Origin of the sequence: Ensifer sp. LC11 (assembly GCF_001695835.1) — a bacterium.
Lineage (GTDB): Bacteria > Pseudomonadota > Alphaproteobacteria > Rhizobiales > Rhizobiaceae > Ensifer.
On record NZ_MBSO01000009.1, the window covers coordinates 112,636 to 160,436 of the forward strand.

The 47,801-nt window shown below is 62.3% G+C and carries 43 protein-coding genes and 1 pseudogene (1 of these 44 running past the window's edge); 32 read left to right on the forward strand and 12 right to left on the reverse strand.

Annotation, left to right across the window (positions count from 1 at the left end):
* Both cbiB and BBX50_RS07055 read left to right on the forward strand, forming a co-directional pair.
* Positions 1–185 carry the 3' end of an adenosylcobinamide-phosphate synthase CbiB gene (gene cbiB, locus BBX50_RS07050; protein ID WP_065774603.1) on the forward strand. 787 nt of this gene lie to the left of the window's left edge, so only the last 185 of its 972 coding nucleotides appear in the window; the start codon falls outside the window, past its left edge; the stop codon is at positions 183–185.
* Between the two features lie 149 nt (positions 186–334).
* Positions 335–763 carry a L,D-transpeptidase gene (locus tag BBX50_RS07055; RefSeq protein ID WP_065774604.1) on the forward strand — a complete coding sequence of 143 codons (429 nt, stop codon included), beginning with the start codon at positions 335–337 and terminating at the stop codon, positions 761–763.
* Between the two features lie 281 nt (positions 764–1,044).
* Here the strand turns inward: BBX50_RS07055 and BBX50_RS07060 are convergent, their stop codons facing one another.
* Complete coding sequence (locus BBX50_RS07060) at positions 1,045–1,782, reverse strand: Crp/Fnr family transcriptional regulator (protein ID WP_065774605.1); 738 nt, start codon at positions 1,780–1,782, stop codon at positions 1,045–1,047.
* A gap of 303 nt (positions 1,783–2,085) precedes the next feature.
* Between BBX50_RS07060 and hemN the strand changes: the two genes are divergently transcribed.
* The 9 genes from hemN (at position 2,086) to BBX50_RS07105 (ending at position 10,948) form a co-directional block, all read left to right on the forward strand.
* Entirely contained in the window at positions 2,086–3,435 is a 1,350-nt protein-coding gene (hemN, locus tag BBX50_RS07065) for an oxygen-independent coproporphyrinogen III oxidase (RefSeq protein WP_065774650.1), read from the forward strand.
* Positions 3,436–3,550: 115 nt separating this feature from the next.
* Positions 3,551–3,835 carry an acyl carrier protein gene (locus BBX50_RS07070; protein WP_089044188.1) on the forward strand — a complete coding sequence of 95 codons (285 nt, stop codon included), beginning with the start codon at positions 3,551–3,553 and terminating at the stop codon, positions 3,833–3,835.
* 114 nt (positions 3,836–3,949) lie between these two features.
* Entirely contained in the window at positions 3,950–4,435 is a 486-nt protein-coding gene (locus BBX50_RS07075) for a 3-hydroxyacyl-ACP dehydratase FabZ family protein (RefSeq protein WP_065774606.1), read from the forward strand.
* A 1-nt stretch (position 4,436) separates the two neighbouring features.
* Positions 4,437–5,639 (forward strand): beta-ketoacyl-ACP synthase, encoded by a 1,203-nt coding sequence (locus BBX50_RS07080; RefSeq protein WP_065774607.1) that lies wholly within the window; start codon positions 4,437–4,439, stop codon positions 5,637–5,639.
* A 12-nt stretch (positions 5,640–5,651) separates the two neighbouring features.
* On the forward strand, positions 5,652–6,935 hold the full coding sequence (locus BBX50_RS07085) for a beta-ketoacyl-ACP synthase (protein WP_065774608.1): 1,284 nt from the start codon (positions 5,652–5,654) through the stop codon (positions 6,933–6,935).
* A gap of 280 nt (positions 6,936–7,215) precedes the next feature.
* On the forward strand, positions 7,216–8,244 hold the full coding sequence (locus tag BBX50_RS07090) for a zinc-binding dehydrogenase (RefSeq protein WP_065774609.1): 1,029 nt from the start codon (positions 7,216–7,218) through the stop codon (positions 8,242–8,244).
* A gap of 11 nt (positions 8,245–8,255) precedes the next feature.
* Positions 8,256–9,185: a lipid A biosynthesis lauroyl acyltransferase gene (locus tag BBX50_RS07095; protein WP_065774651.1), complete on the forward strand. Its 930-nt coding sequence runs from the start codon at positions 8,256–8,258 to the stop codon at positions 9,183–9,185.
* Positions 9,186–9,554: 369 nt separating this feature from the next.
* Positions 9,555–10,265, forward strand: a complete 711-nt coding sequence (locus BBX50_RS07100; RefSeq protein ID WP_065774610.1) for a PAS domain-containing protein — start codon at positions 9,555–9,557, stop codon at positions 10,263–10,265.
* Positions 10,181–10,948 carry a GNAT family protein gene (locus BBX50_RS07105; RefSeq protein ID WP_161490855.1) on the forward strand — a complete coding sequence of 256 codons (768 nt, stop codon included), beginning with the start codon at positions 10,181–10,183 and terminating at the stop codon, positions 10,946–10,948. Before BBX50_RS07100 ends, BBX50_RS07105 begins: the two co-directional genes overlap by 85 nt.
* A 104-nt stretch (positions 10,949–11,052) precedes the next feature.
* Here BBX50_RS07105 and BBX50_RS07110 read toward each other — a convergent pair whose 3' ends face one another.
* The gene (locus tag BBX50_RS07110) at positions 11,053–11,487 is read right to left on the reverse strand and encodes a hemerythrin domain-containing protein (RefSeq protein WP_244513110.1); all 435 of its coding nucleotides are present in this window, start codon (positions 11,485–11,487) and stop codon (positions 11,053–11,055) included.
* A gap of 254 nt (positions 11,488–11,741) precedes the next feature.
* On the opposite strand from BBX50_RS07110, the gene ccoN reads away from it, so the two are divergent.
* From ccoN to ccoP, 4 genes and pseudogenes are all read left to right on the forward strand, one after another.
* On the forward strand, positions 11,742–13,370 hold the full coding sequence (ccoN, locus tag BBX50_RS07115; RefSeq protein ID WP_065774613.1) for a cytochrome-c oxidase, cbb3-type subunit I: 1,629 nt from the start codon (positions 11,742–11,744) through the stop codon (positions 13,368–13,370).
* A 13-nt stretch (positions 13,371–13,383) separates the two neighbouring features.
* Positions 13,384–14,115 carry a cytochrome-c oxidase, cbb3-type subunit II gene (ccoO, locus tag BBX50_RS07120; protein ID WP_065774614.1) on the forward strand — a complete coding sequence of 244 codons (732 nt, stop codon included), beginning with the start codon at positions 13,384–13,386 and terminating at the stop codon, positions 14,113–14,115.
* 12 nt (positions 14,116–14,127) lie between these two features.
* A pseudogene (locus BBX50_RS30715) lies at positions 14,128–14,277 on the forward strand (cbb3-type cytochrome c oxidase subunit 3); the annotation flags it as partial.
* Between the two features lie 88 nt (positions 14,278–14,365).
* Positions 14,366–15,229 carry a cytochrome-c oxidase, cbb3-type subunit III gene (gene ccoP, locus BBX50_RS07130; protein ID WP_065774615.1) on the forward strand — a complete coding sequence of 288 codons (864 nt, stop codon included), beginning with the start codon at positions 14,366–14,368 and terminating at the stop codon, positions 15,227–15,229.
* A 266-nt stretch (positions 15,230–15,495) separates the two neighbouring features.
* Here the strand turns inward: ccoP and BBX50_RS07135 are convergent, their stop codons facing one another.
* The 5 genes from BBX50_RS07135 to BBX50_RS07155 form a co-directional block, all read right to left on the reverse strand.
* Positions 15,496–16,392: a hypothetical protein gene (locus tag BBX50_RS07135; protein WP_065774616.1), complete on the reverse strand. Its 897-nt coding sequence runs from the start codon at positions 16,390–16,392 to the stop codon at positions 15,496–15,498.
* Between the two features lie 393 nt (positions 16,393–16,785).
* Positions 16,786–17,139 (reverse strand): VOC family protein, encoded by a 354-nt coding sequence (locus BBX50_RS07140; RefSeq protein WP_065774617.1) that lies wholly within the window; start codon positions 17,137–17,139, stop codon positions 16,786–16,788.
* A complete protein-coding gene (locus BBX50_RS07145; RefSeq protein WP_065774618.1) occupies positions 17,132–17,554 on the reverse strand; it encodes an SRPBCC family protein in 423 nt (140 codons plus the stop codon). Before BBX50_RS07145 ends, BBX50_RS07140 begins: the two co-directional genes overlap by 8 nt.
* A 64-nt stretch (positions 17,555–17,618) precedes the next feature.
* The gene (locus BBX50_RS07150; protein ID WP_065774619.1) at positions 17,619–18,419 is read right to left on the reverse strand and encodes a helix-turn-helix domain-containing protein; all 801 of its coding nucleotides are present in this window, start codon (positions 18,417–18,419) and stop codon (positions 17,619–17,621) included.
* Complete coding sequence (locus BBX50_RS07155) at positions 18,395–19,873, reverse strand: sodium:alanine symporter family protein (RefSeq protein ID WP_065774620.1); 1,479 nt, start codon at positions 19,871–19,873, stop codon at positions 18,395–18,397. Before BBX50_RS07155 ends, BBX50_RS07150 begins: the two co-directional genes overlap by 25 nt.
* Positions 19,874–20,126: 253 nt before the next feature.
* Between BBX50_RS07155 and ccoG the strand changes: the two genes are divergently transcribed.
* The 5 genes from ccoG (at position 20,127) to gndA (ending at position 26,249) form a co-directional block, all read left to right on the forward strand.
* Complete coding sequence (ccoG, locus tag BBX50_RS07160; RefSeq protein ID WP_065774621.1) at positions 20,127–21,701, forward strand: cytochrome c oxidase accessory protein CcoG; 1,575 nt, start codon at positions 20,127–20,129, stop codon at positions 21,699–21,701.
* Complete coding sequence (locus BBX50_RS07165; protein WP_065774622.1) at positions 21,698–22,195, forward strand: FixH family protein; 498 nt, start codon at positions 21,698–21,700, stop codon at positions 22,193–22,195. Before ccoG ends, BBX50_RS07165 begins: the two co-directional genes overlap by 4 nt.
* Positions 22,192–24,483, forward strand: a complete 2,292-nt coding sequence (locus BBX50_RS07170) for a cation-translocating P-type ATPase (RefSeq protein WP_065774623.1) — start codon at positions 22,192–22,194, stop codon at positions 24,481–24,483. Before BBX50_RS07165 ends, BBX50_RS07170 begins: the two co-directional genes overlap by 4 nt.
* Positions 24,480–24,638 carry a cbb3-type cytochrome oxidase assembly protein CcoS gene (ccoS, locus tag BBX50_RS07175; protein WP_043615060.1) on the forward strand — a complete coding sequence of 53 codons (159 nt, stop codon included), beginning with the start codon at positions 24,480–24,482 and terminating at the stop codon, positions 24,636–24,638. The genes BBX50_RS07170 and ccoS overlap by 4 nt, the downstream gene beginning before the upstream one ends.
* Positions 24,639–24,818: 180 nt before the next feature.
* Positions 24,819–26,249 carry an NADP-dependent phosphogluconate dehydrogenase gene (gndA, locus tag BBX50_RS07180; protein ID WP_065774624.1) on the forward strand — a complete coding sequence of 477 codons (1,431 nt, stop codon included), beginning with the start codon at positions 24,819–24,821 and terminating at the stop codon, positions 26,247–26,249.
* Between the two features lie 299 nt (positions 26,250–26,548).
* Here gndA and BBX50_RS07185 read toward each other — a convergent pair whose 3' ends face one another.
* From BBX50_RS07185 to BBX50_RS30230, 5 genes are all read right to left on the reverse strand, one after another.
* Entirely contained in the window at positions 26,549–26,734 is a 186-nt protein-coding gene (locus BBX50_RS07185) for a hypothetical protein (RefSeq protein WP_065774625.1), read from the reverse strand.
* Between the two features lie 177 nt (positions 26,735–26,911).
* Positions 26,912–27,265, reverse strand: a complete 354-nt coding sequence (locus BBX50_RS07190) for a hypothetical protein (RefSeq protein WP_139108539.1) — start codon at positions 27,263–27,265, stop codon at positions 26,912–26,914.
* 332 nt (positions 27,266–27,597) lie between these two features.
* Entirely contained in the window at positions 27,598–29,220 is a 1,623-nt protein-coding gene (locus tag BBX50_RS07195) for an ABC-F family ATP-binding cassette domain-containing protein (RefSeq protein WP_065774627.1), read from the reverse strand.
* Positions 29,221–29,562: 342 nt separating this feature from the next.
* The gene (locus BBX50_RS07200; protein ID WP_065774628.1) at positions 29,563–30,618 is read right to left on the reverse strand and encodes a LacI family transcriptional regulator; all 1,056 of its coding nucleotides are present in this window, start codon (positions 30,616–30,618) and stop codon (positions 29,563–29,565) included.
* 134 nt (positions 30,619–30,752) lie between these two features.
* Positions 30,753–31,022, reverse strand: a complete 270-nt coding sequence (locus tag BBX50_RS30230; protein ID WP_161952208.1) for a hypothetical protein — start codon at positions 31,020–31,022, stop codon at positions 30,753–30,755.
* Positions 31,023–31,138: 116 nt separating this feature from the next.
* On the opposite strand from BBX50_RS30230, the gene BBX50_RS07205 reads away from it, so the two are divergent.
* The 12 genes from BBX50_RS07205 (at position 31,139) to BBX50_RS07260 (ending at position 47,553) form a co-directional block, all read left to right on the forward strand.
* On the forward strand, positions 31,139–32,374 hold the full coding sequence (locus BBX50_RS07205; protein ID WP_065774629.1) for an ABC transporter substrate-binding protein: 1,236 nt from the start codon (positions 31,139–31,141) through the stop codon (positions 32,372–32,374).
* 191 nt (positions 32,375–32,565) lie between these two features.
* Positions 32,566–33,474, forward strand: coding sequence for a sugar ABC transporter permease (locus BBX50_RS07210; protein WP_065774630.1), 909 nt, complete (start codon positions 32,566–32,568; stop codon positions 33,472–33,474).
* A 115-nt stretch (positions 33,475–33,589) separates the two neighbouring features.
* A complete protein-coding gene (locus tag BBX50_RS07215) occupies positions 33,590–34,417 on the forward strand; it encodes a carbohydrate ABC transporter permease (RefSeq protein ID WP_320410498.1) in 828 nt (275 codons plus the stop codon).
* Positions 34,418–34,421: 4 nt separating this feature from the next.
* The gene (locus BBX50_RS07220; protein ID WP_065774632.1) at positions 34,422–35,516 is read left to right on the forward strand and encodes an ABC transporter ATP-binding protein; all 1,095 of its coding nucleotides are present in this window, start codon (positions 34,422–34,424) and stop codon (positions 35,514–35,516) included.
* An 87-nt stretch (positions 35,517–35,603) separates the two neighbouring features.
* Positions 35,604–38,078 carry a glycoside hydrolase family 2 protein gene (locus tag BBX50_RS07225; RefSeq protein ID WP_065774633.1) on the forward strand — a complete coding sequence of 825 codons (2,475 nt, stop codon included), beginning with the start codon at positions 35,604–35,606 and terminating at the stop codon, positions 38,076–38,078.
* A gap of 5 nt (positions 38,079–38,083) precedes the next feature.
* Positions 38,084–38,773 carry a D-lyxose/D-mannose family sugar isomerase gene (locus BBX50_RS07230; protein ID WP_065774634.1) on the forward strand — a complete coding sequence of 230 codons (690 nt, stop codon included), beginning with the start codon at positions 38,084–38,086 and terminating at the stop codon, positions 38,771–38,773.
* Between the two features lie 69 nt (positions 38,774–38,842).
* Positions 38,843–39,604, forward strand: a complete 762-nt coding sequence (locus tag BBX50_RS07235; protein WP_065774635.1) for a sugar phosphate isomerase/epimerase — start codon at positions 38,843–38,845, stop codon at positions 39,602–39,604.
* Between the two features lie 15 nt (positions 39,605–39,619).
* A complete protein-coding gene (locus BBX50_RS07240; protein WP_065774636.1) occupies positions 39,620–40,798 on the forward strand; it encodes a Gfo/Idh/MocA family oxidoreductase in 1,179 nt (392 codons plus the stop codon).
* A 355-nt stretch (positions 40,799–41,153) separates the two neighbouring features.
* Positions 41,154–42,182 (forward strand): L-glyceraldehyde 3-phosphate reductase, encoded by a 1,029-nt coding sequence (gene mgrA, locus BBX50_RS07245; protein ID WP_065774637.1) that lies wholly within the window; start codon positions 41,154–41,156, stop codon positions 42,180–42,182.
* A 275-nt stretch (positions 42,183–42,457) separates the two neighbouring features.
* Positions 42,458–43,564, forward strand: coding sequence for a TRAP transporter substrate-binding protein (locus BBX50_RS07250; protein WP_065774638.1), 1,107 nt, complete (start codon positions 42,458–42,460; stop codon positions 43,562–43,564).
* Between the two features lie 145 nt (positions 43,565–43,709).
* The gene (locus BBX50_RS07255) at positions 43,710–44,123 is read left to right on the forward strand and encodes a cupin domain-containing protein (RefSeq protein WP_065774639.1); all 414 of its coding nucleotides are present in this window, start codon (positions 43,710–43,712) and stop codon (positions 44,121–44,123) included.
* Between the two features lie 304 nt (positions 44,124–44,427).
* Entirely contained in the window at positions 44,428–47,553 is a 3,126-nt protein-coding gene (locus tag BBX50_RS07260; RefSeq protein WP_065774640.1) for a hypothetical protein, read from the forward strand.
* The last annotated feature ends 248 nt before the right edge of the window (positions 47,554–47,801 follow it).

Genomic DNA, 47,801 nt, shown 5'->3' on the forward strand with positions numbered 1-47,801 from the left:
CCGGCGCGCTCGACCTGCAGCTTGCCGGCCCGCGCATCTATGGCGGCGTCAAGGTCAGCGAGCCGATGATCAACGGTCCGGGTCGCGCGGTGGCGACCAGCGAAGACATCGATGCGGGGATTGCTGTATTTTATGGCGCCTGCACGGTGATGACGCTTGCCGTTGTTGTCGTCGCAATGATTTGATCGCAGAAAGCCTTCCAGTCCTCGCGAAATTGACCTTCGCATTAAGACTTTGCTTTCCATATGTATTAAGATCGTATCATATTCGACCAGTTATTCTCTTGGGACGTCTGGTTCCACCGGTAAGTGTTCGTTTTCCCGGAGAGAGAAGCATGCGGAAGGCATTGTTGACTGCGTTTATTGCCGCTCTGATGCAGTTCCCCGTTCAGCCTCTGAGCGCCGCCAATCTCATTGCCGATATCAGCCTGTCCTCGCAGACCATGACCGTCCGGCAGAACGGCATCATCATGTATCGCTGGAAGGTGTCCACCGCCCGCAGGGGTTATGTCACGCCGCGCGGCAGCTGGAGCGCCAAATGGCTCTCGCGCTATCATCGCTCGCGCAAGTACGACGATGCGCCCATGCCCTATGCGGTGTTCTTCAACGGCGGCTACGCCATCCACGCCACCTACGACATCAAGCGGCTCGGTCGCCCCGCATCCCACGGCTGCGTGCGGCTGCACCCGAACAATGCCGCGGAGTTCTTCGCGCTCACGCGCCAGCATGGGCTGAAGAACACGCGCATCGTCATCGCACGCTGACGGATCGATATTGTCTTCCAGCTCGCGTCTGCCCCTCATCCCCCTGCCGGGACCTTCTCCCCGCCTGCGGGGAGAAGGGACGTTTTGGCACGCGTTTGCGGCTAACCGACCGTCTCATTCCCTTGCACCACAACGCCGCCGCAGGTGACGATGCTGCAGCCGTCCTCGTTCCATCTCCCCGGGCGCGGGGAGAGGGTTAGTCCTCGGGTTAAGCCCGAGGAGAGGGGCAATTCTGTGGAGAAACTTGGTGCGGCGGACGCTCCGCGAGACCTAAACGCCGCTCAATCAATCCCGGCCACATGCATCAGCCGGTCGAGGCTCGGCACGTTGACGTGGCGGCTGTTTTCGATGCGGATGACGTTGTCCTTGCGCAGCTTGGTGATCTGGCGGCTGACGGTCTCGATCGTCAGGCCTAGATAATCGGCGATGTCGGCGCGCGACAGCGGCAGGTCGAACTCGTTCGCCGTGCCGTTCTCCGGGTCGATATGGGTGGCGATGATGTAGAGGAAGCTCGCGACCTTTTCCTGCGCGGTCTTGCGGCCGAGCGTCAGCATCCAGTCGCGCGCCTCGTCAAGCTCCTTCAGCGCTTGTTCGTGCAGCCGGTGTTCGAGGCCGGGGGCCTCGGCAACCAGCCGGTCGATAACAGTGCGCGGGAAACAACAGATATCCGTGTCGACCGCCGCTTCCGCCGTCAGTGCGCTTTCGCGTGTAAACGGACGCCCCATGAAATCGGGAGCGAACTGCAAGCCGACGATCTGCTGGCGGCCGTCGGCCAGAACCTTGCTGAGCTTGACGACGCCCTTGATGATGTTGGCATAGCTCTCGGTCGTCTCGCCCTGGCCGATGACCTCGCGGCCGGGCTCGATGCTGCGGCGGGTCGAATGGCGGCTGAGGTCGAGCAGCTGATCCGGCGTGAGCGTGCCGCATACGCCGCCATGGCGCGCCTCGCAGGCGGCGCAGACGGTTGGAATGTCCGAATTATGGATATCCTTGCGGCGATGTTCGTTCACGATCTGCAATTCTTTCTACCTGCATGTCGTTGCTCTTACAGCGCCGCGCGTCTTAATCAGGCGCGCAAAGGTCGCTCAGCACTTTGAAGTGCTGCATGTTTATCCTTCGAAGGATACATGCAGCAGGATGACCAAAGAGGATGCCGGTCGTTAAATCAAGAGTTGACAGGTGCTAATTCCGAAAGCGCGAAACAATGTCTCATGCTGGCTTGAGTATTGTCAATTTTAACGTGTTAATTCGGCAACTTGATCAAAATCAAAGGCGTCTTCGTCTGTCCGTCCTATGTCATCCGCAAGACAGCGGAGAGACCGATGGAAGACGCGCTCATTCTCAAGCATGCGGCGCCCGTGCCGCGCTACACCAGCTACCCGACCGCCCCGCATTTTTCCGAGGCGGTCGGGCCGGGCGACTATGAAAACTGGCTCGGCGCGATCGGCCCTGATGAGGCGATCTCGCTTTATGCCCATGTGCCCTATTGCGACCGGCTCTGTTGGTTCTGTGCCTGCCACACCAAGCAGACGCTGCGTTACGATCCGGTGGCAACATACCTCAAGGGCCTGCACCGCGAGGTTGCAGAAATCGGCAGCCGGGTGAACCGCGCGGCCAAGGTGACGGCGCTGCATTTCGGTGGCGGTTCGCCGACGCTCGTCAGGCCCGACGATATGATCGCGCTGAAGCGCACACTTACCGATCACTTCACGTTTGCGTCCGATTGCGAGATCAGCGTCGAGATGGACCCGAACGATCTCGACGAGGCGCGTCACGATGCGCTGGCGGCGATCGGCATGACGCGGGCAAGCTTCGGCGTCCAGGACTTCGATCCGGTGGTGCAGAAGGCGATCAACCGCATCCAGACCTTTGAGCAGACGCGTGGCGCGATCGAGGCGGCACGGGCGAGGGGCGTGCGTTCGGTCAATTGCGACGTGCTCTATGGGCTGCCCTATCAGAGCCTTGCGTCACTGGAGTGCACGATGGAGGCGGTGCTGACGCTCGATCCCGATCGGGTCGCACTCTTCGGCTATGCGCATGTGCCGTGGATGAAGACGCATCAGAAGATGATCCCGGACGAAAGCCTTCCCGGCATCGTCGAGCGCTTCGCCCAGATGACGCGGGCGGCCGAGATGCTGGTCGCGGCCGGCTACGAGGCCATCGGCATCGATCATTTCGCCAAGCCGGGTGACAGCCTGGCGCGGGCCAGTCGGGAAGGGCGGCTGCGCCGCAATTTCCAGGGCTATACGGATGATGCGGCCGAGACGCTGATCGGGCTTGGCGCTTCGGCGATCGGCCAGTTCCGTCAGGGCTATGTGCAAAACATGCCGGCGACGGGCGAATATCTGCGCCATGTGGAGGGTGCCGGGATCGCGGCGGTTCGCGGTTACCGCTTCACGCCGGACGACCGGATGAGAGCAAAAGTGATCGCCGATATCATGTGCGGTTTCGCGTTCTCTTTTGACGCGATCGAGCAGGCTTTTCCCGGGCAGGCGGGTGCTGTCATTGAGGAGGCGCGGCTCTTTCGGGCGCGCGATGGCGATCACCTGACGACGATCGAGAACGGGATTTTCCGGCTTACGGAGGGCGGGCGGCCCTTTGCCCGGTCCGTAGCGTCAGCTTTCGACGCCTATCTCGGCAATGGCCGCGGGCGGCATTCGTTGGCGGTCTGACCTAGTTTTGCGGCAACACCGCTACCCAATTTGCAAACCGTTGCCATCTAGCCCATTGGCTTTTGCGGCGCATTTACCTATAGGATCGCCGAGACTCGACATAGAATAAAGAGGTATGCGCGTGACAGCTACATTCGACAAGGTTGCCGACATCATCGCGGAAACGAGCGAGATCGATCGCGAGACGATCACGCCGGAAAGCCATACGATTGACGATCTCGGCATCGACAGCCTGGACTTCCTCGACATCGTCTTTGCGATCGACAAGGAATTCGGCATCAAGATCCCGCTCGAGCAGTGGACGCAGGAAGTCAACGAAGGCAAGGTTTCGACCGAAGAGTACTTCGTTCTGAAGAACCTCTGCGCCAAGATCGACGAACTGCGGGCTGCCAAGGGCTGATCGGGCTTTCGCCCAACCTTGCCGCACCAATTCCAATGCCGCCCGTCGCGCCCCGCGCTTGACAGGCGGCATTGGCGTTTTTACTTGAGCCCGAAACGAACAGGGTGAGCCTCAATGCTCCTTGAATACTTCCAGATGATCGACCGTGTCGAAACGGTCGATCTTTCGGCTGGCCGGCTGACGGCACGGTCCGTGGTTCCGCAGAAGAGCCCGGTGTTCGAAGGCCATTTTCCAGGCTACCCGCTGGTGCCGGGCGTGCTGCTGATCGAAACCATGGCGCAGGCCTCCGGTTTCCTGGTATTGGCAGCAACCAACTTTGCCGCCATGCCTTTCCTGATGTCCGTCGACGGCGCCAAGATGCGGACTTTTGTCGAGCCCTCGGCCGAACTCGAGATTGAGGCCTTCCTCGAGCATGAAGGTTCGGGTTTTGCCGTGACCAAGGCGAAGATCACCTCGGCCGGCAAGAAGGTCTGCGACGCCCAGCTGAAACTGAGAACGATGCCGTTCGATCAGGTTCCGCTCGGCGATATCGTGCGCAAGCGCGCTGAGGAAGTGGGGCTGATGGCGGCTCTTTCGGCGACAGCCGGATCGGAGAAGTAAGATGAGCAAATCTTCAAACGACGTTGTCATTACCGGCGTCGGTATCGTCACCAGCCAGGGCGTCGGCGTCGAGCCGCATGTCGCGCTCTTGAGCGCCGGCACATCGCCGGCCGTGCGTGTCGAGACCGAGAAGTTCAGCCCGTATCCGGTGCATCCGCTGCCGGAAATCGACTGGTCGCAGCAGATCGCCAAGCGTGGCGACCAGCGCCAGATGGAAAACTGGCAGCGCCTCGGCGTTTTTGCCGCCGGCCTGGCGCTCGATGATGCCGGCCTCAAGGACAATCTCGAAGCCTGCGGCAGCATGGACATGATCGTTGCTGCCGGTGGCGGCGAGCGCGATATCAATGTCGATTCGCTGATCGTCGACGAAGCCCTGAAGCGCAACGACCGCGAACAGCTGTTGAACGAGAAGCTGACGACGGAGCTGCGCCCGACGCTGTTCCTGGCCCAGCTTTCCAACCTGCTCGCCGGCAACATCTCGATCGTGCACAAGGTCACCGGCTCGTCGCGTACCTTCATGGGCGAGGAAGCGGCCGGCATCTCGGCGATCGAAACCGCCTTCGCCCGCATCAAGGCCGGCCAGTCGAGCCACACGCTCGTCGGCGGCGCCTTTTCGGCCGAGCGTCTCGACATCATTCTCTTGATCGAAGCCATCCAGGGCCATGCGCTCGGCGATTGGCATCCGATCTGGTCGCGCAGCAAGGACAATGGCGGAGGCATGATCCTCGGCTCCGTCGGCGCCTTTCTGGTGCTGGAATCACGCGAATTTGCCGAAGCCCGCGGCGCCCGCATCTATGCCTCGATCGAGGCGATCGGCGGCGACCGCGGCGCGCGCGACGGCGGCAAGCTGGAAGCGCGCCTTGCGGACCTCGCCAAACCTGCGGCAGATCTCGACCCGGTCTCGACCGTCGTCTTCTCCGGTACATCCGGTTTCCACGATCTCGTGGCGCGCGAAAAGGCGTTCCTCGAAAAGACGTTTGCCGGTGCGCCGGTGCGTGCCTATGGCGGCCTCGTTGGCCACAGCATCGAGGCGCAGTTCCCGCTGGGCCTGGCGCTGGCGGCGCTGACGCTGGGAGAAGGCGCCAAGGTGCCTGCCTTTGACGCCGGCGCGGAACAGCCGATGACGGCGGCAGCCAAGTCCGCCGTGGTCACCACCATCGGCCATTCGCGCGGCGAAGGCGTCGCCGTGCTTTCGGCGGAATAACAGGAGCGGACCATGAGCAACGCTTACAAGGATCACCTCGGCCGCCCGATCATCGCCATTACCGGCATGGGCGTCATCACCTCGCTCGGCCAGGGTGTCGAGGACAACTGGGCAGCGCTTTCGGGCGGCGTCTCGGGCATCCACAAGATCACCCGCTTCCCGACGGAAGGCTTGAACACCCGCATCTCCGGCACGGTCGATTTCATCGACATTCCGGCCGCCAATTCCGTCGAGCGTTCCTATGCCATGGCACGCGAAACGACGCTGGAGGCCTTAGCGCAGGCCGGCATTTCCGGCGATTTCAATGGCCCCTTGTTCCTGGCCGCCCCGCCGGTCGAGCCGGAATGGAGCGCTCGTTTCGAGCTCGCAGACCGTTCGCCGCCGTCGGAGCAGCCGGGTGACGCCTATAACCGTTTCCTCGCCGCCATGCGCCAGAAGGCCGATCCGGTGTTCCATGAAGCCGTGCTGTTCGGCTCGATTTCGGAACGCCTGGCCGATCGCTTCGGCACCCGCGGCCTGCCGGTGACGCTGTCGACGGCCTGTGCATCGGGCGCAACCGCGATCCAGCTCGGCGTCGAGGCGATCCGCCAGGGCCGCACCGATCGCGCGCTGACGGTTGCGACCGACGGCTCGGTCAGCGCCGAGGCGTTGATCCGTTTCGCGCTGCTTTCGGCGCTTTCCACCCAGAACGATCCGCCGGAAAAGGCCTCCAAGCCCTTCACCAAGGACCGTGACGGCTTCGTGATTGCCGAAGGTGCGGCGACGCTGGTGCTGGAATCGCTGGAAGCGGCGGTCGCCCGCGGCGCCCGCGTCTACGGCATCCTCAAGGGTTGCGGCGAGAAGGCCGACCTGTTCCACCGCACGCGGTCTTCGCCCGACGGTGGTCCGGCGATCGCGACGATCCGGGCAGCACTTGCCGACGCCGGCATCAATGAGGACGGCATCGGCTACATCAACGCGCACGGCACTTCGACGCCCGAGAACGACAAGATGGAATATCTGTCGATGTCGGCCGTCTTCGGCGACCGCCTGCCATCGATCCCGGTCTCGTCCAACAAGTCGATGATCGGCCATACGCTGACGGCAGCCGGTGCGGTCGAAGCGGTGTTCTCGATCCAGACGATGTTGACTGGCACGCTGCCGCCGACGATCAACTACCAGAACCCCGATCCGGCGATCGTGCTCGACGTGGTGCCGAATGTGAAGCGCAGCCAGCAGGTCACTGCGGTGCTGTCGAATTCCTTCGGCTTCGGCGGCCAGAACGCCAGCCTTGTCATGACCGCCGAGCCGGCTTGAGTCGGAAAGCTCGGCGGAACGAAATACCCCCTCTGGCCTGCCGGCCATCTCCCCCACAAGGGGGGAGATCGACGCGCGGCTGGGCTGGCCGCTCCAATAGAAAGGCTCGCATTCGGAGCTTCATTGGAGGGCGAGGGGGTGCCACATCCAATCTCCCCCCTTGTGGGGGAGATGCCCGGCAGGGCAGAGGGGGGGTACAGCGCCACTCTCTGTAGAATGGCGACATGTTCGCAAGACGTGTATATGCCGCCTGTCGATCTGAATATTTAAAGGAACAACCATGCGCGCCCTGCAACTGCTCGATGACCGCAAGCTCGAAATCACCGATATTCCGGAGCCGGAAGCTCCTGGTCCGGGCGAGGTGACCCTGCGCGTCAAGGCGGTTGCGCTCAACCATATCGACGTCTGGGGCTGGCGCGGCATGGCGTTTGCCAAGCGCAAGATGCCGCTCGTCATCGGCGCGGAAGCTTCGGGCGTGGTCGACGCGATCGGTCCTGGCGTTTCGAGCGTGCTTCCGGGGCAACTGGTCTCGATCTACGGTGCGCGCACCTGCGGCCTCTGCCGCCCGTGCAAGGAAGGCCGCGACAATCTCTGCGAACATGTCGGCGGCGTGCACGGCTTCCACCTCGATGGCTTTGCGCAGGAGAAGATCAACCTGCCGGCGCGTCTTCTCGTACCGGCACCTCCGGGCGTCGACGCCGTTGCTGCAGCGCTTGCTCCGGTCACCTTCGGTACCGTCGAGCATATGCTGTTCGACAATGCCAAGCTTGAGCCCGGCGAAACCATCCTCGTCCATGCCGGCGGCTCCGGCATCGGCTCGGCGGCTATCCAGCTTGCCAAGAAGATCGGTTGCACCGTGATCACGACGGTTGGTTCTGACGACAAGATCGAAAAGGCCAAGGCGCTGGGCGCCGATCACGTCATCAACTACCGCACCGACCGCTTCGAAGGCGTGGTGCGCAAGCTGACGAAGAAGAAGGGCGTCGACGTCGTGTTCGAACACGTCGGCAAGGACACCTGGGCAGGCTCCATGCTCTGCATGAAGCGCGGCGGGCGTCTCGTGACCTGCGGTTCGACCTCGGGTGTTTCGACCGACATGAACCTGATGATGCTGTTCCAGCAGCAATTGAAGCTGCTCGGCTCCTTCGGCTGCCGCATGGAGAACATGGCCAACGCCATGCAGAAGATGGCCCGCGGCCTGGTGCACCCGGTCATCGATACCGAAATCGGGCTCAAAGAGATCGACGTGGCGCTGGAGCGCATGGAATCGCGCCAGATCTTCGGCAAGATCATCCTGAAGATGGATTGATCGACGTGCGCATGCTGATCACACGGCTGGTGCTGGCGGCGGATCGTTTCCGCCAGTGGCTGATCGCGCAGTTCGTCTTCCTGCTTTTGACGATCCTGAAGATGTTTCCCGCCGATGGCGCGATCCGGTTCATGGATCGCGCGGCGCGCTTCATCGGCCCGAAGACCAGCCGGCACACGCTGACGCTCACCAATCTGCGCAATGCCTTTCCGGAAAAGAGCGAGGCGGAGATCGAGGAGATCGCGCTCGAAAGCTGGGGCAACATGGGCCGCATGGCGGCCGAGTACGTGTTTCTCGACCGTCTCTTCGACTTCGACCCCGAGCGCACGACGCCCGGCCGTGTCGAGGTTTCCGGCATCCCGTTGTTTCTGGAGCTCCGGGACAATCCGCGCCCGTTCATCGTCTTTACGGCCCATAGCGGCAATTTCGAGATGCTGCCGGTTGCCGGCTCCGCCTTCGGCCTTGATGTCACCGTGCTGTTCCGACCGCCGAACAATCCGTACGTGGCCGAAAAGGTGTTCAAGTTCCGCGAGGAGCGCATGGGCAACCTGGTGCCGTCCCACGCCGGCTCGTCCTTCGCGCTCGCCCGTCAGCTTGAACGTGGCCTCGGTGTCGGCGTGCTGGTCGACCAGAAATTCCGCAAGGGGCTGAAGACCAAGTTCTTCGGCCAGGACGTGCAGACCAACCCATTGCTGGCCAAGCTCGTCCGCCAGTTCAACTGCGAGGTCTACCCCGCCCGCTGCATCCGTCTTCCGGGCGGTCGTTTCCGGCTGGAGCTGGAACCGGCGATTGCCATTCCGCGCAAGGCAGACGGCAATGTCGACGTCACCGCCACGGCGCAGGTGCTGAACGACAAGGTGGAAAGCTGGGTCCGGGAATATCCCGGCCAGTGGCTCTGGTATCACGACCGCTGGCACATCAAGCGGCACCTGAAGGACTGATTCTCTTCCACGCGCCGTCCGCTCCGGCTTGCGCTTTCCGCAATTGCAGTTTGAGGTTCTCGCAAGCCCGGCGCCGATGTGCCGGGCGCGATTTTATCGTGCGCATGGCGAATGCCGTGGCCGGATTCTCCCTGAAAACGTTTCCGGACGGCGAGTTTCTCTTTCTGTTGTTGAACGCTATCGCAATGAGTGTAAACTCTTCGTTGTCTCGCGGGGAGTGAACTGCAAGCGCTTTGGGTGGCTGATGCGGTGTGGTTTTACGCGGAAGCAGTGGGGGAAACAGCAAGAACCAGATCAGTGTCTGCCGTCATCAACGCCTGTCTTGTAAGTGCATCGAAGCGGCTTTGCCGTGGGGAATGGGGTTTCGAATTGAACGCACTGATTGAGCTGTTCTGGTTCAAATATTCACAGTTGCAGTATGCCGTACGCATGGCAGACGAGCACCTGATCGGGATTCTGGATCGCGAGTTGGATCCGATCCTGAGATCCGTCTACGACGAGAAGGCGGTGAGTGTCGAAGACGCCCGACTTCAGTTCCAATTCCTGATCGACATCCTGCGGGTCGAGGCCGACGACATCTCCTGCGTGCTCAGGCACTCGCAGCTGCTGCAATCGCTGATCAACCGTTACTTCGCCGCCACTGGCGCAGAGACGTTCGCCGATCTCCAGCTTGAACGCCTGCCAGCGCAGCCGAACAAGGGCAGGGCGGACGAGGGGCTGCTCAACGAGGCCATCCTCGACAGCTTCCCGGACCGGATCGCCGTCATCACCCCCGACTATCGCTATCTTTATACCAACCCGCGCAACGCCAACCATCTGGCAAGCCGCCCGATGGATCTGATCGGCCGGCATATCGTCGAGTTTATCGGCATCCAGCGCTTCGAGCTCAGGGTAAAATCCTATCTTGATCGCTGCTTTGCTGGCGACGTGGTCGACTACACCTTCGCCAAGACCGTCGACGGGCGTACGGTCGTCGTCCGTTGTCGGCTGACGCCGTGCATGTCGAGCACCGGCAAACTGATCGGTGCGATCCTGGTGATCCAGGAACATGCCGACCGCAGGCGGGCGATCGCGGCCTGAGCGGTCGCGTTCAGCGCGCCGCAGTCCATCCACATTTCGGAAAGTCGCGGGTCGGGCGCATTGTGACGATTCGGTCGATTTGGCGCGAAGGGGGCCGCAACGTCGTGGAAATCAGGATCGAAACGCCACGCCTTATCCTGCGGCCGTGGGGCGAGGAGGATATCGCGCAACTCACGCTCGGCTTGAACGATCTGGACGTCGCAAAGTGGCTTGCGTTCGTTCCGCACCCCTATTCGACGTCGGACGCCGAAAGCTGGATCAGGAGATGCCAGGAGATTGCCAACGCAGGCAATCGGCCGATCGCGTACGAATTTGCGATCGAGCTTAAGTCTGAACGACTGGTGATTGGCGGGGTCAGTCTCAATAAGATCGACTGGAGTGGCGGAACGGCTGGTGGCGGGATCTGGATCGCCAGCCCCTACCAGGGACGCGGTTATGGCCGCGAGGCATTCGAGGCGAAGATCCGCTTTGCGTTTTCCGATCTGGGCCTGACACGGCTGGTCAACGGTTACCTTGACGGCAACGAAAACTCCTGGGCGATGCAGAGCAAACTGGGCTACCGGCGCGTCTCTGAAGTTGCCAGCCGGCGTATGGCCGATGGCAGGCAGACGATCGAACATGTCACGATGTTGCTGCGCAGCGATTGGCAGGAGTACGGAAAGCAAACGCCGAGCCGGCCGTGATCCAGCGGGCAATCGCACGGCGTGTCGGGATCGTTTGATCGCGACGATTGCGGTTGGAGGCAGGAGCGGCCGAGGCAACCCGGCCGTCGCCACGCAAGTGCAGCTTATCCGGCCGGTGATGTCATGCTGCGCAGGCATTCCTGCTCGAAGCCAACATGCCGGCGCAGGCTGGTGAAGAAGCCGCGCAGCATGTAGCCGGCGGTCTCGGCATTGACGGTCTCGTCGGCAGCGCCGAGCCGTTCCAGCATCTCCGTCAGTTCCTCGGCGAAGCACTCGTCCTCGCAGTGCTCGTATTTCAGTCGCTCCAGCGTAGCGCTGATCGTCGGATCGCTTGGGAAGGTCCGTTCGACCCAGGGGAAAACCAGGGTCTCCTCGCCGGAATGCATCTCGCGGATCATCGGCCCGAGCACCTTGGCGGCGTAGAGGCATTTCTGCCGGTCGATTTCGGCGGGCAGGCTGTCGGCGATTTCCTCAAGACAGCTGCAAAGCGCGAGCTGCTCTTCGTGGGCACGGGCGAGCCAGGCGAAGGGTTCGGCCATCGGCACGGGCCGGGCAGGTGGCTCCGGCCGGCTTCGGATACGTCCTTCCTCATATGTGTTTTTCATCGACTTCAAACACCCGCTCCCACGGTGCTCCCTATTGTTTGCCGAGGATGACCCATTCGAGGTGGGGCAGCCTTGATCTGAATCAAGGCCGGGCCGCCCAGATTCTGACAGTTTCCGGCAAGCTGCGGCGAGGCCCCTGTTCTAGGGCGCGTTCCCGCGTGCGTTCGGACCAAGTTGGGGACCCAACCATGAAATACACTTTCGAGATGATCCTGCTCGGGGTCGGGGCATTTCTGGCGCTTGTCGGCGCCGGGTTTGCCCAGGACCGGCACTTTGAGGCCCATATGTGGGTGCTGTTCTTCGTGCTTCTTGCCGGCACCATCATGCTGATGCGACGCATCGAGTTCCGCCCGGCTTCCGCGGGCAGGGCGCCGCCACCACCGCCGCAGTCGGAATATTTCGACGAGGTGGTCAAATACGGCGTCATCGCCACCGTCTTCTGGGGCGTCGTCGGCTTTCTCGTGGGCGTCGTGGTTGCGCTTCAGCTTGCCTTTCCCGACCTCAACATCGAACCCTGGTTCAACTTCGGCCGCATGCGGCCGCTGCACACGTCGGCGGTCATCTTCGCCTTCGGCGGCAACGCGCTGATCGCGACGTCGTTCTACATCGTCCAGCGCACCAGCCGCGCCCGTCTCTTCGGCGGCGATCTCGGCTGGTTCGTGTTCTGGGGCTACCAGCTGTTCATCGTCATGGCGGCCACCGGCTACCTGCTCGGCATCACCCAGTCGAAGGAATACGCGGAGCCGGAATGGTATGTCGACCTGTGGCTGACGATCGTCTGGGTCGCCTATCTCGCCGTCTTCCTCGGCACGCTTTTGACCCGCAAGGAGCCGCATATCTATGTGGCCAACTGGTTTTATCTCGCCTTCATCGTCACGATCGCGATGCTGCACATCGTCAACAACCTGGCGGTACCGGTCTCCTTCCTCGGTTCCAAGAGCTACTCGGCCTTTGCCGGCGTGCAGGATGCGCTCACGCAATGGTGGTACGGGCATAACGCCGTCGGCTTCTTCCTGACGGCCGGCTTCCTCGGCATGATGTATTACTTCATCCCGAAGCAGGCGAACCGCCCCGTCTATTCCTACCGCCTGTCGATCATCCACTTCTGGTCGCTGATCTTCATGTACATCTGGGCGGGTCCGCACCACCTGCACTATACGGCGCTGCCCGACTGGGCGCAGACGCTCGGCATGGTGTTCTCCATCATGCTGTGGATGCCCTCCTGGGGCGGCATGATCAACGGCCTGATGACGCTGTCTGGCGCCTGGGACAAGATCCGCACCGACCCGATCATCCGCATGATGGTAATGGCCGTCGCCTTCTACGGCATGGCGACCTTCGAAGGTCCGATGATGTCGATCAAGACCGTCAACTCGCTCAGCCACTACACCGACTGGACCATCGGCCACGTGCATTCCGGCGCGCTCGGCTGGAACGGCCTCATCACCTTCGGCGCGATCTACTACCTCGTTCCGAAGCTGTGGAACCGCGAGCGCCTCTACAGCGTGCGCATGGTCAACTGGCACTTCTGGCTCGCCACGCTCGGCATCGTCGTCTATGCGGCGGTCATGTGGGTTGCCGGCATCCAGCAGGGCCTGATGTGGCGCGAATACGACGATCAGGGCTTCCTCGTCTATTCCTTCGCGGAGTCGGTCGCGGCCATGCTGCCCTACTACGTGCTGCGTGCCCTTGGCGGCGCACTCTTCCTCGCCGGCGCTCTGCTCATGGCCTTCAACGTAACAATGACCATCCTCGGCCGCGTGCGCGACGAAGCTCCGATCTTCGGAGCGACGCCCGTGCTCAAGGCTGCGGAATAGGAGGGCATAGTCAATGTCCATTCTCGACAAACACGCCACACTCGAACGCAACGCGACGCTGCTGCTGGTCGGCTCGCTGCTCGTCGTTTCCGTCGGCGGCATCGTGGAAATCGCGCCGCTCTTCTATCTCGAAAACACCATCGAGAAGGTCGAGGGCATGCGGCCTTACTCGCCGCTGGAGCTTGCCGGCCGCGACGTCTATGTGCGTGAAGGCTGCTACGTCTGTCACAGCCAGATGATCCGCCCGTTCCGCGACGAAGTGGAGCGCTACGGTCACTACTCGCTGGCGGCGGAATCCATGTACGACCATCCGTTCCAGTGGGGCTCGAAACGCACCGGGCCGGATCTTGCCCGCGTCGGCGATCGCTACTCCAACGAGTGGCACGTGCAGCACATGATCGAGCCGCGCTCGGTGGTGCCGGAATCGGTGATGCCGAGCTACGCCTTCCTCAAGGAGACGTCGCTCGACGTGAACAACATCGCCGCGAACCTCAAAGCCAACAAGGCGGTCGGCGTTCCCTATACGGACGAAATGATCGACAACGCGCTTGCCGACATCAAGGCGCAGGCCGATCCGAACGCCGATACTTCGGGTGTCGAGGCCCGCTATCCGAAGGCCAAGCTCGGCGACTTCGACGGCAACCCGCAGAGGCTGACGGAGATGGACGCGCTCGTCGCCTATCTGCAGATGCTCGGCACGCTGGTCGACTTCTCCACCTACGACGACACCACGGGCTATCGCTAAGGAGACAAGCACATGGAAACCTACACGGCCATGCGCCAGTTCGCCGATAGCTGGGCGCTTCTTGCCATGACGCTCTTCTTCCTGGGCGTCGTCGCCTTCATCTTCCGGCCCGGCGCCAAGAAGGCCGCCGACGAGGCCGCAGCCATCCCCTTCAATCACGACGTGATTGAGATTCAGAATTCAGAGCGGCATGTGGGCGGAAAACCGCTGCGCACTTTTCCTCATGCCGCTCGTAAGGAGGATTAATAGAATGGCGGACAAACACGTCGACGAAATCAGCGGCGTCGAGACCACCGGCCACGAATGGGACGGTATCCGTGAACTCAACAACCCGATGCCGCGCTGGTGGGTCTATACCTTCTACGCGACCATCGTCTGGGCGGTCGGCTACATGATCGTCTATCCGGCGGTGCCGCTCCTGACGGATGCCACCAAGGGCGTGCTCGGCTATTCGAGCCGCGCCGAAGTGAGCGCCGAGCTTGCCAGCGCCAAGGCGGCTCAGGCCGGCAATCTCGAAAAGATCGCATCGAGTTCGCTGGAACAGATCATGGCTGATCCGCAGCTGCAGCACTTCGCAGTTTCGGGCGGTGCCTCGGCCTTCAAGGTCAACTGTGCCCAGTGCCATGGCTCGGGGGCTGCGGGTTCCGCCGGCTTCCCGAACTTGAACGACGACGACTGGCTCTGGGGCGGCAAGCCCGAGGAGATCTACCAGACGATCGCCCACGGCATCCGCTACAACGGCGACGACGACACCCGCATCTCGGAGATGCCGTCCTTTGCGGAGATCCTCAAGCCCGAGGAGATCAAGCAGACGGCCGCCTATGTCGTCAGCCTCACCGGCACGGCGTCGGACGCATCGCTGGTTGAACCGGGCAAGGCGCTGTTTGAAGCAAACTGTGCCTCGTGCCATGGGGCTGACGCCAAGGGTAACCGCGAGTTCGGCGCGCCCAATCTTGCCGATGCGCTGTGGCTGAACGGTGATAGCGAACAGGCGATCATCGCCCAGATGAAGGCACCCAAGCACGGCGTCATGCCCGCATGGCTGCCGCGCCTCGGCGACACCACGGTCAAGCAGCTCGCCGTCTTCGTGCATTCGCTGGGCGGGGGCGAGTAGGGCCAGAGGGGTTTGCGGACCTGCCCCTCATCCGCGCGGTGAGGGAACTGCCCCTCATCCGCCTGCCGGCACCTTCTCCCCGCTTGCGGGGAGAAGGGCTCTTGTGGCACCGCCTGCGATCTCCTCTGAGGTTGATACTTGGCAAGACGGTGCGCCCAGCGCCTCTCTCCCCCCCTGCGGGGAGAGATGTCCGGCAGGACAGTGAGGGGTGCCGGGTGCGATGATTGCAGATTGACGAGCGGCCGCGTCGCAAGACGCGGCCTTTCTCATTCCAGCGCCGCAGCGATCGTCGCGCCGACCACGACGCTTGAAAGCGCCGTGCCGAGAAGCAGCGAGGTGTTGACCGGCTTCTTCACGACGGTGCCGAAGTTGAAGAGGTTCATCGGCAGCAGGTGAAAACCACCGCCTTCCGGGCGGCTTGGCGGCGCCTCCATGAAGCATTCGTCGTCGAACCAGATCCAGTCGTCGCGCCAGGTCCAGCAGCCGTGCTGGCGATAGATGTTCGCCACCTGCTCGGCAAAGCCCTTGTCGGCGGGCAGACGGACATAGTCGGTCGGCTTGCGGCTGAAATACTGCATGGCGAGCGGCATCGAGCGCTCGGTGCAATAATTGGACATCCAGAGCTTGAAGCCGATCTCGTCGCGCAGCCGGTCGAGCACGCGGAAGACCTGCACGTGGTCCTCATGGCCGTATTCACCCCAGGGATTGTGGGTGAAGACATTCATGTCAGGCTTCAGCAGCGGCAGAAGCGTCCGATAGAGCGTTTCGTAATTGTCGCGATAGGCCTGGGCGATCGGCCGGGTCGAATGGCGGAAGTTGCCGGGCATGATTTGCGACAGCGATTTCTTGACGATGCGCTTGGCCTCGCGGCGCGCGCCCTCAGTGCCGAACTCCATGCCGAAGGGGCCAGTCGTCGGGTTGGTCCAATCGGCACAGTCGAAGGAGCCGGTTTCCTCCATTTCCAGAAAACGCACGTTGCCGCGCGGATAGGCCTTGATCGCCGCGGCGCGCGCGTCGCCCATCTGTGGCTGCGACCAGATGTCGCGATAGAGGATGATGACCTCGTCGACCTTGCTCAAGATCGAAGTGAACCACAGCAGTTCGTCGTCCGGATGGGCGCCGATGATGACGGATTTCTTCAGGAAATCGTGAGTGTCGGCCATGCCTTCGCGCCCTTGCGTTCTTCGCGCGCAATTTTGGCGTGTAGAGATTAAGCCGGCGTAAAGCGGGAGGGCCCGCCCACAAATTGGGGAGGAGGTGCAAGACTATTTCGTTTCTGGCGGACCTGCGATCGGGTGGTCAACCGATCGAAAACGGCGCCACCAAGTTCTCCCTCATTTCTGTGCTGTCACAGAAATCCAGCCGCGTCGCGTCGGCGGCGCGAAAAGACCCCCTGAATGACGAGTACCGGCATTTTGAGTCTCGTGCCGTGCGGACGCACGGCTGCTGGATCTCTGTGACAAGCACAGAGATGAGGGTCGGAGGGGTAGCGCCCATTCGCCCGGTGCTTGTCTGAGAGAACGATCGTACCCCTCTCGTTCCCGAGCCTTCTTTGCCTATTGTGCCGACCACACCGCCAGCTCGTACCCATCCGGGTCGGCGAAGTGGAAGCGCCGGCCGCCGGGGAAGGTGAAGATCGGCTTGACGATCTTGCCGCCGGCCTTTTCGACGCCGGCCAGTGCCTCTTCAAGCTTGTCGGCGTAGATGATGATCAGCGGGCCGCCGCTTCTGACCGGGCCGGTGGTGGTAAAGCCGCCGGTCAGGCGACCGTCCTGGAACTCGCAATATTCCGGGCCGTAGTCGGTGAATGTCCAGCCGAAGGCACTGCCGTAGAAGGCCTTGCTTGCAGCGATGTCGGAGACGTTGAATTCCACATAGTCGATGCGGCTGTCATTACCCTTGTTACCCATGATCTTCCCTGTCTTTTCCGGATTCCATAATCGATTTCAGGGTGGCGAGATCCTTCTCCACCCAACGGGCATCGCCGGCAAACTGTTCCGCAGTCATGCCCGGCTGCCGCAGCAGCGTGAACATTACCTCGGCGCCGTCACCATTCGGCACGACCCGCAGCGCGTTGTGAACTTCGGTGCCATCTTCGAGCGTCACCAGATGATCGACGACGCCGAAGGCATTGTCCGGGGCAAAGCGCACACGGGCGTTGCCAAGCGGCCCCGGCGCCAGCCAGTCGTCACCGTCGCGCGTCAAGCCCGACGACAGGCCGGACGCCCAGCGCGGCATGTTCTCCGGCTCCGCCATGAAGGCGTAGACCGCGCGCCAGTCGCGGGCGATGGTGGTGTGAACGATCTTTGCTTCAAGTGTTGCCATGCTTGGTTCTCCTGAATGGGGAAATAGCACGGGCGAGCAGTCCGGTCTTGAACGAAACGGCCAGTCAGGCGGCTAGCCGGTCCTTGCCAAGCTGGCGGCGGATTTCGGCCGGCGAGAGCGAGGTCAATTCCTTTGCCTCACGCGAAAGATGCGCCTGATCGGCATAGCCGGCATCGAGAGCGAGAAAACCGAGGTTCTCGGACGCCTCGGTGCGGCAAGCTGCAAGGAAGCGCTGCAGGCGCAGGATGCGGTCGAGCGTTTTGGCGCCATAGCCGAAGTGCTCGTGGCACCGGCGGCGCAGCGTCCGCTCGCTGGTTCCGGTGGTTGCCGCCAGCGATCGGATCGGATTGTCCGCGGATGGTCGGTGCTGCCCGAGATGGGCGAGGCAGGCGGCGACATCGGTCGGCGGCGGTGAAACGGCAGCCAGGCGGTGCAGCACGGTTTCCGCCAGGATCTCGGCGCGGCGGGTCGTGCCTGTGGCCTCGTGCAACTTTGCATCGAGCTCACGCGCGGCCTTGCCCCAGAAGGCGTCGAGCGGGACGACGTTGCCGGTGATCTCGGAAAGGCGTGTGCGCAGGAAGGAGGCGGCCACGCCTGGTCGGAAGCGCAGGCCCGAAACCGTCGTGCCGGGCGCAATCACGGGGAAGGCGGCGGTCCGGTCGGGGCCCACGACCACGAGGCTGTGATCGGACCAGAGAATATCGACGCAGCCGTCGGGCACCACCGCAATGCGTGCGGTCGGTCCCTCCGGCATTTGGTGGCTCCAGAGGCATTCGATATGCCGTGAGAGCGCTGGTGGCGCGGCACGCTCGTGGTAGATGCCGCGCTGTTTCGCAAGTGTCAGCGGCCCGCCGGAGCCGTCCATGCTTTGTCCTCCGCACTCCTGTTCATGCCGAGTGCCTCTTCGCGCGACCAGATCTCACCGTCGATCTGGCCCTGCAGCTCCGGATAATCGGCGGCGTGGAACACCGGCTCGAGACCCTGCCGGCGCTGGGCGAAATAGTCCTTCGTCAGCTTCACGATGGTACCGGAGAGAAGCAGGATGGCAATGAGGTTGATCGTCGCCATCAGGCCCATGGAGGCGTCGGCCGCGTCAAAAACGGTGGTGATGCTCTCGGATGCGCCCCAGACCACCATGACGAGCACGGCGCAGCGCATGATCATGACGCCTAGACGGTTGGCGCCGCCGAGATAGGTGAGCGCGTTCTCGGCATAGGAATAGTTGCCGATGATCGAAGTGAAGGCGAAGAAGAAGATCGCAATGGCGATGAAGTAGCTGCCGGCCCAGCCGATATGCACGTTCATCGCCGCTTGGGTCAGCTGGGTGCCTGTCACGCCGGAGCCTGGCTCCAAGGTACCCGAAAGGAGAATCATCACCGAAGTCGCGGTGCAGATCAGAATGGTATCGATGAAGACGCCGAGCGACTGCACGAAGCCTTGCGATGCCGGGTGGTGCGGTACGGGGGTGGCCACGGCGGCGATGTTCGGAGCCGAGCCCATGCCCGCTTCGTTGGAGAAGAGGCCGCGCTTGACGCCATTCATCATCGCCGCAGCGACGCCGCCAGCGACACCGCCTGCGGCTTCCTGCAGGCCAAAGGCGCTGGAGATGATGGTCCAGAGCGCGCTCGGCACGATCGCCGCATTGGCAACCAGCACATAGATCGCCGTCAGGAGATAGGCGATCGCCATGAAGGGAACGACGATTTCGGCGACGCGGGCGATCTGACGAATGCCGCCGAAGATGACGATGCCGGAGATCGCCGCGACCGCAAGGCCGACGACGACCTTGGGAACGCCAAAGGCGCCCTGAACCGCGTCGGCGATGGAATTGGCCTGTACCGCGTTGAAGACGAGGCCGAAGGAAAGGATGAGGCAGACGGAGAAGATCGTCGCCGCCCAGGGCGCGTTGAGGCCGCGGGCGATGTAGAAGGCCGGGCCGCCGCGGTACTGGCCGTCCTCGTTGCGGACCTTGTAGAGCTGCGCCAGCGCGCTTTCCGCGTAGGCCGTCGCCATGCCGACGAGCGCAACCATCCACATCCAGAAGGTGGCGCCCGGCCCGCCGAGATAGAGGGCGACGGCAACGCCGGCGAGGTTGCCGGTGCCGACGCGGGACGCAAGGCTGACGGTCAGCGCCTGGAAGGGGCTGATGCCGGCCGCATCCTTGGAGCTGCCGCTGCTCAACACCCGGAACATCTCGCCAAAATGCACGATCTGCGGAAAGCCGAGACGCAGGGTGAAATAGATGCCGACCGCGAGCAGGCCGTAAATCAGCACGTAGCCCCAAAAGATCGTGTTCAGAAAGCCGATGACGGTGTCCATGCGGTTCCTCATTGGTATTTGCTGGATGTGGTGATGTCGCGATCCGCGATGGCGGATCGGATGCGAAAGCCCGGGCATTTCAAACGAAAGCCTGGGCATGTCGTGCGGAGGCCTGGGCATTTCCTATGAAAGCCTGGGCGTTTCGCCGCATGCAGGGGCTTTAGCCCGCAAACTTGACACAGATCAACGTTTTCCGGCGCCAGATCGGGCAAAACACGGCGCAATACATGACATATCCGGGGATTTCCCACAAATGAGCCCTCAATCCGCCGCAAATCCTGCCTCTGTCGAACGTCACGAGGCCGAGCCGGTCAATGCGGCGCATGTGCGCAAGCCGCTCTACGAAAAGCGCAAGAAGATCTTCCCGAAACGCGCCGAAGGCAGCTTCCGCCGCTTCAAGTGGTTGGTGATGCTGGTGACGCTCGGCATCTACTACCTGACGCCCTGGATCCGCTGGGATCGCGGCGAGCATGCGCCGGATCAGGCCGTACTCGTCGATCTCGCGGCCCGGCGCTTCTACTTCTTCTTCATCGAGATCTGGCCGCAGGAATTCTTCTTCGTTGCCGGCCTACTCGTCATGGCGGGCTTCGGCCTGTTTCTGGTGACCTCGGCCGTCGGCCGTGCCTGGTGCGGCTATACCTGTCCGCAGACCGTTTGGGTCGATCTCTTCCTGGTGGTCGAGCGCTACATCGAAGGCGACCGCAACGCCCGCATGAAGCTCGACGCCGGTCCCTGGACGGTTGCCAAGGTCGCCAAGCGCGTATCGAAGCACTCGATCTGGATCCTGATCGGCATTGCCACCGGCGGCGCCTGGATCTTCTATTTCGCCGATGCGCCGACGCTGCTCAAGAGCTTCGTTTTGCTGGAGGCGCCGACGGTTGCCTATATGACCGTCGCGATTCTCACGGCGACGACCTATGTCTTCGGCGGGCTGATGCGCGAGCAGGTCTGCACGTACATGTGCCCGTGGCCGCGCATCCAGGCGGCGATGCTGGATGAAAACTCGCTGGTCGTCACCTATAACGACTGGCGCGGCGAGCCGCGCTCGCGCCACCAGAAGAAGGCGGTCGCGGCCGGCGAGGCCGTCGGCGATTGCGTCGACTGCAACGCCTGCGTCGTGGTCTGTCCGATGGGCATCGACATTCGCGACGGCCAGCAGCTCGAATGCATCACCTGCGCGCTGTGCATCGACGCCTGCGACGGCGTCATGGACAAGCTCGGCCGCGAGCGCGGGCTGATTTCCTATGCGACGCTCAACGACTATGCCGCCAACATGGCTCTTGCCACCAATGGCGGCACGGCGGCGCTTGACCCCAGCCGCGTTCGCAACGCCGATGGAGCCTTCGTCGACAAGGTGCGTCATTTCAACTGGAAGATCGTCTTCCGTCCGCGCGTGCTCGTCTATCTCGGCGTCTGGACGCTCGTCGGCATCGGCCTGCTTTACGCGCTGCTTTCGCGCGACCGGCTGGAGCTCAATGTGCTGCACGATCGCAACCCGCAATTCGTGGTCGAGTCCGACGGTTCGGTGCGCAACGGCTACATGGTCAAACTCTTGAACATGATCCCCGAACAACGCACCATCATGCTTGCGATCGACGGTCTGCCGTCGGCGACGATGCGCATCGCCGGCCAGGCGCCGGGCGACGGCCGCACCTTTGCCATCGGCGTCGACCCGGACAAGGTGACGGCGGTGAAGGTGTTCGTGACGCTGCCGAAGGACAAACTTGGCGAAGCGGCTGACGGCTTCAGCCTGATCGTCGAGGATCCGTCGAGCCACGAGCGCGACGTCTACAAGGCCAATTTCAACAGCCCGGGAGCCGCGAAATGACGACCAAAGAGGCAAAGGCACCGCGCCCCTTCACCGGCTGGCACATGCTGGGCGTCATGGTGCTGTTCTTCGGCACGATCATCACCGTCAATCTGATCATGGCCTGGAATGCCAGCCACAGCTGGAGCGGGCTGGTGGTGCAGAACACCTATGTCGCGAGCCAGCAGTTCAACGGCAAGGTGAAGGAGGCAAAGGCCTTTGCCGCTGACGGGCTCGACGGCAAGCTCAGCGTTGAGAAAGAGGCGCTCCGCTACACGTTGACGCGCCGGGGCAATCCGGAGATGACCGCCGACAAGGTGGTGGCTGTGCTGAAGCGTCCGGTCGAGGAGCATGAGGACGTCACGGTTGAAATGGCGCATCAGGGCGCGGGCGTATTCGTTGCCGCGACCGCGCTGAAGCGCGGCCAGTGGATCGCCGACATTACCGCGACCGCGGGCGACGCCGTCGTCTACCGCCAGGCCATCCGCTTCATGGTGCCGGGGGAAACGCCATGAGCTGCTGCGCTCCAGGAACCGAAGCGGCTCTGGAGATCGACAGGGCCGGGCAGGGACTGCCAACCTCGGAAGAGCTGTGGCTGATGAGCCGCTCGCTCGGTGGTGGTCTGCGCCAGACCGATCTCAGCGTTCCCGGCGTGCACTGCGGCGCCTGCATCGCCACGCTTGAAGGCGCCTTGAAGGTGCTGCCCGAGGTCGAGCGCGCCCGCGTCAACCTTTCGTCGCGCCGTGTCTCGGTCGTCTGGAAGGAAGAGACGGGCGGCACACGCACCGAGCCGCGGGAACTGGCGCGTGTCATCCGCGCGCGCGGCTACGAGACCCATCTTTTTGCCCCGGGTGAGGAAGACGGCGACCAGACGCTGAAGCAGCTGGTGCGCGCCGTTGCCGTTGCCGGCTTCGCCTCGGCCAACATCATGCTTTTGTCCGTTTCCGTCTGGTCGGGGGCAGAGGCGGCCACGCGCGATCTCTTCCACTGGGTTTCGGCGCTGATCGCCGCGCCGACGCTGATCTATTCGGGGCGCTTCTTCTATGCTTCCGCCTGGAATGCGCTGAGGCACGGCCGCACGAATATGGACGTGCCGATTGCGCTGGCGATCACGCTCTCCTTCTCGATCTCGCTCTATGAGACGATCACCCACGGCACTCATGCCTGGTTCGACGGGACCGTGATGCTGCTCTTTTTCCTGCTGATCGGCCGCACGCTCGATCATATGATGCGCGGGCGCGCGCGCTCGGCGATCAGCACCCTGGCGAGGCTTTCGCCGCGTGGCGCCATGGTCGTCGATGCCGATGGCGGGCGGGAATATCGGCCTGTCGACGAGATCAAGACGGGAGAGAAGCTGGCGATTGCCGCCGGCGAACGCATCCCGGTCGACGGGCGCATCCTCCTTGGCGCCAGCGACCTCGATCGCTCGATCGTCAATGGCGAGAGTGCGCCCGCGCCGGTGAAGGCCGGCGACACAGTCGAGGCCGGCACGCTGAACCTCACCGGGCCGCTGACGATCGAAGCGACGGCGGCGGCGCGCGATTCGCTGCTTGCCGAAATCATGGGCCTGATGGAGGCCGCCGAAGGGGGCAGGGCGCGCTATCGCCGCATCGCCGACCGCGCGGCGCAATACTATTCGCCGGCGGTGCATCTGCTGGCGCTTGCAAGTTTCATCGGCTGGATGTTCGTCAACGGCGATTTCCACCATGCGATGCTGGTGGCGGTCGCCGTGCTGATCATCACCTGCCCCTGCGCGCTCGGCCTTGCTGTGCCGGTCGTGCAGGTGATCGCCGCCGGGCGGCTCTTCCAGAACGGCGTCATGGTCAAGGACGGCTCCGCCATGGAGCGGCTTGCCGAGATCGATGCGGTGCTGCTCGACAAGACTGGCACGCTGACCGTGGGCGAACCGCGGCTCGTCAATGGTCCGAACATACAGCCGGCGGTGCTGGCGACGGCGGCGGGGCTTGCCGCCCATTCCCGCCATCCGCTGGCGATGGCCATCCATGATGCAGCGAGGCTTGCCCCCGTCGTTGCCGGTGAGATCCGCGAAATTCCGGGTGCCGGCATCGAGGCCCATACGGAGGCGGGTATCTACCGGCTCGGCAGCCGCGCCTTTGCCTGTGGCGATGCCGGCGAAGCGAGCGGCCAGTCCGAGGCGATCCTGTCGCTCGATGGTCGCGCGCTTGCCTGCTTTCGCTTCGAGGACCGCTTGCGGCCCTTCGCCCGTGAGAGCATCGCGGAACTGGGCCGGCTCGGGCTTTCGACCGGTATTCTCTCCGGCGACCGCGAGCCTGTTGTCGCGGCCCTTGCCCACCGGGTCGGCATCGAGCGCTTCCGGGCGGAACTGACGCCGCGCGGCAAGGTCGACGAATGCGCGGCTGCGGCCGAGGGCGGCCATCGCGTGCTGATGGTCGGCGACGGTATCAACGATGCGCCGGCGCTTCGGGCAGCCCATGTTTCGATGGCGCCGGCGACGGCTGCCGATGTCGGGCGCCAGGCGGCCGATTTCGTCTTCCTGCACCAGGGGCTGAACGCCGTGCCGATGGCGATCGACACCTCGCGCCGCGCCGGCCGGCTGATCCGCCAGAACTTTGCGCTGGCGATCGGCTACAACGTGATTGCCGTTCCGATCGCGATCCTCGGCTATGCGACCCCGCTGATCGCAGCGGTCGCCATGTCGACCTCGTCGGTCATCGTCGTGGTCAACGCCTTGCGGCTGAGGGCTGCCACCGGCAATGTCGCCGAGGCGGCACCGGACGGCAAGGCGTCTGCCGCATTGCAGCCGGTCGGGAGCGCTTCATGAACACGTTGATCTATCTCATACCGATTGCGCTGTTTCTCGGCGGGATCGGCCTCGTCGCCTTCCTCTGGGCGCTGAAAAGCGGCCAGTACGAGGATCTCGAAGGCGCCTCCTGGCGGGTGCTCGACGATGGCGACGGTAAGCCCGAAAAGAAGTGATTTTGTCAGGAATCGCTTGTCGCTAATCGATTTGAATGCCAAAACAACCTCCGCCGTCGCTTCTCGCACCAGGGCCTTCGACAGAGCCCGCCACGAGTAGGCGAAGTTCAATTCGAAGGGCCGGCTTTGACGCGTTTATCCCGATCGCGTCCGGCACTTCTGTCCAATGGAGGCAATCACGTGTCACAGGCGGAAATCGGCCTAATCGGTCTCGGTGTCATGGGCTCGAACCTGGCGCTCAACATCGCTGAAAAAGGCAACAAGATCGCGGTGTTCAACCGCACCGTCGAAGCGACGCACAAATTCTACGCGGAAGCCGGCGAACTGAAGGGCCAGATCGTACCCTGCGACACGATTGAAGAGTTCGTTGCCGCCATCCGCCCGCCGCGGCCGATCATCATCATGATCAAGGCCGGCGAGCCGGTCGACCAGCAGATGGAGATCCTCAAGCCCTATCTTTCCAAGGGCGACATCATGATCGATGCCGGCAACGCCAACTTCCGCGACACGATGCGCCGCTTCGAGGCGCTGAAGGATTCGGGCCTCACCTTCATCGGCATGGGTGTTTCCGGTGGCGAGGAAGGCGCGCGCCACGGTCCGTCGATCATGGTCGGCGGTAAGGAAGAGTCCTGGAAGCGCGTCGAGAGCGTGCTGACCTCGATCGCCGCCAAGTACGACAACGACCCGTGCGTCGCCTGGCTCGGCGAAAATGGCGCCGGCCACTTCGTCAAGACCATTCACAACGGCATCGAATATGCCGACATGCAGATGATCGCCGAAATCTACGGCATCCTGCGCGACGGCCTGAAGATGTCGGCGACCGAGATCGGCGAAGTCTTCGGCACCTGGAACAAGGGGCGCCTCAATTCCTACCTGATCGAGATCTCCGAGAAGGTGCTGAAGGCAGCCGATCCTTTGACCGGCAAGCCGATCGTCGACCTGATCCTCGACAAGGCCGGCCAGAAGGGCACCGGCAAGTGGTCGGTGATCGAGGCGCAGAACATGGGCGTTCCGGCAACCGCGATCGAAGCGGCCGTTGCGGCGCGCAGCATCTCCTCTGCCAAGGCAGAGCGCGAAGCGGCCGAGAAGATCCTCGGCCTGCCTGAGGTCGGTGAGTTCAAGGTGGCTGACAAGGCCGCCTTCATCAAGGATCTCGAAAGCGCGCTGCTCGCCGCCAAGATCGGCGCCTATGCGCAAGGCTTTGCGGTCATGTCGGCGGCGTCGAAGGAGTTCAACTGGAACCTGCCGATGCCGACCATTGCCAAGATCTGGCGCGCCGGCTGCATCATCCGCTCGCAGTTCCTGGATGAGATCACCACTGCCTTCACCAAGGCGCCTGATGCCGCCAACCTGATCGTCACGCCGGCCTTTGCCGCCATGGTCAAGGAAACCGACGGAGCGCTGCGCCGCGTCGTCTCGGCAGCCGTTCTCGGCGGCCTGCCGGTGCCGGCGCTCGCTTCGGCGCTTGGCTACTTCGACAGCTACCGCCGCGGCCGCGGCACGGCCAACGTCATCCAGGCGCAGCGCGACTTCTTCGGCGCGCACGGCTTCGACCGCGTCGATGGTGCCGACAGCCACCACGGCCCGTGGGGCAGCGGCCTCAACGGCTAGAGCGCCGTGCGTTCATATGAACGCACCAAGGACGCTCCAGCGCTTTGATTCTAGAGCATCTTTCCGCCTCAGGTGAACCCACTTGAGAGCGGGATGCTCTATGTCTCGACAGAGTGTTTCGAAGCGGGGCGGCCTTGGTCGCCCCGTTTGTATTGGTCTTGGTGACCCGCACCGTTCGGACAACACGCTAAGGCGCGTCGCAATCTCTCAGATTCGCTCCTCGCGCCTTATGTTTTTGATTTATCGCATATCGTTATCGCAAAACCGCTGCGCACTTTTGCGCGACATGCATTAGCCGGTCATCGAACCGCTGATATCTCTGCGGTTCCTGTGCCGTTGACTGCTCCAGGATTGGAGCAGGACTTGATCGGCAGCACGGCGAACAGCGAGGCAATCATCAGCACAACTATGATCAGCACCAGCCTGTCGGTGAAGGCGGCTCGAAAAATCTGCAGCACATAGTGCTTCGTCTTCATCGTGCCCACGCGCTTTCATCGCCACCTGTCTATGATGGCTTCCGCGCACCGTGGACGTCCTGCGTCCGGTCATGTGCTTTTGTCTGCGTCAGACGGGAAACTGCTGATCTCGCCCATTGTTCCAGCAAAGCAGGCTGGTGTTTCTAACGCCGCCGTGTCCCCTTGAAATCCGCTTGCGGGGCGCGACTATCGCCGGTGGACGCTGCGATCGTTCCCCGCCCGCCGACGGTCGCCGGGGCCGCGCGGACCTTGCATCTTTTCCCGTTCATCGGATCGGCGGGAAAAGGGCACGACATGGCTTGTTCGCAACGGGGGCCGGCGCCGTGCCCGTAGCTTGCCCAGTCTTTTCGGGGGATCGACAAAGATGACCAGCAAAAAACCGACGGCCATCAGCACGTAGGTGGGGATGCCGGTCTTCGCGCTGGCAACGAAGGCACACAGGGTGGCGAAAGCAATGTAGATTGCGATGGTGAAGGGGTTGGACAGAAAGTCCCACACGCAATCGGAAATGCGAACTTTCCATGCAATTTTCGATGTCATGGCGGACATCACCTGTCTGAAGTGATTGGCAGCAGTCGCTGCGATGGCGCCCCAGCCCCAGCAATATGCGACCGGTCGCGTCGCGACAATGACACTCAGACCTTTGGCTGCGTGATTCGGACCAAAGTCCCATCGATTTCGAGCCACGATCCGCTAGGATTTGTAGACGCTGCTACGGTAGCGCTTCACAAGAACGTAGACCTTTCAGTACCGATTTAGAGCGGAGTCGTGCCGTACATTGGGGCTCTGCTTGTTTTGCCCCAGCCACCGCCAATGTGGCGGGAGCTGCGAAACGCTGGGCGCCGGCGCGCGACGCCCAGCTCGCTGTTTGATCAGCTTCGAAGGCCGGGCGCTTCCTGGCCGGTGCGCGCGACATATTCCGTATAGCCGCCGCCATACTGGTGAATCCCCTCCGGCGTCAATTCGAGCACACGGTTGGACAGTGCGCCGAGGAAGTGGCGGTCGTGCGAGACGAAGAGCATGGTGCCTTCGTAGTCCGCGAGCGCCTTGATCAACATTTCCTTGGTGTCGAGGTCCAGGTGGTTGGTCGGCTCGTCGAGCACCAAAAGGTTCGGCGGATCGAAGAGCATGATCGCCATGACGAGGCGCGCCTTCTCGCCGCCCGAGAGCACCCGGCACTTCTTCTCGACATCATCGCCGGAAAAGCCGAAGCAGCCGGCGAGCGCGCGAAGCGGTGCCTGGCCCGCCTGCGGGAAGGTATCTTCGAGCTGCTGGAGAACCGTGCGGTCGCCATCGAGCACGTCCATGGCGTGCTGGGCGAAGTAACCCAACTTGACGCTGGCGCCGAGGGTGACGTTGCCTTCGTCCGGCTCGGTGGAGCCGGTGACGAGTTTCAGCAGCGTCGACTTGCCGGCGCCGTTGATGCCCATGATGCACCAGCGCTCGCGGCGGCGCACCATGAAGTCCAGGCCTTCATAGATGCTGCGGCTGCCGTATTTCTTGTGCACGCCCTTGATGTTGATGACGTCTTCGCCGGAGCGTGGCGCCGGGCGGAATTCGAAGGCGACGGACTGGCGGCGCTTCGGCGGCTCGACCCGGTCGATCTTGTCGAGCTTCTTTACGCGGCTCTGCACCTGGGCTGCGTGCGAGGCGCGGGCCTTGAAGCGCTCGATGAACTTGATCTCCTTGGCGAGCATCGCCTGCTGGCGCTCGAACTGCGCCTGCTGCTGCTTCTCGTTCTGGGCGCGCTGCTGCTCGTAGAAGCCGTAGTCGCCGGAGTAGGCGTTGAGCGAGCCGCCGTCGATCTCGATGATCTTGGTGATGATGCGGTTCATGAACTCGCGGTCGTGCGAGGTCATCATCAGCGCGCCGTCATAGTTCTTGAGGAAATCTTCGAGCCAGATCAGGCTTTCGAGATCGAGATGGTTGCTCGGCTCGTCGAGCAGCATCACGTCGGGGCGCATCAGGAGAATGCGGGCGAGCGCCACGCGCATCTTCCAGCCGCCCGAAAGTGCGCCGACATCGCCGTCCATCATTTCCTGGGAAAAGCTTAAGCCCGCCAGAACTTCGCGGGCCCGGCCCTCGAGCGCGTAGCCGTCGAGCTCCTCGTAGCGCGCCTGCACCTCGCCATAGCGCTCGATGATCGCGTCCATCTCGTCGAGGCGATCGGGATCGACCATGGCGGCTTCGAGCTCGCGTAGCTCGGCAGCGACTTCGCTGACCGGACCGGCGCCGTTCATCACCTCGGCAACCGCGCTGCCGCCGGACATCTCGCCGACATCCTGGTTGAAGTAGCCGATGGTGATGCCCTTATCGACGGCGACCTGGCCTTCATCAGGCACTTCCTCGCCGGTGATCATGCGGAAGAGCGAGGTCTTGCCGGCGCCGTTCGGGCCGACGAGGCCGACCTTCTCGCCGCGATTGAGGGCGGCTGAGGCTTCGATGAAAAGGATGCGGTGGCTGAGCTGCTTGCTGATGTTTTCGATACGGATCATGTCTGCGGTAGCCTGAAGGGAGGAGAGGGGCGCCGTCGCGCCCAAATGTTGCCCCGGCCTGTCGCAGGTTTCTGCGTCACAAGCAAGTCGGGAAGGGAATTTCGGGGTTTCGCGATACTCGTGGCGGGCTCTCGCTTGGTCGCTTGTGGTCGGACGGCGGCCTATCCTCTGTCCTCATTCCTGTGCTCGTCACAGGAACCTCTAGCAGTTCCGTTGGAACTGCGGGACCAGCCCAAGCTGAAAAGACTCTTCCGCGCCGCGGACGCGGCGCTGCTGGATCCCTGTGACGAGCACAGGGATGAGGGCGGAGAAGCATTCGCCAAATCTAATTGCGCTGTCGGTTCAGGCCCGCAGGCCGCGTGTGATCGGCGGCTGGAACTCCGGCTGGCTGAGGCTTTGCAGCGTTTCCGCCGGCTGGCCGTCGATATGGCCGATGACGGCCTTTGCCAGTTCGCGACCGGCGACGCGGATGTCCTCGTACATGGTCATCACCTCCGGGCGCAGCCAGCGCAGGAAGTCGCTCGGGGACTTCGAAACCATGTCGCAGTCTTCCGTCAGCTTCTTCTTGGCCATCTCCAGGCCGGCGATCAGCGCGATCGCGCCGGAGCCACTGCCCGAGACGATGCCGTCGGGCGCGTCGTCGGAGCGCATCAGTACCTCGAAGGCGTCGCGGATTTCGACCAGCGAATGGTCGATGTTGGTCTGGTGGAAGCTGACCGCATCGGCCTGGAAGTCGCGCAGGCCCCGTTCGAAGCCGGCGCGCATGTGCGAATAGAAGGTGAGGTGCGGCGGCGGCTCCAACAGAACCAGCCGGCGCCGGCCGCGCGCGACCAGCTTGCGCACCGCCTCATAGGCGAAGCGCTCGTTGTCGAAGTCGTGATAGGGGTGGACGATGCCCATCTCGGTGCGGCCGTGGGTGACGAACGGCAGGCCGCGCTCGGTGAGCAGCGCCACGCGCGGATCGTGCGGCTCGGTGCGTGAGATGATCACGCCGTCGGCCGCACCCGTGTCGAGGATGTAGCGGATCGGCGCCAGCGCGTCCTTGACGGCACTATAGGGCGTGACGACCAGATGATAGGGCGTGCCGGCAAGGATCTCGGTGATGCCGACAACCATCGGGCTGGTGATGCCCATGATCTCTTCTTCCAGCGTCAGGACGAGGCTGATGACATTGGTCTTGCCGGTCCTCAGGCGCACGCCGGCGCGGTTCGGCTGATAGCCGATCTGCTTGGCGACGAGACGCACGCGCTCCTTGGTTTCAGCGCCGATATCGGGTGCGTCCTTCAGTGCCCGCGAAACGGTCGTAATCCCGAGCCCGGTCATGAAGGCGATCGTCTTCAGGGTCGGCCGGGCTCCATCCGGCAGTGTCTGCGGCCTGTTTTTCGTCTTGCTGTCCATTGCCGTCACCCGCCCACTCTCTTCCTGCGCGCTGCCGGTTTGCCCGTCGGCAGTCAAGCGCATTCGGTTCGGCCCTGTCCATCGCGCCGCCACCCTGTCACTTCATCGCCTTATATACGAAAAGTCGTGTGCGGCTATGCTGCTTTGGATGGATCAAATTGCTTCAAATCTGTAACGATACAGGTGCGATGTCGAGCATTTTCGTTGCTGCGCTGCGAAAGAAGGAGCGGGCTGGTTGAATCCGGACCTGGAGCGCGTGTTTTTTGCATTGGCGAGATGGTGATCTTGAAGGCAGTGCCGGATTGCTGCAAAAATTCCATAAATATCAGTTGAATAACAGAAATTCCTGCGAGATGCGGGAGGGCTAGCGGCGGGCGCAAAGCGCTTTGGATGTCCGTTGTCATCTGCACGCAATGGGTGTTTTTTAAGATTCTGTTTAAATCGATTGTGGTGGGTGTTGCGTCCTGTAATCGATTGCATTAAGTTTTTTACGGTAACGTTACAGTGAGGGAGGAGACTCATGAAAATACGTTCTTTTGCGGCCATGCTGGCGACAGCCGTGGCACTGCCGCTCGGTGCGGCCAATGCAGCCGATCTTGAAGTAACCCATTGGTGGACATCCGGCGGCGAAGCGGCCGCGGTCGCGGAACTCGCCAAGGCCTTCGATGCGACGGGCAATCACTGGGTCGACGGCGCGATCGCCGGCTCCGGCGGCACCGCCCGCCCGATCATGATCAGCCGCATCACCGGCGGCGACCCGATGGGCGCCACGCAGTTCAACCACGGCCGGCAGGCAGAGGAGCTGGTCCAGGCCGGCCTGATGCGCGACCTGACCGATGTCGCGACCCGCGAGAAGTGGAAGGACATCATCAAGCCGGCAAGCCTGCTCGATTCCTGCACCATCGACGGCAAGATCTATTGCGCCCCGGTCAACATTCACTCCTGGCAGTGGCTGTGGCTGTCGAACGCCGCCTTCAAGACGGCGGGCGTCGAGGTTCCGAAAAACTGGGACGAGTTCGTTGCCGCCGCACCGGCGCTCGAAAAGGCCGGCATCGTGCCGCTCGCGGTCGGTGGGCAGCCGTGGCAGGCAGCCGGCGCGTTTGACGTGCTGATGGTGGCGATCGCCGGCAAGGACACCTTCCAGAAGGTGTTTGGCGACAAGGACGAGGACGTGGCGGCAGGCCCTGAGATCGCCAAGGTCTTCAAGGCCGCCGACGATGCCCGCCGCATGTCGAAGGGCACCAATGTCCAGGACTGGAACCAGGCGACCAACATGGTCATCACCGGCAAGGCCGGCGGCCAGATCATGGGCGACTGGGCGCAGGGTGAATTCGCGCTTGCCGGCCAGAAGGCCGGAACCGACTATACCTGCCTGCCGGGCCTCGGCGTCAACGAGATCATCTCGACCGGTGGCGATGCCTTCTACTTCCCGCTTCTGAAGGACGAGGAAAAGTCGAAGGCGCAGGAAGCGCTCGCTTCGTCGCTGCTCGATCCGAAGACCCAGGTCGCCTTCAATCTCAAGAAGGGTTCGCTGCCGGTGCGTGGCGACGTTGATCTCGCCGCTGCCAACGACTGCATGAAGAAGGGTCTGGACATTCTTGCCAAGGGCAATGTGATCCAGGGCACCGACCAGCTGCTTTCGGCCGACAGCCAGAAGCAGAAGGAGGACCTGTTCTCCGAATTCTTCGCCAACGCGTCGATCACGCCGGAAGACGCGCAGAAGCGCTTCGCCGACATCATCGCGAACGCGGAGTAACCGCAACTGCCTTGACCGGCCTCGACTTGAAGAGGCCGGTCAAAGCCTCCCATCCGGCATGAAGTATCCGTGCCGGCAGTCCGCGCGTGATGCGTTGCGGTCCCTTGGGAGTGGTTGTCGCCCTGATGGGACAGGACGCCCTATGGCGCTGCCCATCGTCCGAAACCCATTGCAGTTCCGGAGGAACAAACATGGCGGGTTACACACAAGGTTCGGGCCGACCGAACCAGTGGCTGCGGAACCTGAACGCGAAGATTGCCTCCGTCCCGATGATCCTGACGGCCGTGGTGATCTTCCTCGGTGGCACGATCTGGACGGTCGTCTATTCCTTTACCAACTCCAAGCTCTTGCCGCGGCTATCCTTCGTCGGCTTCGATCAGTACGAACGCCTCTGGGACGCGCCGCGCTGGCTGGTCTCGGTACAGAACCTCGCCATCTACGGCATCTTTTCGCTGATCTTCAGCCTGGTGATCGGCTTCGTGCTGGCCGCACTGATGGACCAGAAGATCCGCTTCGAGAATACTTTCCGCACCATCATGCTCTATCCCTTTGCCCTGTCGTTCATCGTGACGGGCCTGGTCTGGCAATGGCTGCTCAATCCGGAATTCGGCATCCAGTCGGTGGTGCGCTCGCTCGGCTGGGAGAGCTTCACCTTCGACCCGCTCTATAACGCCAACATCGTCATCTACGGCATCCTGATCGCGGCGCTGTGGCAGGGCACCGGGCTCGTCATGTGCCTGATGCTCGCGGGTCTTCGCGGCATCGACGAGGACATCTGGAAGGCGGCGCGCGTCGACGGCATTCCGATGTGGAAGACCTACATCTTCGTCGTCATCCCGATGATGCGCGGCGTCTTCATCACCACGCTTGTCATCATCGCGAGCGGCATCGTCAAGGTCTACGACCTCGTCGTGGCGCAGACGAGCGGCGGTCCGGGCATCGCGTCCGAAGTGCCAGCAAAATACGTCTACGACTACATGTTCCAGGCGCAGAACCTCGGCCAGGGCTTTGCCGCCTCGACCATGATGCTCATCACCGTCGCCATCATCATCGTTCCTTGGGCCTATCTGGAATTCGGGGGAGGGCGCAAGCGTGTCTGATATCGTTGCTTTCAATTCAGTCGCGGACGAGGCCCTGCCTCAGGCGCAGACCGACAGGGTCGTCGCCGGACCGCGCGGGCGCAAGCCACGCCGGGCGCTTTCGGGCCGCAACATCATGATCTACGGCACGTTGATCATCGTGGCGCTCTACTACCTCTTGCCGCTCTATGTGATGGTGATGACCTCGCTCAAAGGCATGCCGGAAATCCGGCTCGGCAACATCTTCGCGCCGCCGCTCGAAATCACCTTCGAGCCCTGGGTCAAGGCCTGGTCGAGCGCCTGCACCGGCCTCAACTGCGACGGGCTTTCGCGCGGTTTCTGGAACTCGGTGCGCATCACCATTCCCTCGACGATCGTCTCGATCGCGATCGCCTCGGTCAACGGCTATGCGCTTGCCAACTGGCGCTTCAAGGGTGCGGAGCTGTTCTTCACCATCCTGATCGTCGGTGCCTTCATCCCCTATCAGGTGATGATCTATCCGATCGTCATCGTGCTTCGCGAAATGGGCATCTACGGCACGCTGACCGGCCTCATCATGGTGCACACCATCTTCGGCATGCCGATCCTGACGCTGCTCTTCCGCAACTATTTCGCCGGCCTGCCGGAGGAACTGTTCAAGGCGGCGCGCGTCGATGGTGCCGGCTTCTGGACGATCTACTTCAAGATCATGCTGCCGATGTCGCTGCCGATCTTCGTCGTGGCGATGATCCTGCAGGTCACCGGCATCTGGAACGACTTCCTGTTCGGCGTCGTGTTCACCCGGCCGGAATACTACCCGATGACGGTTCAGCTCAACAACATCGTCAACTCGGTCCAGGGCGTGAAGGAATACAACGTCAACATGGCGGCAACCATCCTGACGGGTGCCGTGCCGCTCTTCGTCTATTTCGTCTCCGGACGGCTATTTGTCCGCGGCATCGCCGCCGGCGCAGTGAAAGGGTAAGGACATGCAAAACGTCAGCGTATCGGTAAAAGACCTGTCGTTGAGCTTCGGTGCCGTCACTGTGCTCGACACGCTCAACCTCGACATCAAGGATGGCGAGTTCCTGGTGCTGCTCGGCTCGTCGGGCTGCGGCAAGTCGACCTTGCTCAACTGCATCGCCGGCCTGCTCGATGTCAGCGACGGGCAGATCTTCATCAAGAACAAGAACGTCACCTGGGAGGAGCCGAAGGACCGCGGCATCGGCATGGTGTTCCAGTCCTACGCGCTCTATCCGCAGATGTCGGTGGAGAAGAACCTCTCCTTCGGCCTTCAGGTGGCGAAGGTGCCGAAGGAAGAGATCGACAAGCGCGTGCGCCGCGCCTCCGAGATCCTGCAGATCCAGCCGCTCTTGAAGCGCAAGCCCTCGGAACTGTCCGGCGGCCAGCGCCAGCGCGTGGCGATCGGTCGGGCGCTGGTGCGCGATGTCGACGTGTTCCTCTTCGATGAGCCGCTCTCCAACCTCGACGCCAAGCTGCGCTCGGAGTTGCGCGTCGAAATCAAGCGGCTGCACCAGTCGCTGAAGAACACGATGATCTACGTCACCCACGACCAGATCGAGGCGCTGACGCTTGCCGACCGCATCGCCGTCATGAAGAGCGGCGTGATCCAGCAGCTCGCCGATCCGATGACGATCTACAACGCGCCGGAAAACCTCTTCGTCGCCGGCTTCATCGGCTCGCCGTCGATGAATTTCTTCCGCGGCGAGCTGCAGCTTCGCGACCAGCGCGCCTATGTGCACGCCAACGGCGTCGATTTCGACGTATCGGCTTATCCCTCGCGCGCACCGTTCGTGCATGGGCAGAAGGTCGTGTTGGGCTTGAGGCCGGAACATGTGCGCGTCGACGAGGCGGCAAGCGGGGCTCAGGCCTCGCACCGGGCGGTGGTCGATATCGAGGAGCCGATGGGCGCCGACAACCTGTTGTGGCTGAAGCTCGCAGGGCAATCGATGTCGGTGCGCATCGCCGGGCAGCGGCGTTATGCCCCGGGCACGGCGGTCACGCTCTCCTTCGATATGGCCGTTGCCTCGATCTTCGATGCGACAAGCGAGAACCGACTCTGAAATAAGGGGGGCCGGGCAGGGATCTCCGCCCGGCCTATCCCGACAATGACTGTGCCGGCGTTGCCGGTCGATCCGTGGAATACGACAATGCTCTCTGAGGACTACAATCGCACCGCCATCCGTCTCGACCTGTCAGGCGATTGGCAGCTCAGCTCGGTCGATAACAGCCACACACTGGCGATGGCGCTGCCGGGCGACGTACATTCGGCGCTCACAAAGGCCGGCGTGATCGGCGATCCCTATGTCGGCCGCAACGAGAACGACGTGCAATGGGTGGCGCACAAGGACTGGGTGATCGAGCGCACGGTTACGGTCGCAGCCGATGACCTCTCGGGCTACTGGTATCTCGACCTCGAAAGCCTCGATACGGTTGCCTCGGTCTTCGTCAATGACCGGCTGGTGCTCGAAGCGGATAATTGCTTCCGCCGCTACCGGCCGGACATCTCGCGCGCGCTTGTCGCCGGCGAAAACCGCATCCGCATCGCGCTGCGTTCCTCGATCGCAGAGGGCGCGCGCCGTCAGGCCGAGCAGCCGTTCTACGTGCCCTATCACCCCGGCAATTCGCCGATCGCCAACGGCAACATGCTGCGCAAGCCGCAGTGCCATTTCGGCTGGGACTGGAACCTCGCGATCGCGCCGCTCGGCGTCTACGGCGAGATCGCCCTTTGCCGCCTGGAGATCGCCCGCATCGAGCATGTGACGACGAAGCAGGTCTGGCTTGAGGACGGCAGCGTCGACCTGTTGGTGACCGTGACGCTGTTTGCCGACGCGCCCGGCATCGTGCCGATACATTTTGCGCTCGACGAGGACCGCGAGCGGCTGGATTGCGCCGTCGGCAAGGGCGAGACGCGCATCACCCATGTGTTTTCCGTCGCGAAGCCGAAACGCTGGTGGCCGGCCGGCAGCGGCGAGCAGCATCTGTCAAATCTGACGGTTGAGGTGCCGCAGGGTGAGGTGAGCCGACAGATCGGTTTCCGCACCGTCGAGCTTCTGACCGACAAGGACGAGGCCGGTAGCCGCTTTGCCTTCCGCGTCAACGGCCGCGAAATCTTCTGCAAGGGCGCCAACTGGATCCCGGCGGATGCGCTAGCATCGCGGGTGACGCGCGAAGGCGTCGAGGACCTTTTGAGCTCGGCGGTCGACGCCAACATGAACATGATCCGGGTCTGGGGCGGCGGCTTCTACGAGCCGGACTGGTTCTACGATCTCTGCGACCGGCTAGGGCTCATGGTCTGGCAGGACTTCATGTTTGCCTGCAACCTCTATCCTTCGACGCCTGATTTTCTGGAGAACGTTGCGGCCGAGGTCGACTATCAGGCCAAGCGCCTGTCGTCGCATCCGTCGATCGCGGTCTGGTGCGGCGACAACGAGCTCGTCGGCGCACTCACCTGGTTCGACGAACCGCGCAAGGACCGCGACCGTTATCTCGTCTCCTATGACCGGCTGAACCGCACGATCGAAGTGGCGCTGAAACAGGCGTTGCCCGAGGCAATCTGGTGGCCGTCGAGCCCGGCTTCGGGCTATCTCGACTTCGGCGACGCCTGGCATGCCGATGGCTCGGGCGACATGCACTACTGGTCGGTCTGGCACGAGAACAAGTCCTTCGACAATTACCGGACCGTGCGGCCGCGCTTCTGCTCGGAGTTCGGCTTCCAGTCCTATACGTCGATGCCGGTCATCCGGCAGTTCGCGGCGGAAAAGGACCTCAACATCGCGTCGCCGGTGATCGAGAGCCACCAGAAGAATGTCGGTGGCAACGAGCGCATTGCCGGCACGATGTTCCGCTACTTCCGCTTCCCCAAGGATTTCCCGGCTTTCGTCTATCTGAGCCAGATCCAGCAGGGGCTGGCGATCCGCACCGCGGTCGACTACTGGCGCTCGCTGAAGCCCCATTGCATGGGTACGCTCTACTGGCAGCTCAACGACACCTGGCCGGTCGCCTCCTGGTCGAGCCTCGACTATGGGGGCAGCTGGAAGGCGATGCACTACATGGTGAGGCGCTTCTTCCAGCCGGTCTCGGTCGCCGCCATCCCGTCTGCCGACGGCAAGGACATCGCCTTCTCGATGGTCAACGACACGGCAGAACCGGTGACGGTCGAACTCCAGACCTTCGTCGTTTCGCTCGATGGCAGGCGCACGCCGCTGACGGCGGCTGCCGGCACCTGCAGCCCGGATCGGGCGGCGACGCTGGTGGCGATCGCCGCTTCCGATATTCCGGCGGATCACCTGCTGTTCTGGTCCTTCGAGGCGTCGAACGGCATGCGCGGCGAGGGGCACCATGTCAACGGCACCTACAAGGCGCTCGACCTGCAGCCGTCCGGCCTGTCGCTGGACGTTGCTCCTGCCGGCGAGGGCGCCTTCGAGGTCACCGTCAAGGCGAGCGGTCTTGCCCTGCATGTGATGATCGAGGCGGATGTCGCCGGGCGCTACTCCGACAACGCCTTCGATCTTCTCGCGGGCGAAACGAACGTCATCCGTTTCACGCCGAAGGTGCTGCTTGGCGCAGGCGACCTGCCGCGTTTTGCCGCCTTCGATCTCGAATCCTGCCAGGGAAAAGGTTGACCGCCATGAAGCGCAGCCACGTCAACGACATCATCGCCGAGAGCGATGCCTTCATGAAGTCGTTCGGCTTCACGCTGCCGCCCTTTGCCTATTGGTCGCCCGAGCAGTTGAAGGCGCGTGTTGCCTTCGACAGCCCGACGATCTTCGACGCCCGCCTCGGCTGGGATATCACCGACTATGGCAAGGGCCGCTTCGACCAGTTCGGCCTGGTGCTCTTTACGCTGCGCAATGGCAACGCCGCGAACCTGAAGACCGGGCAGGGCATGGTCTATGCCGAGAAGCTGATGATCACCGCCAAGGATCAGGTCAATCCGCTGCACCGCCACGCGGTCAAGACCGAGGACATCATCAATCGCGGCGGCGGTTCGCTGGTGCTGCAGATGTACAATTCCAAGCCCGATGGCAGCGTCGACGAGGAGAGTGACGTCGTCGTCGCCACCGATGCGCGGCTGCGCACCCTTAAAGCGGGTGCGTTGCTGAAGCTGAAAGCCGGCGAAAGTGTCACGCTTCTGCCCGGCAACTGGCACGCCTTCTGGGCCGAAGGCGCCGACGTGCTGATGGGCGAGGTTTCGACCGTCAACGACGATCTCACCGACAACTATTTCCGCGAGCCTGTCGGTCGCTTCTCGGCGATCGAGGAGGACTCGGCACCCACCCGCCTGCTGGTGCCGGACTACGACACCTGGCTCAAGTGATCCCGAGGCCCCAAGAACCCAAGACCCCCAAGCCCCCCAAGGACCCAAGACGAAATCGAGGAGGATTTCATGAAGGACGTCAGTTTCCAGCTTTACAGCGCCCGCAATTTCCCGCCGTTCGCCAATGTGCTGAAGGCACTCGGCAACGCCGGCTACAGCCAGGTCGAAGGCTATGGTGCGCTCTATGCGGCGCTCAGCGACGCGGAGATCGCGAGCTTCAAAGAGGGCCTCGACGAGAACGGCCTTGCCATGCCGACGGCCCATTTTGGTCTCGACATGCTCGAAAACGATCCGGCCCGCGTGCTCGAAATCGCCAAGGCGCTTGGCATCAAGGCGATCTATTGCCCGTACCTGATGCCCGACCAGCGCCCGACGGATGCCGCCGGCTGGCGTGCCTTCGGCGAGCGGCTGCAGAAGGCCGGCAAGCCCTATCGCGAAGCCGGGCTGATCTTCGGCTGGCACAATCACGACTTCGAATTCTTTGCGCTTCCTGACGGCAGCATCCCGCAGGACCTGATCTTTGCAGGCGGACCGGATCTTTCCTGGGAAGCCGATATCGCCTGGATCATCCGCGGCGGTGCCGATCCGATCGCCTGGATCAAGAAGTACGGCGACCGCATCACCGCCGTGCATGTGAAGGACATCGCGCCAACGGGCGAGAAGAAGGACGAGGACGGCTGGGCCGATGTCGGCGAGGGCACCGTCGACTGGAAGGGGCTTTTCCAGACGCTTGCCGCCACCAAGGCCCGCTATTTCATCGCCGAGCACGACAATCCGAGCGATTTCAAGCGCTTCGCTGAGCGTTCGCTCGCCTCCATTCAATCCTATTGAGAAGCAGGTTCATCCATGACCAAGGAACTTGGCGTCGGCATCATCGGATGCGGCAACATCTCCACCACCTATTTCAAGCTTGCCCCTCTCTTTAAGGGCATCAAGGTCGTCGCCTGCGCCGACATCAACCCGGCGGCGGCCGAAGCGCGCGCGGCCGAATACGGCGTCGAGGCACAGAGTATCGAAGCGCTGCTTGCCAATCCTGGTGTCGACATCGTCGTCAACCTGACGATCCCGGATGCGCACTATCCGGTCTCGAAGGCAATCCTCGAGGCGGGCAAGCACGTCTATTCGGAAAAGCCGCTGGTGCTTTCGCTGGAGCAAGGCGAGGATCTCAGGGCGATCGCGAAAGCCAAGGGGCTTTCCGTCGGCTGCGCGCCCGATACTTTCCTCGGCGGCGCGCATCAACTCGCCCGCAGCACCATCGACGCCGGCAAGATCGGCCGGGTGACCTCGGGCACCTGCCACGTCATGAGCCCGGGCATGGAGATGTGGCATCCGAACCCGGATTTCTTCTTCTTGCCTGGCGGCGGCCCGATCCTCGATCTCGGCCCCTATTACATCGCCAACCTGATCAACCTGATCGGGCCGGTGAAGCGGGTGGCGGCCCTGTCCTCCATGGCCAGCCCCACCCGCACCATCACCAGCGAGCCGCGCAAGGGCGAGGAGATCCCGGTCAAGACGCCGACCAACATCCATGCGCTGCTTGAGTTTGAGAACGGCGCGACGATTACGCTGTCGGCGAGCTGGGATGTCTGGTCGCACCGCCACGGCAATATGGAGCTCTACGGTACCGAGGGCTCGCTCTATGTTCCCGATCCGAACTTCTTCGGCGGCACGGTGGAGGCAAGCGGCCGCGACAAGAACGTCCAGCCGCTCGAAGCCTGGGACCACCCCTTCGGCGTGGCAAACCAGGAGCATCCGCAGGGCCCGATGGCGAACTACCGCACGGCAGGCCTTGCCGACATGGCGCTCGCCATCCTCGAAGGCCGCGATGCCCGCTGCTCGCTCGACCGTGCGCTGCACGGCGTCGACGTCATGGTGTCGATCCTGAAATCCGGCGAAGAGGGACGATTCATCGAGCTCTCCACCACCTGCACCCAGCCGGCTGCCCTCGGCATCGAGGAGGCGAGAGCGCTGCTGCGCGAGGTGGACGAAGAAGTATCGGAAAATCGCGTCGCTGCCGCTTCATAGCTATTGCGGTTGTTGTGAGCGGGCGCGTGCCTGTTCACCAACCCGCAAGGGCGCCTTTTTGCCGAGACGGGTGCTCCATCCTCCCTCATCCTCGCCCTCGTGGCGGGGATCCAGCGACCCGACGTCCGTCGGGTCAAAAGACTTTTCAGCCCAAGGACTTGGGCTGGCTGGATTCCTGTGACAAGCACAGGAATGACGGAGGATTTCGTTGGCACCAAGCTTCCCTGGGAAGCTTTCAGTGATAAAGATGTCTTCGACAGTAAGCTTGGGTTTCCGTGATCGCGGGAACCCTTCTCGTTTAGAGGGATGGTGGGTCTTTGCCGCCGTCCGGACACGGATCGCGGAGGATTTGGCGATGACCTGGCTACCGGCGGAAAACCGCTACGACACCATGAAGTATAACCGCGTCGGACGCTCGGGCCTGAAGCTGCCGGCAATCTCGCTCGGGCTCTGGCACAATTTCGGCGGCGATACCCCGCACGACCGCAAGGTCGACATGTGCCGCACTGCCTTCGACCTCGGCATCACCCATTTCGACCTCGCCAACAATTACGGCCCGCCTCCGGGCTCGGCAGAGACCGCCTTCGGCGAAATCATGCGGACGGATTTCGCGCACCTGCGCGACGAGCTGATCATTTCATCCAAGGCCGGTTACGACATGTGGGCCGGTCCTTACGGCGAATGGGGCAGCCGCAAGTACATGATCGCCTCCTGCGACCAGAGCCTGAAGCGCATGGGTCTCGACTATGTCGACATCTTCTATTCGCATCGCTTCGACCCAGAGACGCCGCTTGAAGAGACCTGCGGCGCGCTCGATCATATCGTGCGCTCGGGCCGGGCGCTCTATGTCGGAATCTCCTCCTACAATTCACAGCGCACCCGTGAAGCGGCAGCCATCCTTAGGGAACTCGGCACGCCGTGCCTTATCCACCAGCCGAGTTATTCGATGCTCAACCGCTGGATCGAGGACGACGGGCTGATCCATACGCTCGAAGACCTCGGCATCGGCTCGATCGTGTTTTCGCCACTCGCCCAGGGCATGCTGACCACCAAGTATCTGCAGGGCATCCCGACCGACAGCCGCGCGGCGCAGAACCACTTCCTCAAGAAGGACTTCATCCGCCCTGAAATCATCGACAACATCCGCAAGCTGAACGGCATTGCCGAGAAGCGCGGCCAGACGCTGGCGCAGATGGCGCTCGCCTGGGTGCTGCGCAACGGCCGGATCACCTCGGCCCTGATCGGCGCCAGCCGCTCGGAACAGATCGTCGATTGTGTCAAGGCGCTCGAAAACGACACCTTCACAGCGGACGAACTGGCCGAGATCGATCTTTATGCGCGTGAGGCCGACATCAACCTCTGGGCCAAGTCAGCCGAGCGCTGATTTTGGCTGAAAACATTGATTTGCCTTCATTTTAGGCAAAATCATCCGCTTTCCGGCGCATTAGACAAAAGTCGAATGGATGCCGGAAAGCGCCTTCTAGACATGGTCCGGTGTTTCTGTAAGGTGCTGAAACGCCCGTCGATTGCGGCGCCGATTTGCGTCGTTTCGGCAGGTTAACGAGGAGGAGCCACCCTTGTCCGGGAAGGGGCCGGGTGGATTGATGGGTGGTGGTGCCGAACGCGCCCACCCTTTTGGCGAGAACTAGGGGAGGAACCATGGATCGCCGTTCATTTATCAAAAACGCAAGCCTCGGCGGCTTGGCGGCCGCAGGTGCCGCCGCGCTTGCGACGCCGGCCATCGCGCAGGCAAACCCCAAGGTCAACTGGCGCCTGGCGTCGTCGTTCCCGAAGTCGCTCGACACGATCTATGGCGGCGGCGAAGTGCTGGCGAAACACGTCTCCGAAGCGACCGACGGCGCTTTCCAGATCCAGGTCTTTGCTGCCGGCGAAATCGTGCCCGGCCTGCAGGCCGCTGATGCGGCTGCGGCCGGTACGGTCGAAGCCTGCCACACGGTCTCCTACTATTACTGGGGCAAGGACCCGACCTGGGCGCTTGGTGCGGCCGTTCCCTTCGCGCTCAACGCGCGCGGCATGAACGCCTGGCACTACCATGGCGGCGGTATCGATCTCTTCAACGAGTTCCTCGGCACGCAAGGGCTCGTCGGCTTCCCCAATGGCAACACCGGCGTGCAGATGGGCGGCTGGTTCCGCAAGGAAATCAAGACGGTCGCCGACATGCAGGGCCTGAAGATGCGCATCGGGGGTTTTGCCGGCAAGGTCGTCGAAAAGCTCGGCGTCGTGCCGCAGCAGATCGCCGGCGGCGACATCTATCCGGCGCTCGAAAAGGGCACGATCGACGCCGCCGAGTGGGTCGGTCCCTATGACGACGAGAAGCTCGGCTTCTACAAGGTCGCGCCCTACTACTACTATCCCGGCTGGTGGGAAGGTGGCCCGACGGTCCACGCCATGTTCAACAAGGCAGCTTTCGACGGCCTGCCGAAGAACTACCAGTCGCTGCTGCGCACCGCCTGCCAGGCGACCGACGCGAACATGCTGCAGAAGTACGACTACCTGAACCCATCGGCGATCAAGCGCCTGGTGGCTTCGGGTGCCAAGCTCAGCCCGTTCAGCGCCGAAATCCTGTCGGCCTGCTTCGACAAGGCGAACGAAGTCTATGCCGAAATGGAAGACTCGAACCCGACCTTCAAGAAGATCTGGGACTCGATCAAGGCCTTCCGCGGCGAGTACTACCTCAACGCCCAGATCGCCGAATACAACTACGATACCTTCATGATGATCCAGCAGCGCGGCGGCAAGCTCTAAGCCCCAGCCGATTGCTGATTGCAAAAGAGCCGCTCGCGACCACCGTCGCGGGCGGCTCTTCCGTTTCGGTCCGGATGGCGTATTGCGCGCGGCTGTGATCGGATTTCGTGGTAGGGTTGCTGCTTCTATGGAAGGAGGATGAACCATGCCAAACGAAGGCCAATCGGTCGTGCTCGGACCAGAGGAAGGCCGGCGCTACGACATGGGCGCGATCCAGGCGGTATTCAAAGCCGATGGAGCGGAGACCGCGGGCCGCTTTTCCATATCGGAATGGTGGCTCGAGGCCCGGCACGAAGGGCCGGGCGCCCACAAGCACGACGACAATGACGAAATCTTCTATGTGATCGAGGGTACGGCAAGCGTGCTCGTCGGCGACACCTGGCACCAGAAACCCAAGGGCTCGCTGTTCGTCATCCCGCGCGGCACGATGCATGACTTCAAGAACGAAAGCGAGGCGCGCATGGGGCTGCTCAACGTCTATGTCGGCGGCCCCTTCGAGGAGATGATGCCCATGATCGTCGACTGGTACCGCGACAATCCGGCCAAGCGGCTGGAGTGAACGGGCTTTGTCTGAGGCCAAAGGGCGGTTGGAACGCATTCAGTTTAAACCTACGGCCGAGCCGCTGGCCTGACGTATATTGCACGGTGTGCAAATTTTGGTAGTATTAGAGTTCGATAATAATGATGCCTGAGGTGAAAGCGATGCGTAAAGTTGCTTTGGCGCTGTTCCTGCTTGTCTCCGTCTTCGCATCCGCGGTGCCTTCAGGTTCCGCATTTTCGGCTGGACCATGCGACCCCAACATCCAGAAATGTTGAGTTCTAATATCTTGGTTACCTGAGGTCGCATTTGCGGGAGGGCAGATGTGAACGACAGCGTCGTCAATGTCTGGCCTCAGGACGTTCCCACGTCTCTCTGGAGCTATCACCTCATCCGGCCCGAGCAGCGCGATTTGTTGCCATTGATGGGTATGCGGTTAGAGTGGGATTTTGTCTTCGCCTTTCTTTTCGGCGCAGCCTTGGTCGCCCTGTTCGCCTGGCAGCGTTTCAGCCAACCCAGTTTCCATCCAGATGAGTTCGACTATGAAGTCGTAAAGAAGCTCGCGCCGACGCAATTGCGCGGCGGCGACGCCATGCGGCGCGCGTATTTCTACTATGCCGGAATCTTGGTCGCGGTTTACGCCGCACTCACCTTCTTCGGAGGACTGATCTTCAAGGCGGTGAACTACATTCCCATGGCGGGACTGGAGGTTGACATTGGCCGGGACACGTTGACCAGTCCGAGCTGGCCATTGACACTGGCTATCGGCATGGCGGGTTTTGCGCCTTTGTTGAGGCCCGTGGAGATCGTCGAAACCTGGCTGCGGCGGCAGGTGCATGGCTGGGCAGGGGTCCCGATGCAGCTTAAGGAGCGGACACGCCGCCTGCTGCTTACGCTCGATCAGTATGTCGGGCCGATTGTCGACGCAGCGATCCAGACGCGAGAGATTTCACCCTTGAAGAAGGGCCGAGCGAGTGGGGTTTCGTCTACCCCCAGAGCGGAGGGCGAGGGCGCGGGCCAAAATGACCCGGTGGCTTCCGGCGTGGCGGACAGTCCGCTGCTCAAGTCCGTGTCCAAAAAGCTGGATGACGTGAAGCCGTGGATGAGACTGCTTCTGCGACGCAGCGGTAACTTCGTTCCCCTTATCCGCAAGTGGAGCGAACTTGAAATCATGACCGCGGCAATCAAAGACCCGGGCTCCTGGCCCGACACGCTCGTTCTCGATGAACTGCAGCCCTTGGTACGCGAGCAACGGTTGGCAGCAGGCAGCGCACTGCTCGCTCTCGAGGACCTCATCGACTCCGTCTACCCGGAGCAAGGCAGGGAAGCGGCGGAAGTTCCCGCACCCAACCAAAATGCCAAAGACCAAAAAAATGCTCAGAACCCAGATGCTGTAAAAGAGGCGCAGGCCCGCCAACGCCGGCAACTGGAGACGATACTTGAGGACACGGTTGCGAAGATCGACAAATCCCGCCTCGAACTTGCGGCTATACTCGCCGTCTACGCCGAACGCAGTCCCTATCTGGAGGAGGCGAGCATATCCGGAGGCCAGAAGCCAGGCGCCGCAAGCAGTTTGAACGAAACGTTGAAAGTGGCGGTTATGGAGATTGCGCCTCCGGAGCAGCGTCTGGAGACGGGGTTCTGGGTCCTGATCATGCTCCCGCCGATCTTTTGCGCCTACGCGCTCATGACCCGGCTTGGTCTTCACTCGCCGCTGACTGACGTGGAGCTAACGGCGATGACGGTCTTCGCCACAGCCGCTCTCGAAACGCTGCAAGTCGCGGTCATCTTTTGGCTGCCCTTGCTCGCGGTCATGGCGCTCAAACAATATCTTACCGACATCGATAGACGCCAGCATCTCGGGAATTCTCACACGCGTCGGCAATCTGCCGAACGAATGATCTACTACATCGCCATCGCCAGCGTCGTGGCGGCCCTCGGACTGATGCTTGTCGCCATGTTCTGGATGGCATTGATTGCCGAGAATCCGGACCGCTTTCGAGACTTGCTCTATATGCGCAAGCAGTCGGCATTCGCGACTATGATCCCGAAGAGCCTGTGCGCCGGGATCTTCGCGTACTTTGTCGTGCGTGCATCTGAACGCGAGGTACCGGGAGGGCGGGCAGCAATTGCCTATGGGGCCGCCGCCGCAGCATTGACGGTATCGGTGGTGGTTGGCTTAAACCTGGCCTGGCTTTCTGGATGCCTGACCGATGTTAACTGCACACCTTGGGAATCGTTGGCGGACCAGTATCGCAAGCACGAGCGGCCGGTCTTCTATCGCATTTACAATCTCACCGATGCGATTGTTTGCTTTATCCTTGTCTTTGTCGCGGTCACCAATGCCGGGTGGCGGAGAACGTGGGCAACGCCACGGTCGGGCGCTGGCTCGCGATCGGTTATCTTTGTTGTGAGTTTCGCGATCGCCTTCACCTTCGGTAGCCCGGCTCTTTCTGATCAACCGGCCGAGCAGCCATCCAAAGGGTCGCTGATTGTTCGGGCAGGTTTTCGCTCGGATGCCGAGCCGTTTTCCTACAGGGCGGGTCCCATCGGTACGCGGCGCTACCGAGGCTACGCCGCCGATCTTTGCTATAGCATCTTTGCCGGCAGCGGCTACGTTTTGAAGGAGGTTCCGGTGACCGCCAGCGACCGGTTCAACGATTTTCGGACTGACCGTCCGGACGTGTCGGAGCCGATCGACATTCTTTGTGATCCCACCACGTTGCGGTACTGGAGAAACAACGAGGTGATAGACGGCTACTTCTCGCCGATCATATTCGTCACAGGCGTTTCCTATATTGTTCGGAGTGTGGCTCTTTCGCGCGCAGGCACCGACCTCGCTTATGTCGAGAACACAACCGCGGAACAGGTCGCGTTGCGTGCCTGCAATGTCGATTTCTTCGGTGTTGCCTCGTCCGAACAGACTCCGAAAAATTGCAGCAGGCGATTTAGTGGTTGTTCGCATCCGCCGAGCAAGGAAGCGTCCAAGAACATGCCGTTCATCAGACTCTGTTCCTTTCTGACCTACGATGCCCTCACCGAGTGGTTCTGCAAAAAGGGGGGGCGGCAGCAGGTCTACTTCGGCGATCGCGAAATCATTCAGGCGAAGTTCAATTCGTGGCGGATCGCCAGAGGATGCGAGGAGCAGGATGTCGAACGGTTCTCGTCGTTTTACACCTACGAGCCCTATGCCCTGCTTGTTTCGCGCGACCGGCCCGAACTTGCCAGGTTTGTTCAGCGCCGCATTTATGATTTCTTCTCGCACAGGGAGAAGGCGGTCAGTCTCTTCACAACTTATTTTCCGGGCGTTCAGATGTCGCCGATGATGGCTAATCTTATCCTCTTGAACGGCATAGACGAGCCAATGTACGAAACGGTTCCTAGTAACCTGTTTTCGGCGAAACAGCAGACCGGGGCGAATAATTGCCGCGGTAACGACCCGTGCCGATGACAATCTTCGTCGGGCTTGTGCCCCAACGCCTACCTGCCGCCTCGCTTTAACGAGAGCGACGTTTCGACGCGCCATGTCTGAAGCGCCGAAGGAAATCGGTTGAAACGAGAAAGGGCGGCCCGTGGGGCCGCCCAGACCGCTGACAAACCCGTCGATTTTTCGGCGGGTTTTGTTTTGTGGATTTGGTGCTGACGTTGGGGCGGGTTTCCGGGTGGCAAAAGTGGCGGCCTGCGCTCACGCCGGTCTCG

Coding starts and splice junctions, on each gene's coding strand:
- BBX50_RS07055 (WP_065774604.1), top strand. CDS start 335: ATGCGGAAGGCATTGTTGACTGCGTTTATTGCCGCTCTGATGCAGTTC.
- hemN (WP_065774650.1), top strand. CDS start 2,086: ATGGAAGACGCGCTCATTCTCAAGCATGCGGCGCCCGTGCCGCGCTAC.
- BBX50_RS07070 (WP_089044188.1), top strand. CDS start 3,551: ATGCGCGTGACAGCTACATTCGACAAGGTTGCCGACATCATCGCGGAA.
- BBX50_RS07075 (WP_065774606.1), top strand. CDS start 3,950: ATGCTCCTTGAATACTTCCAGATGATCGACCGTGTCGAAACGGTCGAT.
- BBX50_RS07080 (WP_065774607.1), top strand. CDS start 4,437: ATGAGCAAATCTTCAAACGACGTTGTCATTACCGGCGTCGGTATCGTC.
- BBX50_RS07085 (WP_065774608.1), top strand. CDS start 5,652: ATGAGCAACGCTTACAAGGATCACCTCGGCCGCCCGATCATCGCCATT.
- BBX50_RS07090 (WP_065774609.1), top strand. CDS start 7,216: ATGCGCGCCCTGCAACTGCTCGATGACCGCAAGCTCGAAATCACCGAT.
- BBX50_RS07095 (WP_065774651.1), top strand. CDS start 8,256: ATGCTGATCACACGGCTGGTGCTGGCGGCGGATCGTTTCCGCCAGTGG.
- BBX50_RS07110 (WP_244513110.1), bottom strand. CDS start 11,487: ATGGCCGAACCCTTCGCCTGGCTCGCCCGTGCCCACGAAGAGCAGCTC.
- ccoN (WP_065774613.1), top strand. CDS start 11,742: ATGAAATACACTTTCGAGATGATCCTGCTCGGGGTCGGGGCATTTCTG.
- ccoO (WP_065774614.1), top strand. CDS start 13,384: ATGTCCATTCTCGACAAACACGCCACACTCGAACGCAACGCGACGCTG.
- ccoP (WP_065774615.1), top strand. CDS start 14,366: ATGGCGGACAAACACGTCGACGAAATCAGCGGCGTCGAGACCACCGGC.
- BBX50_RS07135 (WP_065774616.1), bottom strand. CDS start 16,392: ATGGCCGACACTCACGATTTCCTGAAGAAATCCGTCATCATCGGCGCC.
- BBX50_RS07140 (WP_065774617.1), bottom strand. CDS start 17,139: ATGGGTAACAAGGGTAATGACAGCCGCATCGACTATGTGGAATTCAAC.
- BBX50_RS07145 (WP_065774618.1), bottom strand. CDS start 17,554: ATGGCAACACTTGAAGCAAAGATCGTTCACACCACCATCGCCCGCGAC.
- BBX50_RS07150 (WP_065774619.1), bottom strand. CDS start 18,419: ATGGACGGCTCCGGCGGGCCGCTGACACTTGCGAAACAGCGCGGCATC.
- BBX50_RS07155 (WP_065774620.1), bottom strand. CDS start 19,873: ATGGACACCGTCATCGGCTTTCTGAACACGATCTTTTGGGGCTACGTG.
- ccoG (WP_065774621.1), top strand. CDS start 20,127: ATGAGCCCTCAATCCGCCGCAAATCCTGCCTCTGTCGAACGTCACGAG.
- BBX50_RS07165 (WP_065774622.1), top strand. CDS start 21,698: ATGACGACCAAAGAGGCAAAGGCACCGCGCCCCTTCACCGGCTGGCAC.
- BBX50_RS07170 (WP_065774623.1), top strand. CDS start 22,192: ATGAGCTGCTGCGCTCCAGGAACCGAAGCGGCTCTGGAGATCGACAGG.
- ccoS (WP_043615060.1), top strand. CDS start 24,480: ATGAACACGTTGATCTATCTCATACCGATTGCGCTGTTTCTCGGCGGG.
- BBX50_RS07190 (WP_139108539.1), bottom strand. CDS start 27,265: ATGACATCGAAAATTGCATGGAAAGTTCGCATTTCCGATTGCGTGTGG.
- BBX50_RS07195 (WP_065774627.1), bottom strand. CDS start 29,220: ATGATCCGTATCGAAAACATCAGCAAGCAGCTCAGCCACCGCATCCTT.
- BBX50_RS07200 (WP_065774628.1), bottom strand. CDS start 30,618: ATGGACAGCAAGACGAAAAACAGGCCGCAGACACTGCCGGATGGAGCC.
- BBX50_RS30230 (WP_161952208.1), bottom strand. CDS start 31,022: ATGACAACGGACATCCAAAGCGCTTTGCGCCCGCCGCTAGCCCTCCCG.
- BBX50_RS07205 (WP_065774629.1), top strand. CDS start 31,139: ATGAAAATACGTTCTTTTGCGGCCATGCTGGCGACAGCCGTGGCACTG.
- BBX50_RS07210 (WP_065774630.1), top strand. CDS start 32,566: ATGGCGGGTTACACACAAGGTTCGGGCCGACCGAACCAGTGGCTGCGG.
- BBX50_RS07215 (WP_320410498.1), top strand. CDS start 33,590: ATGATCTACGGCACGTTGATCATCGTGGCGCTCTACTACCTCTTGCCG.
- BBX50_RS07220 (WP_065774632.1), top strand. CDS start 34,422: ATGCAAAACGTCAGCGTATCGGTAAAAGACCTGTCGTTGAGCTTCGGT.
- BBX50_RS07225 (WP_065774633.1), top strand. CDS start 35,604: ATGCTCTCTGAGGACTACAATCGCACCGCCATCCGTCTCGACCTGTCA.
- BBX50_RS07230 (WP_065774634.1), top strand. CDS start 38,084: ATGAAGCGCAGCCACGTCAACGACATCATCGCCGAGAGCGATGCCTTC.
- BBX50_RS07235 (WP_065774635.1), top strand. CDS start 38,843: ATGAAGGACGTCAGTTTCCAGCTTTACAGCGCCCGCAATTTCCCGCCG.
- BBX50_RS07240 (WP_065774636.1), top strand. CDS start 39,620: ATGACCAAGGAACTTGGCGTCGGCATCATCGGATGCGGCAACATCTCC.
- mgrA (WP_065774637.1), top strand. CDS start 41,154: ATGACCTGGCTACCGGCGGAAAACCGCTACGACACCATGAAGTATAAC.
- BBX50_RS07250 (WP_065774638.1), top strand. CDS start 42,458: ATGGATCGCCGTTCATTTATCAAAAACGCAAGCCTCGGCGGCTTGGCG.
- BBX50_RS07255 (WP_065774639.1), top strand. CDS start 43,710: ATGCCAAACGAAGGCCAATCGGTCGTGCTCGGACCAGAGGAAGGCCGG.